Here is a 57671-nt window from a genome sequence, read left to right on the forward strand (position 1 = left end):
AAAGAAGGATGTAAGACCCTTTCATTTCTCGTGTGATACAATACGAGCTTTGTGTTGGGAATGCCTAATCCGCCTCTTTTTTCCCGCTCCAATAAAGCTTGTGTGATGAATCCAACATCCTGTATGACCCCTTGTTTATATAAGGACTGGCAAGCTTCCTTTAGAACTTGTTCAACCGTTTGAGGATCATTGACTGCTAACACTTGAAATCCTCTTAAAATCGTCGAAATGGCGGCGGAATATTCATATATGTTTTCAATTCTTTTAATGGTTTTATCCACCTGTTGAGAATCAAGGAACTGCCTGTCCAATTGAGGGGTTTCCTTATGAACCTTCTTCATCATTTGATGACGGATATAATTCCTAAGCTTTTTCATTTCCTCATTGGTCAATATCGGGCTGACGACAATATAATCACTTGGAAAACTAGGCAGCTCTATCGTTGAAATCACTAAATCAAAATCATCTATTGGCAATTGATTCAATTCAAATACTGAAGCAATTTGAAAGTTTTTGATTTCGGGCAGTTCCTGTTTAAGCCTTGTCGCCAACATTTTGGATGTTCCGATTCCGCTTGAACAAATAATTAAAGCGCTTAAATCCTTTGCTTTCCTGCCTAATAAGGCTGAGCCAAAATGCATGACCAAGTAACCGATTTCTTCATCCGGCACGGACAATTCCGAAAAAACTTTCTCTACTCCTTCTTGAACGATCATGAATAGATCTTCGTAATCTTCTTTAATTTTTGGCAACAATGGATTGGTAATTCCCATATTTTGTTTTATTCGATAAAGCGCTGGTTTTAAGTGTATCACCAGCCCTTGAAAAAGGGAGACATTACTCGATAAATCAACCTGCAATTGATTTTCCACAAAATGTATAAGGCTTTTCGCCTTTATCGCAACTTTGATACTGGACTCTTCTATAGGGTACTCTTTGTCATGTCTTAATTTTGCTCCTTGCAGATGCATCGTGACATAACCCACTTCAGCCGCCGGAATGGGAACTTTAAAAATTTCGGACAATCTGCGAATGATTTTCTCCGCTAATCGATATTCCTTGGTTGCCTTTAAACGTTCTAAATACTTTTGATCAATCTGAATGTTTTGCCCTTGTAAAATACGCTCAATGGCCAATGCTAAATGGACGACTAATCCGATATGGGCGCTGTCGGCAACTTGATACGGCAGTTCATCCTTCATTTCTTCAATGACTTTCTCCACAATGAGAAGCTTTTTCTTCTCAACCAGACCTAATAATCTTTCAGAGATAATATCCGATTGTTGAGTTGATTTTTTTTGAATGTTCTCTCTCACCAAGGATAAGAATTCTACTTCATTGAGATTATCCGCAATAATGCTTCTCATTGCTCTTCTTTTGGCGGTTTCAGTACCAATCAATTCAACACCGTAGCCTCTTTTTCTCAGAATGGACAAGTCGAAAACCCTTAAGTGATCCTCCAGCTTCGTAATATCGTTGCTGACGGTAGCAATGGTCACATTTAAATCATTGGCCAAAGAAATGAGCTTAACTGGTTCCGGCGATTCTAATAAAGTACATAAAATAAACGTTTGACGTTCATCAGGTGTATATTCTTGGCTAGTTAAATGGAAAAGAGCCCTCTTTAACTCTTCCATCTTTTCTTCTTCTCCTATAATTTGGATGCCCACACCCGATTTTTTAACTAAACTCAAATGGTAGTCCTTTAAAATGTCTTCGACTCCTTTTAAGTCTCGATGAATGGTGCGCACGCTTACATCCATTTCCTTCGCAAGATCCTTGACCGTCACTTCTTCCTTTTTTTCCAGCAACATTTCCAGTATCAGTCTTTCTCTTGCGGAAACATACATAATGTTCACTCCACTAGGAACTTTGTGAATTCCAATCCATTTCTTTCATTATTAAAATAAAACGATTTCATCACTGATGACAACAATAGAAAAACATCATTTTGTCCGCAGTATTGTTGCCATTTTTAAAGATCTTGTTTAGATTCTTCACTGGCTAAGATTAAATGGCTTATTTTCTTTTTAAGCTTTCGACAAGCTCATCATATTTCGGGCTGTTTAAAAAGTTTTCTACAGAAATGTGATAGGCATTCGGCAGCTTAGCCTTCGCACGATCCGTTAAATCTTTATGCGTAACGACAATATCGGCATCATCAGGAAGATTATTAATAGAAGTATTTGATACCGTGATATTTAATTGTGCTTTTTGTACTTTATTTCTTAAGATAGAAGCTCCCATCGCACTAGAGCCCATCCCTGCATCACAAGCAAAAATAATTTTGTTGACTTTATCAGGCAGTTCATCCTGAACAGATGTTGTTTCATTTACTGCCGTTTGCTCTTCTGCCGTTGTTTGCTCTGCTGCTGCTGTTTGCTTATTCGCTTCACCTGTTTTGATTAAAGCGGCAGCTCTGCTTTCTTTTCCTTTCAGCGCAGAAGTTTTTTCAGTCGCTTTTACTAAATCCTCTTCACTGGATTCTTTCGATGTTTTTAAGATAACCGAAGAGATCAAGAAAGATACAACAGCTGCTGCAAGTACTCCGGCAATAACACCCAAATAATGACCTTTCGGTGTCATAGCGATCAGTGCAAAAATACTTCCAGGTGACGGTGCCGCCACTAAACCAGCATTGAATAATTGGAAAGTAAATACACCCGTTGCTCCTCCTGCAATAGCCGCAAGAATGAGAATCGGTTTCATTAATACATACGGGAAATAAATCTCATGAATTCCACCAAAGAAATGAATAATAACGGCTCCCGGAGCTGATTGTTTGGCCGATCCTTTTCCAAATAAACAGTAGGCTAACAGTATTCCCAACCCAGGACCTGGGTTTGGCTCTAATAAGAACAACATTGATTTCCCGGCTTTTGCTGCCTGATCAATTCCAAGCGGGCTTAAGATACCATGGTTGATCGCATTGTTTAAGAACAACACTTTAGCAGGTTCTATAAATATACTGGCCAGCGGCAATAAATGCGCATTTATAATAGCTTGAACACCAGCTGCCAACGTTTTGTCCAGCGCTAAAACAATCGGGCCAATTCCTTTATAAGCAAGTAATGTAAGAAGGCCTCCAATGATACCGGCTGAAAAGTTATTTACCAGCATTTCAAATCCAGACTTTACTTTTCCTTCAACCGCCTGATCAAATTTCTTGATGGCCCATCCACCTAAAGGCCCCATAATCATAGCTCCTAAAAACATAGGGATATCCGATCCGACAATGACCCCCATCGTTGCAGTTGCGCCAACGACGCCGCCGCGTATATCGTGAACGATTCTTCCTCCCGTAAATCCAATTAAAATAGGGAGCAAATAAGTAATCATTGGACTCACTAGCTTCGCTAAACTTTCATTAGGAAGCCAGCCTTTCGGAATAAATAAAGCAGTAATGATTCCCCAAGCGATAAATGCTCCTATATTCGGCATAACCATGCCGCTTAAATAACTACCAAATCGCTGAACTTTGACTTTAACACCTGAGTTGGCCTGACTATTGGTCGTCATCTTATAACTCCTCTCATACTATATTGAAATATAATGATTGCACTATCATAATAAAGCGGTTTCATGACAGGTTCAATAAATACAAAAATCAAATTTGTCCATCTGATTGTTGACATTATTAAAAATGGGGAAATTTGGTGCGGAAAAGAGACCGGATTGTAAGCAGGAGACTTATCCCTTTTAGGTTCCCTTTTTTAAGTCATTTCATTCATTTTTGGAATACCGATAGAAAATGATTGATTCAACTGGCCGTATTCAGCGAAACACAAAAAGAATGGAAATAAATTTTACTCCAATCATTGAACTTATTTTTAGCAGTATGCTTCAATCGTGGAAAAACAAAAACGATTGGGATGGAATTGAAGTATTTTGGTTGAGGAACCCGTTAAACCATTGCTTTTAACCATACGATCATCGTGACGACAATATGAACTGTTGCGTGAGCCATCATGGCCGCTTCCAAACTCCTCTTCCAGAAAAGCCAGCCAAATGCGATTCCGGCTATTCCGTTTAATAACATCATACGAAAGAAAATAAACCATGTCAGTGGTGCAAGAACTGTATTTGCCCCTAAATGGGCTACTCCAAAAAAAAGGGAACTAATCAAAATGGAAAGCCACATGATCCACGGTTTCGGCCGATTTTTTCTGTGTTGAAAGAAACGCCAACCCATCCATGCAACGAAAGACATGAGTCCCCATCGCATCATTATTTCTTCGCTAATGCCTCCATAAAAAATGCCTCCCAAAGCCACGACCAAGCTGCGGGACTGTGTAATTAGATGAAAACCGTTTGGAAGCCACTGTTGAAAGATCAAATCGAATAAGTAGTAGATGACGGCAACCATCATTCCTAACATGATAGCTTGATTTATGTCTGATCGAAGGGAGGGCCATAATTTCGCTTTTCTCGCCATGTTTTCAACGATATGCGATTTTAAACCTAGCCGAGGCGTGAGGAAAATGCCAATGACAATCGCAACGATTAAAAGAATAATCGGATTGATCAAAGATAATCCGGCTAAAACAGCTAAAGGGAGATCAGGTTTATTGGGAATATCTTTTAATACTTGAGAAAGGGTAATTTCAATGGTCGGAATAATCATGAACACCCCTAAAAGACTAAATGTAAATAAAACCCAAAACTGCTTCCAGAATAGTTTAGCAGACATACGTTTTTCTCCTTTTCCCTTTATAGATAACATACTCTTTACTACTACCATGCAATAAGTCCCGTTACTAATAATGCTGTCCCTACAACGGCTACGAATAATTGTGCAGCCAACATATTTTTACTAGATAGCCAAACAACTACTAAATTAAATAAGCTATGGACAATAACAAAAATGAACGTTAGCAAAGGGATTTTCGCTATAAGTAGTGTGACTCCAATATGAAAGGCACTTGCAAAGATCCGTTCCACCACACCCCACAATGGACTTAAACGAAGTTGTCCATTTGATTCTAATAATTCTTTTACTTGAATCGATTTTTCATCTTGTCGTTGTATGATATGGATTAGAACGAATCCGTTGATGATCGTAAATAATACTTCTATCGCAGCCCACCCTTGACCAACTGAAATCGCCCAGGAGAAAGAGGTTCCAGTAAGCAACAAGAGAATCAAACGAACTCCTTCCTCCAAAGGTCCGGAAGATAAACCAACAAAAAGTGTGGCTTTTTCTTTAGACAATCCCTTAAACAATACAGTGACTGGACCGCGTAGAAAAAGGGCAATCACCCAGCCAAGAGCTCCCAAACTAAATGCTTTCCATTGAATAGGGCTAAAACCATGGTAAAAAAACAACCCAAATGATATAGGAACTGCTAAATAAAAAGGGATTGCAAGGATAAATCTACGAGCCATTTTTTGATTGGATGGATCAGATAATGTATTTTCGTTTTTCAAAGGTGTCGGCATTGATTATTCCCCCTCTCCTTTATGGTTTGAAGGTTTTTGTTCTGGCTGAGGTATGAAGATCATTGAAAGTGTGCGAAGGCGCCTGCCAGGAGCCGGTTGATTTTTAAGAGCCGGCTCAACAACAGAACGAATTGCTTGTAACAATCGGGAAAACTCCTCATCGCTTAAATACAATGAAGCCTTTCGATAGCTGACTCCATCCGCCTCCAGATCAAAGTGTTCTTGCTGCAAATACCTGTGAAAGTCAGATTGAATGGAAGCTAAAAAAGCCAAAAAATTCCGCATATGATCTTCTCGGCTGAAGTTTGCCAAATCATCTTTTGTCAAATTTGCTCCTTGTTCTGCCAATGTGTAAATTTTCTCTGTCGTTCCACGGACTTGTCGTTGATCAATAATTTGAATAATACCGCCTTCATGCAACTTATGAAGGTGTCGATATAATGTAGCCTGCGGAACATCCGGCAACAACTCGATTAATTGTTGAGCAGTTAGGTGCCGTCCCCCAGTGAAAGTTTGAACAATACGTAATCGGATCGGATGAAGAAGTAAATCTGCCTTTGACTGTTTGATCGTCGTTCACCTCTTTTTATTATTATCATTATTGATAATGATAATAATAAAGAAAATAACAATTGTCAATCCACAATTATCCCTTTTTTCATCTAATGAGAAAAAAATAAGAGCCGTTAGCCAACGTCCAACAACTAACGACTCCGTTTCATAAAATGTAGTACTTGAGATCCTCTTTTCCCTTTCATTGCCCCTTTTCACATACAACAAATTGAAAAACACAATCCATCGCATTTAATTCCCAATAATTTACCACTTTAATCCTTTAAAACAGCATGGGGGTCTGTCCCCTTTTAAATATGAAAGAACATGGTGATATACGGAGCGATAATGGAGCCTATTAAAGCACTTAAGGTCATGGCGACGGAGCCTGTGGAAACGGCTAGTTCACCGTATTCCGATGCTTTGGAAATGCCAAATACATGGGACGCGCTTCCGAGTGCAATTCCTTTTCCAAGTACACTTTTCACCCGCATCCATTTTAAGATTGCAGGACCTGCTATGGCACCGGTAAGACCGGCCACCATTACACATACAATCGTCATCGAGGAAATTCCGCCGATATTCGATGTAATTTGAATGGCCACCGGCGTCGTGATGGATTTTGGAAGGATTGATAACATAAGAGTACGATCAAAATGAAAAAATTCGGCAAAGAAAAGGCCGCTCAACATTCCGGTCATCGACCCGACACTAACTCCTACAAGAATAGGAACAACATATTTTTTCAAAACAAAACGCTGCTTATACAAAGGATAGGCCAATGCCACGACGCTCGGTCCAAGCAAAAAATTAATCCACTTACCGCCTTCCATATACGTTTTATACGGTATATGCCAACTCACCAGCAAGGCAACGATCACAACGGTCGTGGTCAAAACAGGCAATAACAGCGGCCAAGAAAAGCGGGAATATATCCGGCTCATCACGACATAAATTCCAATCGTCATAAGGATCATGAAAATAGAGACAAGAACTTGTTGCATCATGCTTGTTGCTCATCCTTTCTTTTACGTTTCCCTTTTTCTAATAATTGACTGGCATGGCCCGCCACAATGACGGTGATAACGGTGCTGATAACAATAATGATAAACAATAATATTCCTTGTTTGGAAAGCAAAGTAGGGTAATTCATAATACCAACCATGGACGGAACGAAAAGAAGAGGCAGAAACGCTATTAAGAAGCCAGCCCCTTGTTCAATCCAATCCAGCTTAAATAGTTTTAAAGATAAACAAAGCAGCAATAATAAAAGTCCCAGCACATTTCCGGGAATCAATAAATGCAAAGCACGGTGAATCATTTCACCAATAAACGAAAACCCGTATAGAATAAAAATTTGAATAATAATTTGAATCCACTTCATCCGCAAAAATCCTTCTCCCACTCTCTTTAAATTGAGTAGTAATCATGTATGATAGGAATAGAAAATACTCAAATACTTGTATAATACAACTACATACACAATATTTATTATAAAATGATATTTTTCCTTGTCAATGAATTTAGAAGTTGAAAGCGGCGCCAATTTAAGGAGGAATATGAGATTGTCAAAAAAAGAACGTGCCATTGAACAAATCGAATACGAAATGACGACCTTTATACGTATGGCCACTTATGTGGACCAGACAGCTAAAAAAGTAGGCATCTTTGAACGTGCCACTTATTTACTGCTAAGAGAACTCGATAAATTAGGATCCGCACGGCTGAAGACACTGGCCGATGTGCTGAAACTTGATATTTCAACCGTCAGCAGACAAGCGGCCTCACTTGAATCCAAAGGACTAATCGAACGTTTAGCAGATCCGAGCGATGGACGAGCCACTCTTTTTCACCTTACCGCAACGGGAAAAGAGAAACTTGCTATGGACAAAAAAATACGATTATCCAGATACAATCAATGGTTGGAAGAATGGACAGAAGAAGAATGCGAAATATTCAAAAATTTATTGAATCGATTAAACAACTCCTTTATTTAATAAAGGCTATGTTTTAAATCAATGTTGAAATTTGATATAATTTCGTGACAATTTGAATGTAAGTTAACTATAATTTATTACACAATCGAAGATAAGTGCGAACTGAAGATTATTTATAAACTGAACTTCAGAGAATAAGCAGGGATAAAATGAAAAATGGAGGTATTATGAATAAACGAGAGAGAATGAAAACAGTCTTTTTATATGGTATTTTCATTTGTTACATACTTTTGTTAATTAAAATATTGTTCTTATCAAGAATTTCGCATTTGGAGCATAGGTCAATCAATCTCATTCCTTTTTATAGTATAATGGAATATATATCTGGCAGATCTGCGAATATAAAAGCATTTGCTTTTAGTAATGTGGTTGGCAATATAGTTATTTTTATTCCCCTTGGTACATATTTGTCATTATTCAAAAATGATAAAAGAGTAATAACCAATTTGTTGTTTATATTTATAGTGAGTTTGTTTGTTGAAATCATTCAGGGGCTTTTAGGCATTGGAGCATCAGACATTGATGATATAATTCTAAATTGTTTGGGTGGATTGATTGGTATTTCAGGGTATAAGTTTTTATTGTTTATATTACGAGATGAGAAAAAAGTACATACTGCAATCACAATACTATCTGCTATCGGATTACCTCGTATATTATATTATTTATTCATGATGAGAATGAGATTCTGAATATCTTTATTTCATATTCAAGAAGATACCCTACACAAAAAGAACGTAGAAATTAAGCATAATGCGAAGTATAAGTTGGTTCGCTATCTTCTTAAAAGGCGAATTAAGGAAAGTCAAAGGGCTTCCCTTAAAAATCGCTTAATTTTCAACACTATTTTAAAACATAGCCTTAATAAAAAGAGAGCCATTATGAAACACCGTTCAAAAATGCGAACGGTGTTTATGATTTTAAAAGAAGGAAATGGTAAAATTCTGCCTTTATCCATTGTTTTCGATGGACCATTTCGAATATCACGAACTTTTCCTACGTATGATAAGGTCCTCCCCACTATATCATCCCCTTCCTTTTGTTTGTTCGACAGTCCTTTGTCGAAATGAAATGTCCATTTCTCCATTCTTTTTTTATGAAAAAATCAATATGCTTTTTTAAAAAGCACTCTTGCTGCTGCACTTTTATTAGAAGCTGTTTTTAGCCATTTCTTGCATCAGCAGATCGATATTTAGAGCATATAGAAAATGTCCTCTGTAGTTGTTTTAGCTAAATAACAAAAAGAATCTTGTTGTTGTCTGATATTTCTCCTAAATACCGGAATACCGCTGATGAAAAAGGCGCTTTGGAAGAAGACAAACCGACTTTGTCATTTTTTATCTGATCAAATAATTTTAATATTCTGATAATTATGTTATATTATATAACATACTCGAATTTTAATCAGGAATAGAAATATCCGCCAGCTCCGTTGGGAAAGCGTTCTAAAGGTTTTCTATCATTCCATAGAGGAGGAAATAAAAATGAAAGGAATCCGCTGGCTAATGTTGCTCCCTTTTCTTGGCATTCTCGGCGGTATCCCGTTTGCCAACAGAGTGACTCCCTATATACTTGGCCTGCCGTTTATTCTTTTTTGGATTGTTGCCTGGGTGATCATCACTTCCATTATCATGGCGATTGTTTATCGCTTTGATCCGAAAGTGAAGGAGGAAGACCAAACATGAATACATCGTTGGTGTTGATTTTTGCTTTTCTGCTGTTATCCCTTTTCTTAGGAGTACGAGCGCGGAAAGGGAAAGAAATGAATTTGGAACAGTGGACAGTCGGCGGCCGCGGGTTTGGCACCATTTTTGTCTTTCTTCTCATGGCGGGCGAAATTTATACGACATTTACCTTTTTAGGCGGCAGCGGCTGGGCATACAGCAAAGGCGGGCCAGCGTTTTACATTATCGCGTACGGTTGCTTGGCGTATGTTCTGTCGTATTGGATGCTCCCAAAAGTATGGAAATATGCGAAAGAACATCAGCTTATGTCACAGTCTGATTTTTTCGCCAGCAAATACAACAGCCAAGCGTTAGGAGTGCTGGTTTCTCTGGTTGGGGTGCTGGCACTTATTCCGTATTTGGTACTGCAGCTAAAAGGATTAGGCATCATCGTTTCTGAAGCTTCATATGGTACGATTTCAGAAACGGCGGCTATTTGGATCGGCGTTGTTGCCGTTACAGTATATGTAATTATTTCAGGAATCCACGGTTCGGCTTGGACAGCGCTAGTGAAAGACATCACGATTCTTATTGTCATCGCCTTTTTAGGTCTTTATCTGCCGTTTCATTACTATGGCGGAATTCGGCCGATGTTTGAAGCGATCGAAAAACCCAATCCAGGTTTTCTCTCCTTGCCGAATAAGGGGATGAGCGTATCATGGTTCATTTCGACCGTACTGTTGACGGTTCTTGGTTTTTATATGTGGCCTCATACGTTCAGTTCGATTTATTCGGCTAAGAGCGCCAATGTTTTCCGGAAAAATGCCATTATTTTGCCCATTTATCAGTTATTGCTTCTATTCGTCTTTTTCGTCGGCTTTGCGGCGATTTTAAAAATACCGCATTTGGAAGGATCGGATACCGACTTGGCGCTGTTGCGTTTGTCCATTCAGACATTTGATCCTTGGGTCGTCGGGCTGATCGGCGCCGCCGGGCTGTTGACGGCTATGGTTCCAGGTTCGATGATATTAATGACGGCTTCCACGCTGCTATCGAAAAATGTCTATAAAGTATTTTCTCCTTCTGCCACTGACCAACAAGTTGCAAAGCTGGCGAAATATCTTGTTCCTGTCATTGCCTTGATTTCGTTATACTTTACGTTCCGTGGAGGAAATACGATCGTTGCTTTGCTTCTCATGGGATATAGTCTGGTGACGCAGCTGTTCCCATCGTTTGTACTAAGCTTGATGAAAAACAATTTTGTAACGAAACAAGGAGCGTTTGTTGGTATTATAGCCGGGGTTGCAACGGCGGCTTATATGACATTATCAGGCAGCGGCATTGGTACTTTGTTCCCGTCCTTGCCCCAGACAATGCAAGATTTAAACGTCGGAATGATTGCGTTGATCGTGAATGCTGTGGCGACAGTGGTTGTAAGCTGGATTTCAGGCAACCCTCGGTCAGTAAACGTTGACTCAAAAGAAAATACCATGTAGGGGAACCGATTTTTTCCCGATCGCTAGTCTATTTTATTGAAAAAGCAGCGATGAGACAGCAAAAACATTTCATTGGCATTAGAAAGTATGGAGGGAACGTGAACTTTGACCAGACATAAAATTCACCTTCGGATTCCAACAATGCATTCTTGCCCTTATAGACACCAAACAAAAACACCCCCATCAACCGAATGGAGTGGCCATTCGATTCAGGAGGTGTTTTTTCCTTGTATTATTTTATTGTGTCGCTTCAAGCCATTTGTGCAATCCCATAAAGGTATTTTTTCGATTCCTAGATTCTATTCAGCCAACTAAGCCATTCCTACTTTTAATTTTGAGCCACTTTTTTTATGCTTTCGTTTTCGTATTCTACTGGCTGATTGAGGCTTTCAGCTTCTTTCAATTGATCCGTGAAGTAAGCGGATCGAATCGCCCACGCATAAAACACTAGTGCACTGACCGCAACGACTACCATATCCCAACCGTACGGAATGATATTATATCCGCCAAATTGTTTACTGCCGAGACAGGAAATGAGCATCATATAGAGAAGATAGCAAACGAGCCACAACCCTGCCTTGAAATTTTTCAAAAACGTTTCCTTTCCTCGCTTCGCTTCATAATAAAAGTAAATCGGAAGGCCTATGAGCATGACGAACAAAACTTGTCCGGTTAATGGCCATCTGGACCAATATAAAATCAGCGAAGAAACGATAAAAGCAATCGGAGCAATGACAGCTAAACCTTTTGTTTTCAAAGGACGGTGGTAGTCAGGAACCAGCTTGCGCAAAGACATGACTGTAACCGGACCCGCCATATAGCTGACAACAGTCGCTACCGATATGACTTCCACCAGTTCTCCCCATCCGCGGAATAAAAACATAAACAAATAGGACACAGCCAAGTTTAACCACATGGCAGGCCGCGGAACCTTATATAATGGATGGACGGTTCCGAAAATCTTTGGAAAGTAGCCGTTTTTCTCCATCCCGTAAATCATTCTTGCCGTAGTCGCAGTGTAGACGGTTCCTGTACCTGAAGGCGAGATCACAGCATCAGCAAACATCGCAACCGCCAGCCAACCGATTCCAAGAGCCAACGCCAAATCAGCAAACGGCGACTTCATCTCTAATCCGGTCCATCCATGTGACAGCATGCTGGAAGGAACACTGCCGATGAACACGAATTCAAGAAGGAAATAAAGTACTCCCGCCGTAAGCAGCGATAAAATGACGGCAAGAGGAACGTTGCGTCCCGGATTCTTCACTTCTCCCGCAAGATTGATGGGCGTCTGAAAGCCATTAAAAGCAAACACGATACCCGATGTGGCAATCGCGGTCAATACGCCTGACCAACCGTTCGGCATAAATCCACCGGATACATGCGTAAAATTAGTTGTCTTAAATCCGACGACATAAATCCCGATAACGGTCAATAACGGGACGACAAATTTGATCACTGTGACAATGGTGTTGGCTTTCGCAAACAATCCGACCGTCCAATAGTTGAGCAAGAAAAAACCGATAACCAAAAAGAACGCTAAGACTAGTCCTGACGTTGTCAAATGGGTTCCATCATACATATTTTGCGCCCACGCCCATGGCCACGAGCTCATATATTGTACGGAAGCTTCTGCTTCGATTGGAATCACTGATACGATCGCTATCCAGTTTGCCCAACCAGCGATAAACCCTACAAACGAGCCGTGGGAATATTGAGGATAGCGCACCATTCCTCCCGACTCCGGAAACATACCTCCTAACTCAGCATAAGAAACGGCAATACAAATGATGATCAGACATCCGATAATCCATGAAAAGATCGAAGCAGGACCAGCTACTTTTGCCGCTTTCCAAGCACCGAACAACCAACCTGAACCAATGATAGAGCCCAATCCCGTCAACGTTAATGCGAAGAGCCCTATTTCCCGTCTCAAATTCTCCACTTTTTTTTGCATTCTTTCACCCTCTTTTGTCTTGTCAAAGATAAAGTAAAGGAAATCATTCCCAAGGATTTCGGGAGTAAAACATTTGAAAAAAATATTATTTTTCGGAATATTTTTGACAAAAAATTTGTACTGCTCGACTGTTTTTCTTTATTCGCTAATCGCTTTTAATCTATCATTCCTATAAAACATTACTCTCTCCAAAAAGTATGAATAAGTGTCAACAGCTTATTCTTTATGCGTAAATAGTTTTTCAGCAAAATCTGCTTTCTGTAATAAAAAGAATGTATTTTTATCAATGAAACGGCATTACGTTGAACTAGTTTGCCCCCCAAAACCCACCACCTTATTCAATATTTAAAATATCCTGAATACTTCGTTTAGTACTTCCTCAAACGCTTCGCATATATGCTTTTATAATATAATATATCATATTTCACATAATCGTCAATAATGCAACATTATCGCGTTATATAATATAACATTTCATTATGCAGAGAAGAATTTGGTTTTGCCAATACCATATCAAAGCTTTCTGATTTCCGATAGACTAAAAAATCTGGAAAAAGGCCGCGCCACGGCTAAATAGCAATGTCAAGAAATTCATTTAAAATTGGGCGAATGGTCTAAATGCGACAGGAATACATTTCTCATAGTATACTAGGACTGTCAGGCTTCACTATTCATTGATCATAAGGGCAAAATAATTGAATTGCTTTTTAAAGATAAAAAAAGGAGAGTGTAAAACATGTCCATCGCCGTCATTTACGGGGGAACCCGCCCCAATGGCAACACCGAAATTCTGACGAATCGGGCGATTGAAGGGTTGGAAGCAGAACGAATTTATTTAAATGAGTATGACATTCAGCCAATTGTAGATGGCCGTCATGCAGATGAGGGATTTCCAAAAGTAAACGATGATTACAACAAGGTTCTTGATCGCGTTTTACCACATGACATTCTCATTTTTGCTACCCCCGTTTATTGGTATAGCATGTCGGGAACGATGAAAAATTTTATCGATCGTTGGTCACAAACCTTAAGAGACCCTGAATATCCTGACTTTAAAGCGAAAATGGCTGAAAAAGAAGCGTATGTCATTGCGGTCGGGGGAGATCATCCAACTTTGAAGGCACTCCCGCTCGTTCAGCAGTTTCAGCATATCTTTGATTTTATGGGAATCGCTTTTAAAGGATATATTCTTGGTGAAGGAAACAAACCGGGGGATATTCTTCAAGACCCAAAAGCATTATCAGCGGCTGACCAATTGCGAGAAAGTCTCAAAAAGAACTAATTTCAAAAAGTTCGCACCGGTTCTTTGGCGATTTTATTTCCTGAAGAGGGACTCTTCATCCCTCTTCTCATTTACTTGGCAATAGAACAGCATTCAAAGAAATCCACTTTTCGTTAAACATGAAACAGTAGAAGCATAGCGGCAAAAAAGTAAATGGCGTTCGCAAACTCTGAAAGTCCTATTTTCTTTATAGGCAATGACTTTCCATATAAATAAAAGGCTCGAATGACACTTGGTATGTAAGCAAGTACAAATAACGGGTAGTGAGCATAGATTAATCCAATGATTAATAATAAATGATATCCCCAGGAAAGCCATTTATAGACAGGATTATTTTTTTCACGGATCATCGTTTTTACGTAAAAAGTGCTTCCGATAAAAAATAAAAAGCAAAACATAAACAATTCCAACGAAGTCATAGTGAATTGGCCGTTCCCCATATAAAAACTGGCAAGACCGCCGATACAAAAACTTGTAATGGCCGCAACATCATTCACAAAATCGCGTTCTTTTTTCTTTCGCGCATAATAAATATTGATAATAAAGAACGGAACCATGGCAATACCGAAATAAAGAAGTTTTACTTGATAATAGATGGGGATGACAAACATCAGGACGGCAACAACACTATAACGATAAAACCACGGCAAGTATTCCTTACGTTTTAATTTTATAGCTGTTAATAACGGGTAGGTGGCTAAATACAGAGCCAGCCAACCGATAAATAACGGAATATGTAACCAAGTAAACCCTCCCGCATAAGCTCCAAGAAAAAAGGGGATGGTCAGCATCGCCCACGCTCCATGTTGTTTTGGAATGAGCCATTTTTTAGTAGAAGACATCACTTCTCACTCCTCTTGTTCGATTCCTGCGAAAGTTCATAGACGTGTCGAAGCGAGAAAAACATACCACCAACCAATCAGACACCGTCTTTTATTCCGCTCTCTTGTTTTATCCCGTCCACTTTACAATGACCACGAATGAAATAAAAGTAGTATTTTATATACTTCTATTATAATCGTCTTCCACTAAAAAGGTTTGTCTATTCTTTAACAATCTTCCAATAGAGGTCCCCTCTTCTATTCATTGAAGTTGCGATAGCACCAGTGACAGCGGGAAATGAATTTCTGGTACGCGTTTCCAAAGTCCAAGTTTATCTTTTGCTACTCCCAGAATAGCTTGTAGATTGTTCTTTAAAAATTAAGGTTGTCTATCCAATATGGAGACGGCCATACCACTTAAATTCAGGAGGTATTTTTCTCCTGTTTCATTTTATTAAGTCCCTTCTATTCCGTATCAATATTGGTTTCCTCATTAGTCTCAGCCAATTTCATTCAACCTGTAAGAATAATAAATAAAATAACAGTGTGAACCCTATCTCATTTTTTCGATCTCAATTTAATACTATAGCATCTCATAGCTTCTAGACTGCCTTCCATCTCGAAAACCCCTTTTTCTATTAGCCTCCTTAACCGATATTCCAAGAACTCATCCCCTACATACTGTTCTAAATGACCAAGAACCTCACCAATTAATCTCGCCGATTTCATAAAGTCATTTGTCTTTTGTTTGCCATGCAGCTTTTTAGCACTGTTTATCATATATTGGTCGTAATAATCTTCTGGGACGCTCAATATTCTTCCTTTCTGCCATATTCTTAATGATTCACCGTTTTCCGCAAGGCTGAGCCATTCTTGTTCAAATCGCTCTCTTTCAAGTTGTGACAATGGAGCTTTTTGCTTACTTTGCCCATAAATCACTTGGAGTTTCTCAGGGGGTATTTCCCCTGTATGCAGTACAACATACTCGGTGTCAAGTCGGTTAAAATGTTCAGCATACGTCTTTGTAGTGTTAATCACTTTGACTTCATTATTTTTCCCTTTTAATAAATGAAGAACATATCGTAATCCTGTCTGCTCGTGGGAGTTTTCCGCAACCCATATCGCAATCGATTTGCCTTCCGGAATGGATTTTATTTGATGAATCGTCCTTTGGGATTTTTGTTTATATTCAAAAAATTCATCATATGTATGGTTGAAATGATTTTTTATCCAATCAAATCTTGTTTTTTTCCCACTCTCTTCGTGCAAATGCCGGATTGGACCAACGGAAAATATATCCTCAAAAGAAATGACATTTTCCTCTTTATGTACACCCAAATCCTTTAAAACTACCTTTAAACTACCTGCAGGAGAATCACCAAAAAGAATATGAACCATCTTAAAAGTTCCTTCTTGGTTACTTTCCGACTGTTCATTTGTTAAATCAAAAATAGTTCTATATATCTTTCTTACATCATTAACAAACCCTTCTTCTGAATATTCTGTTTCTTTTAAAAGATTGACTCTAAGCAAAATATGAAATAGTAGTGACTTCGCTTCCCCTTCTGACAACCCTTTAATGACCTTTTTCAATTTTTCTATTTCCATGTTATGTTCCCTCCTAAGCGTCCCTCTTTGTTCAAATAAGGAAAGACTATGGTCATGCGAATATAACCTTCTTTTATAGAAAGAAATTTCCCAATAGGATCGACATCTTTATTTTTGATTTTTCTTCGTTTTAAATAAAGGAAAGAAATCTAGGTATCTCGCTTCTACTAAAACAAATCCATCTGTCTTGAAAGTCTTCTATTAATGCGTCCAAAAACATTATCTCATCTAGGTTAGTAAAGTAATCTATTTTCTCTTTTAGTGAACAGAGAACGATCATGCAAACGGTATAATCCATTCTTCGATAATTCCGTACATGGTTTCAAAAAATGAGCATTAGGCTGTGTGTATTCAAGCACTTATAATCGAATTTCTTCAGGACTCATCCACTACTATTCTATGCTATGATTTGGTCTTAGGAAAATAACAGTGGGATGAAATTGCTCATAAAGGAAAAAACAGTTACAACGGAGGAAAAAATATGCCAAATACCAATTGGACCAAACTTAGTACTTTACAATTAGGGAGATATGCAGAGTATTTTGCAAAAATGGAGTTTGCATCATATGGATTAGAAGTTTACACAACCGAGGTGGATGACCATGGTGTAGATTTTATTGTTAAAGACTCAACTTTCGCACACAGAAATATTTAAGCATTGCTTGATATAATTAGGTATAGTGGCCAACCATTTATTCATTTGATTTTTAAAGATGTCCATGTTCAAAGAAACCTCGGCTTCCGCCAAAGTTTGGAAAAGGTCAATAAGTGATTGAAGGGCAGTAATAAAATCTATGTCTTTTACATCTTCGCAAAGGATGTAAAAAAGGTTGCCAATCGTCTTAGGATCCTCCTCTTTTCGCATTTGCCAAGCAATGAGAATATATCGTGTAAAAACAATGGTTGTATGGCTAATTAACATGTCGTAGGAACGTCCCTGGAATTCTTTCTCTAAATTTAAAAGGGATTTATTGCATTTGAAGAAGACTTCAATGTCCCAACGCATGCCGTAAATACGAATGATCTCTTCATTTTCTAATGTTGTATCTGTGCTGAGAATGGCAAGCCATTCGCTCCGTTTATTACGGTTTCGTACAAATAGAATTTTTACTGGAATTCCATTGTCTAAAGTAGCATAAACGGATCCGCGAATGTCTTTTTTACCCATGTGAGGTTTTGCCAATTTGTAAAGTTGATTCAGTGTGAAACGTTCACCATTGTAAACGTATCGCTGCTTTAATTGCTTCACCAAGCCAATGACAAATAACCCTTTGTTCGTAATCTTCTCAATTAAAGGCGCTTGTGTAAACCAGGAATCCATGAGAACATAGTCAGCTATAATCCCTTTTTCAAGCGCATGATCAAGTAAAGCTGAAGCCACGTCCGGTTTTGATTTCAGAGCTTCCTGGCGACGCTTATAGCCAGATGTTCGTTTATCAATATTGGTATTGATTTCTTGCAGGCGATTTTCCTTTTTCGGTGAACTTAGAAGAGCAAAATCAACGGGAATAAAAGTAAAACTATCGGTCCAGCCAAGGGTAAGCATTTGAAACCCTTTCAAGTACTGATGGGTAGAGTGATCAAAAACCTTAGCCAACAGTTCAACCGACTTACTACGGTTTCTTGAAAAGACAGAATCATCAATCACAAAAGCTGTGACACGATCTTTTGAAGTTAATGGTTGAAGCAGACGGATCATTTCACTGCTTAATGAAAGCAGAAACTTTCTCCAATGATAGGTTGGTGTATTTAAAAAGCGATAGACTGTATCCTTTCCGGGCAGATCCTGAGATCGTTTACTCATAAAAGCACGAAACCAGTTCTTATATTGGAAGACTAAAAGAAAAATCAGTTTGAAAACAGTAAGACAAGAATACCCGGAAAGTTTCGTAATATTCGCTTTTCTTAAATGATATCCAATATTTAATTCGGAAAATCCTTGTTTAATTTCTTTTGGTAATTGCGCAAAGTAGTCTTTATTCGTTATCATAGTGGTGACACCTTTCTTTTGGATTTGGTTTCGTCACCAATATTTTACCAAAAGAATAGGTGTCTTTCTTTATGTTTTAAAAAATGTCAAATGATAATTTTGTACTTCCCAAAACCATTTACATCAAGCATTTAAACAAGATTTTGGACTGCGAAAGCTGAGTAACTCTATTAATTTTTGAGGAAGGAAAAATGCCCGATATTTTTCTCATACCTGCGAAAGCATGGGAAATGCCTAATGAAATGTTTGTAGACAGGAATTACGATAAGCCTGGTCAAAAAAGTACTCCTGAATACGGCATTAACATATCTCAAAAGAATTATCCTATCCTTGAAACATTCAACTTTGAGAATACCATAAAAGAGTTTGTATAAATGGAGGATTCTCCAAGATGGCACCCCCTTTATTTATCATCGATTCTCTTAATACATACTCATTCCTATATATCAGCCGTTTCTGTGTGCAAGCAAAGCCGTGCTGACAATCTTTAACACGGCTTTGTTTCCATTATGGCTATGATTGAAAAATACGATCAATGCTTTCAATTTCTTCTTTCGTCAGCTGTACATCTAGTGTCTTTAAGTTGTTCACGACTTGTTCCGGTTTCTTTGCACCAGGAATGAGTGCATCGATGGAATCTCTCGTTAAATACCAAGCTAGCACCACATAGGCAATTTCCGTATTTTTCGCTTCAGCGATGGGTCGCAGCTTCTCAACTTTTTCCAGATTCCGGACAAATTCTTCTCCTTGGAACAACGGATTTTTGGCGCGCAGATCATCGAATTTCGTCTCTTTCGTATATTTTCCGGCTAAAAGCCCTGAAGCGAGAGGGAAATACGGCACAAATGAAATACCTTGCTCCGCAGTATAAGGCAATAAATCTTTCTCCGCTTGCCGCTTAAACAAATTATATTCTGACTGCAACACGTCCACATAACCGTCTTGATTCGCTTCTTTTAATTGTTCAATCGAAAAATTGGATACGCCGATGGCTCGAATTTTTCCTTCATCTTTCAGTTTCTTTAATTCACCGACCGCTTCATACTTTGGCGTGGATTCATCGGGATAATGGATGTAAAACAAATCGATGTAATCCGTTTGCAGCCGTCTTAAGCTGTCCTCCACCGCTTGACGAAGAAAAGCAGGAGAGTTGTCAATCTCAATCTTATCGCCTACAAATTTATGTGCGCCTTTCGTTGCAATCACTGTATCTTCCCGGCGGAACTCTTTCAACACTTCCCCGATTAATTCTTCAGAACGTTTAGGACCGTAGATAAATGCAGTATCCAAAAAGTTGACGCCGTTTTCCAAAGCAGTGCGAACGACTTGTTTCCCTGTTTCTTCGCTCAAATTCGGATAAAGATTGTGGCCACCAACCGCATTCGTTCCTAACCCTATCGGATTGACATATAAATCCGTTTTTCCTAATTGAACCTTTTCCACCATCAGTCCCTCATCTCCTTTTCATTTATTAAAAACAGTATAACAAACCTCTGCTGGAAAAACCCACTAAAAAGGTTTGGATTGCCAAATTTAAAAAATGAAATGAGCGAGGTCTCCAACCATCCGTTCTGAAAACAGTAAAAATCACGGCATTTGAATTGGAACTCCTACTTGTTCGAGGGAGGCTGTGCATGAATGCAGTGGATTACTAAATAGCAACCATCTTTTTAAGAGCGTGAAGAATTTGCCTGATACAACAAGAGTCATTCCTCTAAATATTTTCCTTTCTCTTTCCTTTTCGTTATTTCTGCATTGGTTTGATCGTATGCTGATACGAATACTTTATCGGGAATCAAGCCGCCATTGCAAAAATATTCGTAGCGGATTCCTTTTTCATCTTTGTAGTAAACAACCATGTAATAAACCCCTTGTTTGCTGTCGTAAACCATTTTTTTATTTTCAATCTTGTCGGTATATCCTTTTTCCTCTATGTGGTCCATGATTGCTTTTTCTGTCAATGCTTTTTGAAAGTAAAATTTGTATGTAAGAATGCCGCCTCCGATAAGAATCAACATTCCAATAATGAAAACCCATTTTTTATTTCTCATTGTTCTCCCTTCATATTTATTTTCTCAATCATCTTATTAATCAGATTACCTGTATAATACAATAAAGTAAATATTTTCTTGAGGGGCGGAATACTTATTAGTTAAAATGATATGGGGAGTATATTCAATGACAAAGGCGTGGGAGAAATGATAAAAGGGTTATATGAGGCGCATTTGCCTGTAAAAAATTTAAACATTTCAATCGAATTTTATCAAAAATTAGGATTGAAATTAGCTTTGCGCTATGAAAAGATTGCTTTCTTTTGGATAGAAGAAGGAAAAAGCTGGTTAGGTCTGTGGGAAGGAAAGGAATACCGGACTCCATACCATCCATCACTAAGGCATATTGCTTTCCGAGTATCTTATGAGGATTTAAAGAATTCTTTAAAATGGCTCGAATCACTGCAAATTGAAGCGGTACCTCACGGCGGCCGAACAACTAACGAGCCTTTTATAAGACCCAATCAAGGGAATGCTTCGGTTTACTTCAATGACCTCGATGGCAATAGCTTAGAATTAATGTGTTACGTAGAGGTCCCAGATGATTTAAAACATTTGACCGAAACATTGTCATTTGAAGATTGGGAGACTTTGATTGCCAAACATTCAAGATGAGAAAGAACAATTAAAGTAATATTCCGTTATAAAACCTGGATTTTTACTTAATCCAGGTTAAGGATGTAGAATAAAAATTTATAAAACTATAAAATCTAGACATTTTTCTTTTAAGATGAGTTCCTATATTCAAAGGAATATTGTAATTTTATGTTAAAAAGTTATTTGAACTAATAAGTGTGAAATATATTTACGTACGTCAGAAGCATAGGGGTGGCTTTGTGAACCAAGATGACCAAGACAGAAAACAAATAGAAGAACATAAGAAAAATCCAATGGGCAATTTCTCAGACTCTGTTAACCGTTCTATGGTTGGTCATTTAGGAGCAATAGCAAAAGGCGGTTGTCTTACAAAAGTTATTACTTTGGTAATAATTATTGGTGGCATTCTTATGCTCTCACAATGTTCTAATTGAAATTTAAATATATTTAAAAACACTTGGAATAAATCCAAGTCAGAAAATAGATCCCATCCAGGAACCCAGAGTTATATATAATTGATTTATTCAGCTACATCGAATGTGATTTGCGCTGCTCGACTTCTTTCGGATCCGAAAACGTATAAACCCATCATTAAATCATCATACTTACCATCTGTTTTCTTTTTAAATGAACAGGGAATTCACCACAGCTTTTCTGCAGCTACAAACCAGAGTTGCAAATCTTCACTGTCTCCATTTGGATCGGACTCAGTTTGAACATGGAGACGTTGATCCAAAATTCGATAATGTGGCTGTAATAATGTTTTTATTTCCTGTTCATCAAAAAAATGCAGCGGTTTTCCTTCATGTTTTATAAATGTATTAGGTTCTATTTCATTGCCAATGCCGTAATTATTGGAATCATATATGGAGATACAGGAAAAAGTGAATACTCCCTTTGGTTTTAAAAGAGATGAGATTCTATCCATGAGATTTTGTCTCTCTGTTTTAAGAAAAAGATGTATGACATTAGAAAGATAAATACCATCAAATTTCTTTTCTTGAAAAAATCTTTGGTCGAAAATATCTCCAACTTCGTAATGAATATTTTTTACCGATTGACTATTTGCATATTCAACGGCTTGATTGATGGCCATATCTGAAATATCGAATGCGGTGACATCAAAACCTTGAAGAGCAAAATAAAAACTGTTGCGCCCATAACCGCATCCTGGTACAAGCACATTTCGGACATGATAACGTTTAAAATAATCGTTGGCTAACAAAGCCGAAGGACACGGATCATCGCCCCAAATCCGTCCCCTTTGATACCTGCTATTCCAATAATCGGTTCTCGAACTCACAATTAATCACTCCTCATCCGTTTTTATAATCGAAATATTACGATTATTTATTACGTTCTTTTCTATCCTTTTTCCAAATACCAAATTAAATCTAAGGAGATTGGGAGTATCTCCTCTTTTTCCTATTGATTCTGTCTATTTCGAAGATGGCCTCATGAGTTTCTATTAATCTACCGTTATGGAATGAGATTGACAATTATTTTTTAATTAAAGAACAGATCGATAAAAGATTCTTATTCATGAGTAAATTTTTACTGAAGCTATCAGCCTTAAAATAAAAGACGAAACCTCGTGGGCATTTGACGTGCAAATAAATTTAAGAATAATAAAAAAATTATGGTAAAATAAATGGAAATGGACTCCATTTATACACACTGCCAAAAAAGTGCAGCAAGACGTTTAATGACAGGGAGAGTGTTTTTATTGTGAATATTTTCAGCTACATCGTTCTAGGTCTTTCGCTTTCTATCCCCGTTGGTCCCATCAGTATAGAAATGATTAAGAGGGGGATTAGAAACGGATTTTGGCATTCTTGGGCGGTTGGTCTAGGCGGAATGTCAGCAGACATCGTATTAATGTTTCTCATCTATTTTGGTGTATCTACTTATTTGACTACACCGATGGCTCAGTTGATCATGTGGATTTTCGGATTCATCATACTGGTATACTTGGGATACGAAAGCATAAGAGATGCTTTTAAAGAAGTCCATATTTCCGACGAAATACAAAAAGAAAGCATATCGAAGTCTTTTTTATCGGGATTTTTAATCGCTATTTCGAATCCGCTCAATATTATTTTTTGGATAGGCATTTATGGTTCTGTTCTGACAACTACTCTTAATACCGTAAGTCAAGGCCAGTCTTTCCTTTACAGCAGCGCTATTTTTATCGGAATTGCACTTTGGGATATAACCGTTGCCGCATCCGTCCATTTCGGGCGAAAATTTACGAATCAACGCTTCATAAAATGGCTATCGGTCATTGCGGGAGTGGTTTTAATAGGCTTTGGCATTAATTTTGGCTACAAAGCAATCAAAAGCTTGCTGCATATTATAAGTTAGCTTTAATATGATCATTTTAATCCGTTTAACAGAGTCTTTACCATTCCTCACTCTTCGCCGGACTACAAAAATTGCTCATGCTCTTACATAAAAAATGAAAAAATTTTTTAACGTACACAAAATCAGCCATTGTTTTATTCGATTGCTTTCGGGTTTTCTTTTTTCCCTTAACGGTCTTTTTTGCAGTCTCATACATTTCGGGGGATTCAGACCTCCCCCTTCTGTAAGGGCTGAGGCTTTATTCCGACTAATAAACTATGTATAATATAAATTATAATGAAAGGGGGAATTGCGGTGAGCATTCCGAAACCGCTTGTCCAAATCAATCAGACGTTTATTGTCGTGACGGGTCTTTTGGGGATTTTCTTTCATATGTGGCTGTTGTTGCCATTTTTAATCGGAGTCTATACGCTCGCAACAAAACAAAATCCCATTATTGTATTCTGTAAACGGTTTTTATCGAAGCCTCTCAATCAATATCCTCAGGAAGATAAAGATCAGCAAATTTTTAACCAATGGATTGCAACGATATGCTTAGGTTTATCGCTTTTATTCTATTATTTGCATTGGGATGCTGCCGGTTATGTGTTCAATATCATGGTGGTTTTGGCAGCAGGTATTGCACTAATGGGATTTTGCATCGGCTGCTTTATTCGTTATCAATACATGATGTGGAAACATCGCCGAACAAGCAGAACATAACTTTCCGAATTAAAAAAAGGTCTAACCGCGCCATCACAGCCATTTTTCATAACATTTCTCTCCAAAAAAGGCATGTTTTCACAATTGGAAAACGTGCCTTTTTCTTTTACCTCTTTTTTCATGCACTCTTTTCTGTTGGAACACCGCATCCAGCGAGCTTCTAAACTTAGCGATTTCATAAATCATTTATTTCTTCTTGACAATAGGCGTAAGCAAACTTTATCCCTTTAAAACACAAAAGGGGTCAGGCCCCTTTTATGCACTGGTGTACGACCGGAGTGCATATCGCCAAAACCGGCGAGACAGCCATAAGAACAATCCGGCAAGGATAAGGGATACAATGGTGGTCATCCCGTCCCATTTTCCCAATAAAGACAATGCCGGCGTACTGGTAATAAAAGCGGCAGGCAAAACGTATGTCAGCACGATGCGGAGCCAGCTGCGATACATGCTGATGGGAAACCTCGTTGTTTCAAAAAATGAATTAAAAACAAAAGATAAATCATCAATGCGAATGACCCAAAAAGAGGTGGTCATCAACATCATCCACAGCGCGTAAATCAAGACGAGAGCAGCCCCGATACTAACGATAAACATCGCTGCATCCAACACGGACGGCATATAATGTTTCTCTATCAACGCATAGATCATCAAACCGATGCCGAGCAATACATCGATCAAGCGCCAAAATACTAAATGGCGGAAGCTGACATAAAACATGCTGTCCACCGGCTTTGTCAATATATGATCAAACGTGCCTGTGCGAATATGCTGCAGCAGCCGGAACATGTTCGGGCGCAAGGCAAAATCGATCAATCCTTGAAGCACATTGAAGATACCAAGAAGCAGCAACACATCTGCGTATCCCCAACCGCCGAGATGGTCTGTTTGGTAAAAAAACACCTTGATCGTCAAAATGGCCATCCCGATGCCAAACAAACTGGACAGGAAATTTCCCATAAATTCGCTTCGATATTCAAGTTCTTCTACTAAGCAAGTTCGAAAAAATTCTCGAAAAACGCGCCAATACCGTCGCACATTATCCCCCCACCGCTTGGTTTTTCCTGAGTCCGGCCTTCCAAAGCAACATTACTGCGAGCATAAAAATCAGGCTCCACGCAACCGCCCATCCGAATCCGAACACGATATCCAGCCCTCGGATATCCCCATTCAATATTTCGATCGGAAACCCGACCATATATCGAAACGGCAAATACAAGCTGAGCGTTTTTACAGACGGCGGCAGCAGAGACAGCGGTGCAATGCGTCCCGATAAAAAGAGAGACACCGCTTCGAACATGCCATACACGGCCGTCACTTTAGTGATCCAAAAACCTAAGAGACCGAACATATAACTAAATAAAAATCGAATGACCGCGCCCAATAACAGCGCACAAAAAAAGAGCAGCCATTGCGTCCCGTTTATTTGCCCCAGCCGCAGCGCCGGAACAAAGATCGCCAGGATACTCCATACCGGAACTAAAATCACGAAAAATAACGCTTTGTACACAATATTCTCAGCAATTGCCCAATGAATGGGATGAAACGGACGGACAATTTGATAAGAATAGGTTCCCTCCCGAATTTCCCTCTCCATCTCCCAAACATCCCAAGCGCTTGTCATCCGCTCAACGAAAATGAGTGCCGCAAAGTAAAAAATAAACGCATTCTCCTGATAAGGATCGATATTCATCCATACCATCATCGTAATCAACGGCTGAACCATGGCTCCCGTCATCCAGACAATTGTTGCCAGCCGATAAGCAAACATCTCCACATATTTCATCCGAAGAAGAACGACGTATTTACGAAACATGAGACCCCTCCTGAAAAGCGAGCGTTATCACTTCTTCCATCGGCGGGTCTTCTATGTTCAAATCGCGGACGTCAAACCGCTGCAAAAATTGCGAGGACACCTCCGGAATGCGCTCCCTCGCTACACGAAGCGTGACTTTTCCCTCTTTGGCATCGACCAATTCGCCGTACGCCTCCCATGAAATATCCGGAATCGACGCAAGACGAACTTCCAGCAATTTATACGGCGTCAATTTTTCCGTCAACCGATCCAGTTCGCCATCATACAACAGCTTTCCATGATTGATAATCAGCACTCGGTCGCATAGCGCGGTCACATCGCCCATATAATGCGATGTCAGCAATACGGTCGTGCGGTGCTCGCGATTATATTCGCCGATAAAGCGGCGAACCTTTTCCTGCGTATGGACATCTAAACCGATGGTCGGTTCGTCGAGAAATAAAACCTGCGGCCGATGCAAAAGCGCTGCGGCCAATTCGCATTTCATCCGTTGTCCGAGCGATAAACTCCTAGTCGGCTTCGTTAACAAAGGCTCCAACTCCAACAGCTCGACAAGTTCATCCAACGTTTGTCGAAACACACGGTCTTCTATTTCATAGATCGCTTTATTGACAAGAAATGTCTCCATCGGCGGAATATCCCATATGAGCTGACTTTTCTGACCCATCACTAAACTAATGATCTTCTTAAATTCCGGCTTCTGCTCAAACGGAACATATCCCGCCACTTGAACGTGCCCGGCGGTTGGATAAAGCAACCCGGCCAGCATTTTAATCGTCGTTGTTTTTCCCGCTCCATTCGGCCCTAAAAATCCGACAATTTCTCCGGAAGGAATGGTAAAGGAAATATCCTGTACCGCCTCCACTGTACGATATTCCCGTTTAAACAAACTGCGTATCGCATCCTTCCAACCCGGCTGCCGAACATGGACGCGAAATTGCTTGTACAAATGCTCTACCTGAATCGACATACGGCCTCCCTCTGTTCCTACCAACAACGTCTTGCAGGTGCAAAACCCTTTTTAATTGGTCTCGATCAATTCTAATCGATAATCGGCAACTTCATTTTCTTTATACAAATTCGTCACTGAGGTGGAATAATTTTGAATCGTCCCCCTAAAATTCAAATCTTTTTCAGGAACCGAAACATCAAACGTTTTCTCATACAGCAACGTCGCAATGTCATGATATTCATCGCTTCTCACCTTAAAAGCAAAACGAATTTTATGTAAAGGAACGCCGTTTTGACGGATCACTTCCTCTTCAAACTCCTCTGCTTGAATAGCAACACCGTTCAACACTACTTTCGTCACCATGCCATCCATTCCTCCTTGTCTGTCGTTTACCCAAAATCATAGCACGAATGCTCCCCCGTCACAAACATTCAGGCTCGGATGCCCGCATATCCAACCCTTTCCATTCGCCAAACTTCAACTCGTCAAAATTTAATGCTTTAAAGCATCATTGGGGTCAGGCCCCTTTATGGAATGAAAGGGGCATTTTGATAAAGAGGTGTCATCGTCGTGCAAGAAATATTGTTTCCATTCATAATTGTCTTCATATCCATATTGGTTTAGGTTTGGATGTGCCGGAATGGAGTCATAATTTTCCAGTCTTTTACGAATCTTGGACCTTATTTTATTGGCCAATGTTGGGGAAGCATTGAATTCTTTCAACACCCATCTCGGTGTGACGGCTAACATAAAATAAGGAAAATACCGGCTTTTTCTTCTAATATGTGATGGGGTGGCACAGTACATAAAATACGGTTCATTGTGAAAACAGAATTCCCATAACGAATCATGAGGATCTTTTGGGATATGGCTAGGCCAATCAAACGGGTCCATATCACTTAAACCGTTCAACAAGTTCCAAAATAGCTGTTCAAATTGTTCCACACTATAAGAACGAATCCATTCCATAGGCGTTTCGAAAAATATAATAAGAGAGGTATATTTTCCAAGCTCCCTAGAAGCTCGGGTGAATTCTGTGAGTAATGAAGCCGTTTCTTGAATAGAAGAACTTTTTCGAGGGTCTCCTACAAACCCGTAGCGCAAATGATTGAGGGAATATCCTTGCGTCGCAGGGATACACGGGAATGGCTTTTCTTTATCCAATATCTTTGCTTCAAATTTCTCCAACGCATCCCTTTTCCATGACTGCAAATGAATCCTATTGTTTTTTTCGTCTTTGAATAATCCCATTATATCTCCACCTCCGCATTCCACCACATTGTATTCAGAGTGAAAATATAGGTGAATGTCCTATCTTAAATCAGGACAAAGCAATAAGATATAGATGCTGAATTTAAAAGCGGAGAGAGAGTTGACTTGGGTTCAATGGTTTTCACAATAAAAACAAATTTCCTCTAAAATGCAGCTCCTTTCCAAAAGATTTCTTGTCCATATTAGAATAGCCGCAAGAAGAAAGGAGCAACAGAATTTAAAGAATGACTCACGCATTGACATCCACAGTTTCGCAAAATAAGAAAAGCTCCGTTTTTCGTTTGTGGAATAAGTTCAGGCAGAGAATAGCGTATTTGAGCGCTTTTCATTGTTCTTCCAAAAGTTGAGAATTGAAGGAGTGAAAATTGAGAGGTTCGCTTTCTGACGACGACAGCATAGCGAATTGACGCTCACCATAAAACCATCATGTTGCTCTTCCCGTATTTTTTACTAAAAATAAGAAACCCCTATAATCCGAGCATATTTCTTTTAATTTTTTCCGTCTTTCAGTATTATAAAATCTGAGTCTAACAGGTAAGGAGGCAAGATCATGAGCAAAAAACTATTGATTGTAACAGGAGATGCGGTAGAAGCTCTTGAGGTATATTATCCATACTATCGCTTATTAGAAGAAGGATATGATGTCACGATTGCCGCGCCGAAGAAAAAGAAATTACATACGGTTGCGCATGATTTTACCGGCTGGGATACATTTGAAGAAAAACAAGCCTACCTTCTTGAAGCGCATGCAGCATTTGCTGACATCGATCCAACGCAATACGACGGAATCGTCATTCCAGGAGGACGAGCACCGGAGTATATCCGTCTTGATGCAGACCTTCAACGCATTGTTAGACATTTCTTTGAAGCGAATAAACCAATCGCTGCAATCTGCCATGCGTCTCTCATTTTTGAAACAATGCCAGATTTATTAAAAGGACGCAGCTTGACTGCTTACATCGCTTGCAGACCAGGTGTGGAAGCATTAGGAGCAACGTATGTATCCGACAGCAACGTACATGTCGACCAAAACCTTGTTTCTGCACATGCTTGGCCAGACCTCCCTGGTTTCATGCGCGAATTCATTCGCTTGCTTCAAAAATAAGAAGCCAATCCCCTCAAGTTGACTTGAGGGGATCTTTTATGTGCGCCCGGCATGTACATGAACTATAGGGTGTAAGTCCCGAACCCCGAAGACAGAAGTAGAGGTTAGCCAAGAGCAAGGGTGTCCGTGGTGACGCGGAATCTGAAGGAAGCTGGAGGCAAAACACCGGTCCGAGGAACACGAACCTCATATAAGGCTAGGTATGATTGAGTGAGTTTGCATAACAAAACAAAGCTCTTTCTGTCGAAGGTCATATCGAGTAAATGAGGCGGATAGATGGTGTGAAAGTGCATGTACTTACCCGGGGAGGTCTGGCGGATATGTGAAGTACTCTTCATAACCTACTTAGTGATAAGTAGCTGAACCGTCAGAAGTCAGCAGAGGTCATAGTATTAGTTGGTCTAGAACAACTAAGAAGGACCGAACAATTAAGAGAGAATAGCCCTTGGTATTCAGTGAGTCATGATGAACACAGAAAACGTAGTACCTCACTTGAGGGAGGAAGCGGTGAATCCCGTGGGAGACCTCTTGGAGGGTGGAGTGACCACTGGCATAAAGAGAACAGCTATTCACGGAAGTTATAAAGACTTGCGTCAATTATCTTAATTGAACCGCCGTATACGGAACCGTACGTACGGTGGTGTGAGAGGACGGGAGTTAATCGCTCCCTCCTACTCGATTTACTGCTTTTTATTGATTTCTTCATACTTGCCCCATTCGATTGCCGAAATCGCTGTCCATTTGAATTTTGCCTCTTTTAACAGAACCCCTTTTATCCCCACATCTTCAAAAAAGTTTCCACCCATTGCTTGCATTCAACGAAACATCACCATCAACCCCCTTACTCTTTCTTTGTTGTGTTGCAGAGCTTGCTAATGCCGATTTAAAGGTTGTTGCACCCATTTGGCATTTATCAAGGCTTTTGGAATTTCACGAACCACATTTTTTCATATTTTATTAAAAAAGGAGTTCTAGGGGGTGTCATTTTGCATAGGGATCCAAGAAGAAAAAGATCACCAGGATTTTGTATTTTCCCGGGATATAGATGGTGCGGGCCGGGATGCAGCGGACCAGGTGCGCCCGTGAACGATGTAGATGCTTGCTGTATGAAGCACGACCTGTGTCTAAGAAGTGGTAAACCTGCTTGCCAGTGCGATTATGAATTTATGGATTGCCTCCGTTCTAAAATGAATCCACATACCCAAAAAGGAAGACATGCCATTCTTATGTATCGATTTATGCAATTAAAAACACTCGGATGCGGCAGAAATGATAGATTCAGAAAGTAGCTTGAACTACTCCCAGTTCGGTATGGGAGTAGTTTTACTATTTGCTGCAAGCATGTCGGTTTTTATCAGGAAGCTCTCATGATTGGATTCATCATACTGGTTGAATGTTTCCTTCAATCTCTTTTCAAAAAAATGAATTTGTTCCTTGCATTTTACATAAATGATCATTGTTAAGAAAAATCATGCCCATTAACAAAACTTCTTCCTCCCTCTCCTATAGTCAAACGACGCTGATCTTCCTCACTTTTTCCGGATACTCTTTTATTTTTCTGATACAAAATCTTCACGTTTTTGATCAATCAACAGCTTGCTGATCTTTATATTCAAATAAAAATTCTTTTGCAGAATAACCGGATTCGTCTAAAATATAAGTTGACAAGTTTATTTATATAAAATTAATATAATATGCAAACCTTTTATTGCCAAACACTACATTTCTTAAATGCCTTTAACAATGTGATTCATGACTATATTTTCGAATGTGCCGCTCTTTTTGAACTTTGGGGGCAGAGACCCCGTTCGTAAACAATGATATTTAGGTTTTGTTTTCGTTGTTCACGTAAACTCTTGGCACTCTTTTGCCAATGAGGCAGACTGTTTCATAGTGGATCGTATTCATTTGTTCCGCTACTTCGCCTAATGAAATATAGCCATGATCTGGATCTCCAAAAATAGTGACGATGTCATCTTCATTCACAGCTCCAACACCTGTTACATCAATCATCGACTGGTCCATGCAGATTCTGCCCACAATAGGCGCCCTTTTTCCTTTTACAGTAACATTGCCCTTATTGGATATGGATCTGGATAACCCATCTGCATAGCCGACAGGAATCGTTGCAATCGTTGATACTCTGTTAGTTGTAAATGTACAGCCGTAGCTGATTGATTCACCGGCATTCACCATTTTGACCAGAACCGGCTTTGTTTTAAAACTCATCGCTTGTCTCAAGGAAATTTTGTCTCGCAAATGTTCACTTGGATAAAGCCCATACAGACTGACACCAACCCTGACCATATCCAAATGCTTTTCCGGATATGCGATCGTTGCGGCACTATTGCAGCAATGTTTTATTGGGATATGTACATCATGTTGTTCCAAGTAATCAACAATTGCTTGAAAATGGGAAAATTGTTTTTCTGTAAAGGATGAATCTGGATCATCCGCTTGTGCAAAATGAGTGAATATCCCTTCCACCGTTACAAAAGAAGAAGTATTGGAATGAATCAGTTTCAGAGCTTCTTCTTTATTTTTAATACCGATCCGGTTCATCCCGCTGTCAATTTTGATATGAATATGGGTGTTTTTTTTCAGTTCCTCTGCAGTCTGTATCACTTGATCTAACACATCCTGCGTAAAAACAGTTAGTGTAATATCATGTTGTATTGCAGTTTTTACGGCATTTGGGGAGGTATAACCCAAAATTAAAATTGGAGCCTTAATATTTGCCTCCCTTAGGGAAATTGCTTCATCAAGGATGGCAACCGCTAAATAGTCAGCACCGGCTCCAATTGCAGCTTTTGCCACTTCGATGGCACCGTGTCCATATCCGTCCGCTTTCACGACAGCCATCAGCTTACATTCATTATGAATATGTTCTTTAAAGGACTTTACATTATGCTGGATCGCTCCCAAATCCACTTCAACCCATGTGTCTCGATAACTTCCATGATTCATTGCGTTTTCCCCCTTGGTGAAATGAACAACAATATGCTTTTTAGGATATATACAATTCAAACAGCAAAAAGTTGTTTGCGTAATATCACTGATTATTGGCCAAATCCTAATTATTAAGTAAAATCTCACATCCAACCCAACGAACCGAACCTAGATTCCGCTTTACACAAAGTTCAGGATTTACTCTTGTATAAAATGCATTTTTATTAACTAATGGATAAACACAAGTTTTTTCCGTCTAAAAAATCATGATAAAATTGCCTTGGTGTCCCAACTATGGAGAAAAGATTACCAGATTACAACAAAATCTTCGATAAGAGTACCTGATAAAATGGTTTTTTCTAAATGAATTCATGCAGGGGACAGCTTGGCAGATTCTCAATTTCTAATCTTGGAACACATAGTTTGAAATATTTTTCAAAAGGCTTTAATCCTTCTAAACTTCATGGAAACAACAATGCAATGTTTCGGCAAAGTCATTTGAGGCATTTTCATTTAAGGATTCTTTAGTTTTTCCATTTAGAAATAGTTTCTGCTATATGAGAGTAAAGATTATTGAACGTATTCACATCAAAAATTTTGCTATGACCACAGTTTCTGATTTCAAGTATTTGTTATAAACCCAGCATTTTTTGAAATGCTGGGTCAAGTGATTCACTTACATAAAAGTTGAGAACCAGTTGCCGAGAATTGTGCCAACATAGTTTCCAATAATATAGCCGAATGTTCCGACTATTAATATCGGTCCAATTAAATTTTTCCAACCTTTCGCAATGGCCAATGCAGCTGCAGTTGTTGGCCCTCCAATATTAGCGTTGCTTGCTAAAAGTATATCTTCAAGATCATATTTAAATATTTTTCCGGCAACTAAAGAAATGATTAAATTAATGATGACAATAATAAAAGCGAACAATAACAACAATGGTGCATTTTGAATAATGAGTGGTATGGACGCCGGGATGCCGATAACAACGAAAAATATATGAACCAAAAATGTTCCAACTTCCTGACTCCCGTTAATATTTTCAAAGTATTTCGGAAATAACGTCAGTGCCATGAACGTCATCGTTGTCAGCATAATATATCCATCACCGAAAAGTCCATTCAGTAAATTCATAAAGAACGAAACATCTTCCCCAGATGGAATCAACTGGTCAAAATATTTGGCGATCTTAAATGATACAATGACAAACAAAAAGGCTGTCCCAACAGAAAGTGCAATATCTTTTAAAGAAATATCCTTTCTTTTCCAAAAGCTTTCCGCCAATGTTTTTCCATCTTCTATTGCACCCTCACGCTCTACTTCCAATATGTGGGGAGTACTGTAACGTCTCTTGAAAAATGAAAGAGTTGGAATAATCATTAGAATAATAAAGAGTATGGCCATCATTAAATTATCGGCAACTACCGCAGAAGAGACTAGTTCACCAGGTGTTTTAAACTTAGCGGCCATTGCGGCAAAATTCACTCCGCCGCCAATATAGCTTGCACTGAACATAGCACCTAGTCTGTCAAGCATTGGAATATAATCTTTTAATAAAAAGAAACTGACAATGGTGCCGGCAATTGTCCCTATCGAGCTTAATAGGAAGATAATAAGCAATCTTCCGGTTTCCTTAAATATTTTTTTAATGTTAACATGGAAAAGCAACAATGGTATCGCTACTGGAACAATAACAGTCCAAACTGCATCATACACTGGAGATGCTGTAGGAATGATTCCAGTATTTGATAAAACGATCGCCCCAATGAGTGCAATGATGGCTCCTGTTATTTTGGATGCCCAAATGTAACGCTGTTCTAGATAAATACTTATCGAAGCCAAAACTACAATAATGCCCCACAAAGTTATATAGTCATCCGCTTGAATAAGTGTCTTCTCCAATTTAATCATCTCCTATCTTTTTCTTTTGAAAATAATTTTTTTATATAATGATCAGCATTGTTGAAGCTGATGGATTCTAACTCTTCAGGTGTGAACCCTCTTTTGCTCATTTTCTCCAAAAGATATGGAATTTTTGTCGCATCCTCCAGATCTCTTGTGTATACATTAAATTCTGTACCTAAATCATAGGATTCTAAGTAATTTGCAAAATCAAACCCAAAGGCGACATGCTCCGGACCAACTAGATCAGCTATATAAATCGCATGATCAATGAATTTATCAATCGTTGGATTTTCGTGATCTACAAACAAACCATAAGTATTTAAACCGATGATTCCACCTCTTTCCGCAATCGCTTTTATTTGTTCATCTGTTAAATTTCTCTCATGGGGACAAAGAGCTCTTGCATTGCTATGAGAAGCTATAACTGGAAGTTCGCTGGCATTATACATATCCCAAAAAGATGTTTCATCTAAATGAGAAACATCAAGAATCCAGTTTTTCTTATTTGCCATCTGAACGGCAATTTTCCCATAGTCTGTGAGACCTTTGATCTTAGAATCTTCTGCGCCAGTACCGGTTGCCAAAAAGTTGCGCTCATTCCATGCAAAGATCAAATGAATAAATTTATTTTCATGAAGGAAATTGAATGCATTTTCGATTTTGGCTTCAATTGTTTCCCCTTTCCAATCCTTCATAAAAGTAAGGCCTTCAACCCCAAAAAAGATTTTGATTTTTTCCGAATCAGGGTTATTCCGTTGATCAGACAAAGGATGACCAATCATTGCGTGTTTAGAATCCATTAAATCACTCATTACATATTGAAATAATGTTTGAAACCTGTCATATGGATGATTACGGAATTTTGGCTCTACCCAAAACACACAAATGATAGAATCGACTCCGCCTTCTTTCAGTTTAGGATAATGAAATCGATCAAATATATTCTTTTCGCCACGGCTTTTCCGCCATGCAATATCAGTAAACAGGTCAGAATGCAGATCAAAAACTTTCATGATAAACTCCCCCATAACAAACAGATTCAGGTTTTTGTAAGTTGGCGGTATGCATCAGATAATAAATGAATAATTTATTTACTTTCATCATTCTAAAAATAAGATTAAAAATTCAGGAAGTTCAGTCAAAATATAATAACGAAGAGATTCTTTCCAAACTTTTAACAAGCTTTTTGGAATTTTTATCTTATTTTGTAGATGAAAGAGTGATTAGATCTCTTTCTTCAAACGAATGTTGAAGTACTTTATCGGCAGCGGAAAATTTGTTTGGAAAGAAAATCTGATAAAAGCTTGCCTTTTCAGTTAATCTGGAAATTTGTTTTAAACAAACTTTTGATTGTCCATTTGATTGATATAAAATTCTGAAAAATAATCGTATTTGCTGGCTCTATTCAAAAAGGTTCTCCTGCGGAGCCAGCGTTTCCTGTTAATCTATTTCGGTTTACGATTTGATATTCAATTGTTCAACTCCCATTTTCATCAAGGCGCTTTCATATTTATTTTTTCCGGTTTTTTCAGAAAGATGAGCAATGAATGCCATTTCTTTATTTAAATCAACCTTTTCCATCTTCAACTTTTTGCGGTTTCGAACTTTTATTAATGTCAATGAAGGTTGTTTAAGGAACCTTTTATTTTAAAACACCCTTCATAGCTAAGCTAGAAGGGTGTTTTTATGATGTTGAATACAATCGTTCGGAGATAACGTCATCGACTGGAACATAGTCATAGCCAAGGTCATCTGCAACTGCTTTAAATGTTACTTTTCCATTCATTACATTCACACCTGTTTTAATCGGTTCACTTTCTTTTATTGCTTTGACAACGCCTTTGGAAGCAATTTGCACAGCATATGGAATCGTGACATTTGTAAGACTTATTGTTGAGGTTCTTGGAACCGCACCGGGAATGTTAGCAACTGCATAATGCAGCACTCCATGCTTTTCGATAATTGGATTGTCATGAGTGGTTGCATGTTCAACCGTTTCAAAATTTCCGCCCTGATCAATAGCAACATCGATGATAACCGAACCAGGCTGCATGGATTTTATCATTTCTTCTGTTACAAGTTTAGGCGCTTTTGCGCCAGGGATCAGTACCGAACCGATCACTAAATCGGAGTCTTGGACAGATTCTGCAATATTAAACGGATTCGACATTAATGTCTGCACATTTGAACCAAAAATGTCTTCCAATTGACGCAGGCGCGCAGGATTTAAGTCTATAATCGTTACATCTGCACCAAGACCTTGTGCAATTTTTGCCGCATTGGTTCCAACCACACCACCGCCAATAATCGTTACTTTCCCGCGTTTGACACCAGGAACACCGCTTAGCAGAATCCCTTTCCCTCCTTTAGATTTTTCAAGATATTGCGCACCGAGTTGAACTGCCATTCGACCGGCCACTTCGCTCATTGGTGTCAACAGTGGCAATGAATTATATACGGTAATCGTTTCATATGCAATGGCGGTTACTTCATTTTCCACTAAAGCTTGAGTCAATTCAGGTTCATTTGCCAAATGGAGATAAGTAAATAAAATCAGTCCTTTTCGGAAATAACCATATTCAGACGGAAGTGGTTCTTTTACTTTCAGAATCATTTCTGCTTTTTCCCAAACCTCTGAAGCTCTTTCCAGAATCTCAGCCCCAGCCTGTTTATACTCTTCATCGGTAAAACCACTTCCGATTCCAGCGTTTGCCTCAATAAGAACTTTATGTCCTGCGTTAACTAAATGAATAACCCCTGCAGGTGTGATAGCCACACGATTTTCATTATTTTTAATTTCTTTCGGTACCCCGATGATCATCCTTACCATCTCCTTAAAATAACATCTGCACCATTATCATATATCTTTTATTTGAACCATACTTTATTAAAAAATCAGAAAATATCAAAAGTAATTTGTGTAAATCCACAAATTACTCGACCTTCATGCTCTCAAGTTTTAAATCCAGATATAATATTATCTTCTGGTTTGGATCTTTCAGGTTTACTTCTGTTAATTCTACTACTCTTTTCAAACGGTAATTTAACGTATTCGGATGAATATGTAATAATTGCGATGCTTGATAAACATTGCTGTCACATTCCAAATAAGTTTTAAGGGTAAGCAACAAATCGGTGCGATGCTTGAGGTCATACTCTCTTAATTTTGTAATGGCCTCACTCTGATAGTGATCACGTACTCGGATTTGATAAAGTTCATCTAAAAACTGATAGATGCCGATCTCCTGAAAACTATAAGTTTGCTGTAATTCATCGGGGAATTTTTCTTTAAGTCTTAATACCTTCAATGCTTGTTTATAGCTGTATTGAACATGCTCCGGAGAATTATAAACGGAGCCAAAAGAACCAGTTATTTTCCGAATTTGTAAACGCATACTTATTTTGTGGATAAAATCTTTAATAAAGCTGGAAAGGGCGCTTCTCGACTCTTGTTCTGTTCTGAGCCGGGTGAGCAATATTAATTGATTTTGATCAAATAGCCGGCCGACGACTTGGACATGCTGCAATGTCTCAGCTAAATAATAGGCATGTTTTTCAATAGCTTGCGATATATCATCATCAAATTCAATGATGGCAACAGCAAGCCTTCCATCCAGATTGACTCCGACCCGTTTAGCCTGGCGTTTAATTTTAGACACATCGTTCAGATGGCCTGTTAATAGCTGCCATAGAAATTCTTGATGACTCTCTTCCTCTTTTCGATTTCTCATTCGCTGAAGAAGGAGATGATTTTTCACAAATTTTGCGGCTTCCTTGAGCAAACGCATTTGATCGTCGCCCATTGTTTTATCATTGATTTGTGCCCATATAAAACCTAAGACCTCATTATGTTTTCGGATCGAGACGGCAACACGGTTGCCAAGTCCAACTTCTTCGATTGCAGGGACAATAACGGGTTCATCGCTTTCAAACAGTTTTGCCATAATACCATTTTTCCAAAGACTATTAATGATTTTATCTGGCACTTTTCTACTTATGATCGTGGCTATTCTTGCTTCATCTACATTTTCTTTATGTCTGCTGTAGGAAATAATCTGGTGAGTGGAATCCTCTATTGTAATTGGACATTCAAGCATTTCACCAATTCGATCTGCCAAAAGATCTAGGGAATTGGAATTGTCTTGGTGTAGTTGCGAAAGTAATTCTGGATAGTCTAGTGAATTCTTCATTAACGCTTCCCCCTTTGCATTCTCCCAAAACTTCCTAAAGCAAGGATCAACCAAAATGAACAAGAATCCGCCATTTCGTTATTTGAATGATCTTCATCTATCTTTAATGAGAAAATTTTCGAACAATTGGAAGAACATAAACAAAATTCGTACTAAAATCTTTTTCAACAGAAGCTTGTATCGCCAAAAATGAACGTAAAGAGTAATATGGCAAATTTTAAATGAATTCCTGAACGGTAAGTCAAAACACCGATTCAAGAAAAAATCAGGCAATATATTATTTGCTGCTGTAAATACAGTCCATTCTCTAAGAATGTTAAGTTAGTAATAGTTTCTTTTTCATTTATGTATTTTGCTAATTCCGTGATCTTAATTTCATAAATAAGGCGTGCCTTTCCTTTTTGGTTGATCAATTCTTTGCCGCTTATTTTTGCAAGATTTTTTTACATAAACCTTTTTAAAATTCCTGTTGCACACCGCACGCTTATGTTTATGCCAATGCTGATGTCTCCAGCAATTACTATTTTTGCATCATAGAAAACCAAGCATAAAATTTATGGAGAGTTAAAGAGCTTTGATTGCCTCCAAACCATTTTTTATTTCATTTCTTTTAAAAAAAGATCATTATGTCTTTAAACAGATTACTTTCTAAAATGCAGCATTCTCAATATTATTGTAAGGAAATCTAACAAATTTTAATAAGAAAACGTTTTAGAAATGTCTATTCGGTAGAGCAATGAATAAGTCCTTTGCAAAATATGAAGATACGTTTTCCTATAATTCCCATTCTGCATTAGTCAGCATAAACTTTTGTGTAACAGGTATATGTTGAGATGGTATTCTGTGGCAACAGGACTTATATGTTATTTTAAATCATTTCAATGTGTATGAAGCTAAAAGTACCATCGTAACGACAAATTTACAATTTGAACAATGAACCATATATTGGTGATCTAATATTAACAAAAGCAGTAATTAATAGATTGATACATCACTCCCATTTAATCATTTTTAAAGGCGATAGTCATCGCTATAAAGATTCAATCTCACTCAACCAATAACGGAATTTGGCAAGTTTCATTTTTAATTGCCATTTCATGCATTTTTTACTTGTCAAAAACACCTTTCCAAACAAAAACAGCCAATAATTTTCAAAGACGTATTAGACGAAGTAAAAATATTGTGTAAGCAATTTTTTTGTTAGATAAAAAGAAAAAGGCAGGGTATTTTCAAATTTGCAACAAAACAAAACTGAATGGAAATACCCTACCTCATGAATAACAGTGCACTCAATTCAGATTTCTTTTTAACAGAAAAGGGCAAAAAATTGTTAAAGAGCAAAATTTTAAAGATGCCCTTAATAAAGTTTAAGACAACTCCCGCTTTTTAGTATTTACCATTAATCTTCCAACCACCTACGATGTGCAGGATTTTCTAAGTCTACTTCAACTACACCTTCTGAATTAGCATATACCACTGAAATATTTTCCATGGAGAGTAATTTATCAATATCTATACTCTTACTGCGCTTTTCATTTTCCTTTTGTAATCGACGATAATAAGATATTTTTCGTTTAGTATATTGGTCTCTAAAACCGTAATCAAATCTCCTTTTTGATTTGAATTTGTTTTTATTTTTCATTTTTTCACTTCCTTGTAAAAGCGCCCTACAGTTTAATTTTCATATTTAGTTAAATTCTGAATGAAAGTAGTAAGTTGTTCAAATGAAGCATTTTTAGGATATTCATGTAAGTCAATGAAATTAGCATTGAAAAACATTTCATAATAAGCCTCAATAGATCTTCGAGGAACTTTACAAAGATGCGAGTCCAAGAATGATTTATGTGTTTCATAATGGTGGGAAAAGATAAACTCACTCCACGTATTTGCTAATTCCTCATCATCTTTAATATCAATAATCTCAATCTGCTCCATACTTCTATCTTCAATTTTTCCCCATGCTTTTTTCATTAAATTAACAGCCTCGATATCTGATTTCGGTGCACCATATCCAAAAATAGTTAACGCATATGCTTGATCAATTGCTTGCCCCAAAATATTCCATTGATCTTTGATAAAAGGGTTACTATTATAGTTTTTTTCACTTATGGGATATAGTAATTTAGTTGGAACTAATTGTTCACCACAATAAGAACAATTATTACCTATCTTTCCAATCAATTTACACCTTTCACAAGTAGCAACTCTTACATTTCCATGTAAAAATAATAGATGAGGTAAGTTTGTAGTAATTTTATGACATCTTTGCCAAGCATCACATAATAGAGGATCCCAATTGAATGTTGCAATAACATCCTTCCTCCTCAGCGAGAGAACAAGATAATCATAAATTGTAGGTTCGTCAGGCAATTCCAAGGAGCTAAAATAATCGTACACACTTTTCTCAATGGTCTCTAATACCTCTGTATAATCTCTTTTTGAATACAGTTCACTATATATATCTTCAAAATTATCACTTTTAAAATCTATATCAATTTGGTGTACAAGGTCTTCTATACCTATTACCTTAATAAGATTATTCATTATTGGGAGCCTTTTACCATTTCTATCACCATTTGTTGGTATTGTTGTAGCCAGACTTGCTCCCGCACCCAAAATAACTACATGTCTTTTAATTTCCTTTGGATTTTCAATTAAATTTGCAACCATTTCAACTCTCCTTAGGTAACGTTTTCAAATGTATTAAAGTATTAGGGTTAATTGCTTGCATGAAGAATTCCATCAATTGCATCCGCACCATTAAAAATAAAAATACCATCTTCTTTTTTAAGTTTTGTTTTTCGACCTAATTCTAAAGCCTTATTTACATCTTCTATAAACTTATCTTGTTCTTCCTCAGTCAATTTATAATCTACTATTACAAACCTTTTAAGTAGGATCCCATCTCTTTTTCTGTGTATTTTCAAACGCTCACTAATTGCCTCATTAATATGTTCATCTCTAAAACTGTAACCAATAATGTATAATTCTTCGCAAAGATTTTCTGGGTCCACCATCTTTTCTTTAAACTTCCCATAGTAGAAACTGAATGGTAAACTTTGAATCTTCTTACTCTTAAATCCTCCCGTAATTATGGAAGGGAAGAGCTCGTTTACATCTAACTTTTTATACAAATCAGATAATCTTATATCCTCAGTTCTTAGTTTAAAAATTCTCCCATCAGAAAGCCGTTTAAATGATGAAAGAGAACCATGTAAATGGTGAAGCCGTATTCTTCTATAACCAAAATCATTTAAAGTCTGCTGTGGATCAAAGTTAAACTTATCATGGCCATCTGGAGTTTTACCACGTTTAACATGAAAATCTGTAAATTCATCAGTTCCAACAATTCTTAGTAAAATAGTTTCTAATAATAAGTCAAAATTCAAAGTAAATAAATCAATTTCATCATTACCTTGAAGCTCTGCTTGTAACCAATTGATGAATCCTGATAGTCTATCACCTATTTGTTCCCAGTGTACATTTCCATCTATAATTTCAACTATTGAAGAAGTATAAGAAATGATTATTTCCTTTATTTTAGTTAGATGACTCTGTAATTCTTCAACGTCAAGGCCTTCCGATTCTAGATATTTTTTACCTTCTTCCTCATTTATTAAAAAATTCACATAGCTATCTAGTGCATCATGAACTTGCTCTATACTTGCGATAGCCTCTTCAAAATCAACTTGAATATACTCATCCTTTTGAATTCTTTCCATGTGATGCTGAATAAACTTTTGATGTTCTGGGGTTAATTTATTGTAAAAAGTCTGAGTAATATTTTGTAATGCAAATGCTCTATTTAAACCAACAGATAAGCCATTACCAGTTAAAACAACTTTTTTCAATTAGAACACTCTCCTCATAATGTAATCTAAAAATTCATGATTAAATGACGGAAAAAAAGCAGTTCCATAATTAGTTAATATACGTCGGAACTGCTTTCTGTTGTTTTATCTAGTTGTTTTATACCGAGTAGTTCACTTCTATAAGTCTTTAACTACTTCTTCATCCAATATTGCCTTTCTCTTTTCCCAATCGGGCATTAGAGAATACAGCATTTTATAAAAATTGTCGCTATGGTCGTTGTATTTAAAATGAATCAACTCATGCAGTACAACATAATCGATACAGTATTTTGGAGCTTTTATCAACTCGGTGTTTAATAAGATTGTGTTTTTTTCTGTCAAAGCTGAGCCCCATCGTGCTTTCATTGACCGCAAATCCATGTTTGGTTTTTCGACTCCATACTTTTGAACCAATGGAAACATTTTATCAAGGGATTCATGGAATGTTTTTTGAGCTTTTTCACGATACCATTCATCCATTAGTTTGGCTTTACGATTAACATTTTCTGTATTTTTAACGTAAAGATAGATAAACCCCCGAAAGTATTTCACCTTTTCTTTCTCTGCCTGTATGACCCGTAAGCGATATTGCTTTCCTAAATACTTAAAGGTTTCGCCGCTTACATATTCTCTTTCACTTTGCCTATATGGCTGAACATCTTGAAACGTCTTGACATTCTTTAATATCCATGCACCCTTTGTTTTCACAAAATCACAAATAAAGTCAAGCGGCACTCTGTCATTGGCAGTGACTTCAATTGTCATATCCGGTTTGATATTAAGATTAACATTTTTCACTTTTTTCCGCTTCACGACGAAGTCAATGATTTTATTGGCGTACTCGATTTGATGCTTTTCCATGCTGTTCCCGCCCTTAGTAACGTCTTAGAGCAACCGTTTTAATTTGCTCAATAATTTTATCAATCGTATCAAAGTCGATTTCCAAATTTTGCTTTTCTTTAAAATCAAAAAGAAGATCATCCAATTCCTGAGCAATGCGATTGTGGATTTCTACATTATCATGCCAATCCACTTTTTGGTGTTTTTTAATGATTTCATCTATTTTTAATGCTAAATCACCAAGAGTATTCGTGTCATAACTTGCAGCCGTTTCCTTTGTTTCGCTCAAAATATCTTTTGTTACTCCGTAAAAGGCTTGTGCATTCCAATTTTCTTTTATTACTTCAGGATATCTTTCTGATGATTCACCCCGACGATAATCATTCATGATGTCCTTCATTCGGTTTAAATACTCTGCTTCCGAAATGCGTTTATCTTTGTATTCTTGAATAGCCTCTTGTATGCGCTCAGAAAACTTTTTATAGTAGGATGGATTTTCATCCCACTTTGCATGAACGCTCTTCGTTAAACGAGTACGAATTGCATCCGCTTTGGCTCTCTTTGACTGTAAACGCTCCAACTCCTCTTCAAAAGCTTTTGCGTTTAAAATATCTACAGGATTCGTAATGCGGATAACTTCCTCGGCAGCGATATAGTTATCCATTAATTTCTGCATTTTCGCTTCATACTCTTTATGGTCAATGGTATCCGAATAACGCAGCTTCACACTTTTCCGCAAATCTTGGAAAAACTTGAAATCCTTTTTGTACTTTTGAAGTTCTTCAGGTGGTAAAGTATTATAGATTTTCTCCGATTCTAACGCAATCCCAAGGTTTCTGCCAAAATTGCTTAAAACGCCATAAAACTCTTCTCTGCGCTCCTCGTCCTCCAACCATACTTCATACTCTTCTCTATCGTTCTTGTTCTTGATTGGTGCAAAAATTTGCCATAAATCGGAATAATATTGCCGTAATGATCCAATTACGCTTATGACATCGTAAATAGCACCTTTTAAATCTTCCGGATCAAAGTTTTCCAAACCTGCGCCGGAATACATCTGCATGGCTTCATCCAGTTTATCCAATAAACCGCGGTAATCGATGATTAAACCATAATCTTTTCCTTCATAAAGACGATTGACCCGGGCTATGGCTTGGAGAAGCGTATGTTCTTTCATAGGCTTATCGACATAAAGTACCGTTGCTCTTGGCGCATCGAAACCCGTCAGCAATTTGTCCACGACAATCAGCAAATCCAGTTCGTCGCCGTTTACGAATTCATCTTTGATCGCATCCTCATATTTTTCAGGCGTTCCGTAGCGATCCATCATTCGTTTCCAAAACTGCTGGACTTTATCTTTCGATTCCTGATCGACTACTTCATGTCCTTCCCGTTGATCAGGCGGGGATATGACAACGGCACAGTTCAAATCACCCAGTTCCTCAAAAGCCTCAAGATAGCGTATCGCTTCAATTTTACTATTGGTGGCCAACATCGCTTTGAATTGGCTTCCTTGTGTTTTATAGTTTTCTACAAAATGTTTGTTAATATCTTCCGCAATTAAATAAATTCTCTGTTCCGAAGAAGCAAGTTTTTCATATTTACTCCATCTTTGCTTTACTTCCTCTTTTTGCTTGTCATTCAGATTGCGTGTAATCATTTCCAAACGATGATCGATCGCCTTTTGATTCACCGATTGTTCGACCATTTTTCCTTCATATAAAAGGGGAACAATCGCTTTATCCCGAACACCATCCGCAATTGTGTACTTATGTATAAGTTTGCCAAATTTAATCAATGTGTTTTTTTCTTTTTTCATTAATGGTGTCCCTGTAAAGCCGAGATAACAGGCATTTGGGAATACTTTCTTCATTTTTAGATGAAGCTCGCCATACTGTGTACGATGTGATTCGTCGACTAAAACAAAGATATCCCTTGATTCAATTGGCTTTTGTTTGGAAGACGCTGTATCAAACTTATGAACTAAAGTCGTGACAATATCAGAATGGTTATCATTTATTAAATCTACCAAATGGCTTCCTGAAGTTGCACGACTTGCTTTTAATCTTGTATGGCTGAATGTTTTATGTATTTGTTTATCCAATTCAACCCGATCTGTTACAACAATGACTTTAGGATTGAAACCGCGCAGCTCAGATAAAATATACTTGGCTAACATCACCATCGTTAGTGATTTACCTGAACCTTGTGTATGCCAAATCACGCCGCTTTGACGATTGCCGTTTTCATCTCGTTCTTCAATCGTTTTTATAATTTCTTTAATGGCAAAGTATTGTTGATAACGGGCTACTTTTTTAACGTCTTTATCAAATAAGGTAAAGAACTGGGTTAACTCTAACAAACGCTCGGGGTGAAACAGTGAAATGATGTTCTTATCTTGCATGGTTGGCAGTCTGCCTTCCACTGTTTTATCCAGCCAGTTCTGCAGCCATTCCTCTTTTTCTTCTTTCCAAACAGACCAAAACTTTTTCGGAGTATTGCATGTTGCGTATTTGGTTTCATTTTTATTCGTGGACATCACAATTTGAATAAACTTAAATAATTGTGGGGCGTAATCTTTCCCCTGATTGCGAATCATTTGACTGATTCCTTGATTCATAGAAATCGACGCTTTTTTACATTCAATGACCGCAAAAGGAATCCCGTTCACAAACAACACAATATCCGGCCTTACAGTTCCACGCCCATCCATTCGTTCCACTTCAAACTCTTCCACTACATGAAAGACATTATTTTCGATGTTGTTCCAGTCGATATATTGAATGGTAAACGATTTTTTCGATCCATCCGGCAAAAACTCCGTATAGCTTCTCCCGTTCATGATGGTCTCATAAATCACTTCATTTGTTTTCACCAATCCATTGGTCAGCGGCTCATCTAAATCACGAATGGCTTGGCGAATATTGGATTCGCTAAATTGATAAATTTGACCTTGATACTCATAGGAATTCAATTCTTTTAGCTTTTCCTCTAAAACGGTTGTCAACAATACATGATGCAGGTTTCCCCGCATTCTTTCTGCTTCTTCCGGTAATAGGTATTGATACCCTAACTTTTGCAACACCTCAATCGCCGGAACCTGGCTTATAAACCGTTCATCATAACTCTTCTCCCTTGACATCCTCACGCCTCCTGTTGAAAAAATAAGGGAAGAGTAAAGGGGGTTATACCTTTACTCGGACTTTTCCCGTAAGAAGTAATTGCATAAGGCCTTTCTTTTGTTGTTTTAAATAGATTAATTCTTTTTCTTGTAAAGATATAAATTTATCAAATTGGGCTAAGATCTTCGAAATACTAATCTGCTCATTTATTGATGGTATTTTAAATTTGAAATTCTCAATTTGCTTACTACTAATATTCGGTTGTGCACCCGTTGCCAATTCTTCAGTTAGTTGAGTTTTAAACTTAGTAGACGTTACTAAATAATACAAATAACCATAATCTAATTTACTTTTATCAAGGTTAACAAATTTCCCAACACGCTGGTTCAAATATGCAATTTCATTTTTTTTGTATATACCCACTTTACCGGTTGTTGCCCCAGACATTGCTATTAGAATATCCCCATATTGAACCATAAAATTATCCGAGATTTTAATTTCATCATAGTATACGAACTCTTGATTATAATCAGTTATTTCTGGAAGAATATTTGAAATCCGAACAATGGGTATACCCTTTTCCTTAAACATTGATGATTTAAAAGCATATCCACCTTGTAATTTAGCAAGTTCACCTAACCTTACTTGTTCCCACTCTCCCTCAAACCCAGGCAATCTCACTTCACCCGTCAACAGCTTCTGCATTAATCCTTTTTTCTGCTGTTTTTTCTGCTCGATTAGCTTTTCTTTTAGCTCAATTGCCTTGTCCCATGTGGAAAGGATGGAGGCGATTTTCTTACGCTCGATATCATTGCGAGGATATGGAATAAGAAACCCTTTTACAAAATCAGTAGATATTCTTTTTTGGCCTGCCGTCCCTGTCATATTTTTTTCGCCAATTTTCCTAAACCTATCAGTTACAGTATGATAATAAATAAAAAGTTCATCCCCATTTTTCTTTGACCTTAATACATGAAATTCTGTACTTCCAAAACCTGTTTTGTTTATCAGGTTATCAACCAAAGCACCCTTCCCATTTTCGAAACAAGGTGTTATTTTAGCAACAAGAACATCTCCGTCCCTAAAAGAAGTAAAACCTTTGAATACCTCTTTATATAATCTTGGTTGATAGCTTATTAATCTAGCGTCGTCTGAAACATCGGACATTGAAATAAAAGAGACAGTATCATTTTCATCTAAAACTTCTTTTCTTGGATTTATATTTGAGATGTCTTCCAAATGTTTCACATCCCAATCTTCAGGAATTACACCTATTTTTGAAGTTTTATATCCATCTGGCATTTCCCCACGTTTAATCTTATCAATTCTCTCTTTAATCTCAGGTTTCATATTCAATCCCCCTAAAAGTAGGACAGCATATCTCTTGAGATACGAATCGTATTGTCCTTACCATCAAGAATATCTGCCCGTCCAGTACCGTATGCCTTTAAACCATGTATTCCTTTTTCCCATTTGATCGTGATTCGATAGCTTTCTCGATCATAATCAATATCCAAACAGTCTTTCACTTCATCAAGAGATAATATAGCAATCTCGCTATCTTGCAACTTATCACGCCCACAAATCAAAACAAAGTATAGCTTGGTTCCATTCTCCTTATATTTCCTGAAATATTCTACTTCATCAGGTGAGAAAATAAATTGCCATAACTGAGCATCCTTTTTCTGTCTTCTTAAAGGGGAAGACACATATTTAGCGTAAATTTGATAGTCCCCGTTGTCGGTTGTCATCTTGTATATCCTACGAGAATCCCCGGGTTCAATAATGGCTGGAGCAAGACCATTATTGACGAAACAAGACAACATAGAACCATAATAAAAGTCCGCTTTTCGCACAGCTCCCATAAAAATCCCTCCTACAATCCCAATTCTTCCAAGTATTTCGCCATCTGCTTTTCTACTTCTTGTAGCTCCCTCTTAATATTGGCGATATTTTCTTTCACCGCTTCCATATCCACAGGTTCTTCTTCTTCAAATGTATCGACGTAGCGAGGGATGTTTAAGTTATAGTCGTTTTCGCGAATTTCATCAATGGTAGCAACATAGGAGTATTTATCAATTGTTTCTCTTTTCTCATACGTTTCAACGATTTTTTCTATGTCTTGTTCTCTTAATTTGTTTTGGTTTTTGCCTTTTTCATAATGTTCTTCACCAGAAGCATCAATGAAGAGGACGTCTTTTCGTGTACGGTCTTTTCGAAATACCATGATACAAGCTGGGATTCCGGTACCGTAGAATAAACCTTCCGGAAGCCCGATGACAGCATCCAACAGATTCAACTCAATAATTTGTTTACGGATTTTTCCTTCACTCGATCCTCTGAAAAGAACACCATGAGGCAGGATCGTCGCCATTCTTCCGTTTTCCGCTAATGAATACAGCATATGTTGAACGAAAGCGTAGTCCCCTTTTGAGCTTGGTGGAACTCCCCATTCAAATCTTCTATATGGGTCAAGGCTTGCTTCCATTTTAAATTTTTTATCTGTGTTTCCTTCACCGGCAAATCCCATTGCCCATTTGTCTAATGAAAATGGGGGATTCGCAACAATGACTTGGAACTTCATTAACTTGCCATCTTCCAAGTGCAGTGGATTCGCTAATGTATCTCCCCATTCAATTTTTGCATCATCAATGCCATGCAAATACATATTCATTAACGCTAATGAGTGTGTTGCACCATTCCGTTCCTGACCGTAAATCGCCACTTTTTTGCTTGGCACTTGTTTTGCAACCTTAATCAGTAATGAACCTGAACCACATGTCGGGTCATAAATGCGATCGTTTTCTTGCGGTTTTACTAATCGTGCCAAAAGTTCTGAAACTTCTGCTGGCGTATAAAATTCTCCGCCTTTTTTCCCTGCATCTGAAGCAAAAAGCCCGATCATATATTGATAAGCATTTCCGACAATATCTTCATTTCCTAATTGCGACGGTCTTAGAGATAATTGATTAAAATCCTCTAATAATGAACGGAGCATGGCATTCCGTTCTTTTGCTTTTCCTAGAATCGCCTCTGAATTAAAATCAATATTGCGGAAAACGCCACGAAGTTTCCCCGAGTTTTCATTTTCAATTCGTTCCAACGCTTTGTTGATAATCTCTCCAATTTCCGGATCATTTCTTTTACTATATAAATAGTCAAAGGTGGATGTTTCATCCAATACAAAACGTTCTCTCGATAATGCACGTTGAATGCGTTGTTCATCTCCATTGTAGCGCTTTGTATATTCTTCTAATTTCTCTTTATACGTATCACTCAGATACTTAATAAACAACATGGTTAAAATGTAATCTTTATAAGTTGATGAATCGATTTTTCCTCTAAACGTATCGGCAGCTTGCCATAAAACGCTGTTAATTTTCTCTTGTGTTGTCTGTTCAACCATTATTTCTCCTCCTGATTCTTACCACTTAAAATTTGTTGAGCAATGCCTTGAAAGAGCAACTCTTTTTCTTCAATCAGCTTCTTATACAATCGTTTTTCTTTTTGATGAAGCTGATATAGTTCTATTAGTGCTTTTTGTTTGGAAAGTGATGCAGCTATAATAGGAATGGTTTTTAAAACTTGCTGATTCGTACTCGGTATCCGACTGCCCGCTTGAGAACGCTCCAATTCTTTTTTCACATTCCACGTGTTAAGATACCATGCTATGTATCGGGGCATAACTTTTGACTGATCCACTTTGATAATGGCAAAGTAGGATGGAATCAATAAGCCGCTGTACTCTTTATCGATACAGACTGCTGTATACGGCTGACTTAACCGCATCAATACATCGCCTTCTTTGGTAAAGTAATGATCTTCTAACTCATCATTACTAACAAACTCTTCAAACGAATCATTTTCGATGAATCCATCTTCGCTTATATTTTTAAGAGACAGCAGTTTATATGTGGCCTTTGCCGTATATTCGATCTCCGCTTTTTTCCTGCTTAAAACTAGACCCGTCTTTATGTCAGCAATATCACCGAGCTGCATATTGCACCTCCTTTTAAATGTCAAATTCAATATTTAACAACAGTGTTAAATAAAGTATATGACTTTTTGACTAGCGCGTCAATCGTTTTCTTTTATATGTGCAGCAACAACCAAAAATTTTTTCTGTGTACATGAACTATATAAAGGAATAGTACGCATTGAATAAATAAACGTTCTTCACAATGACACTATCAAAATGTCGGTTTTGCCCACGGAGAAAATCTATTTTTCTTGGACCACCGGGCGTTGGAAAAACACATTTAGCCATTTCCTTTTCGATTGAAGCCATTACTCAAGAATACACCGCTTTAGACGATTTAGTGGCAGAACGCCGAAAGGCAAACGAAAAAGGGACTCTCGAACGTTTAGTCAATCATTGGAGTCGCCCAGACATACTTTATAGATGAGGTAGGATATCCCCTTTTGATGAACTAACGGAGAATGTGTTTTTTTAAATCATAATCGAAATGATATGAACAAGGAACGATGATTCTTACATCGAATAAATCCTATCTCAAATGGGGAAAAGTATTCGGCGACGATCATTAGCAACAGCCATTTTAGATCGTCTATTACATCACCCCATTACCTTTAACATCAAAGGCGATTCTTACCGCCTCCGAGAAAAGAAAAAAGCAGGCCTTTTTCCTTCCTAGTTATCGAATTAAACGTTCAAAATGGGGAATTTCATTTTGTTGAAATTGGGGAATTTTCAATCGTTGTTGTCCCCCGCCCCAACCCCGCATTCTTAAGTTCGAGTTAAAATACAGTTTGGCTATAGAAACCTAATTTCGGACAATTTTTGATGCAAAAATGACCGTTTTTTCGCCTCTTTTTTCGCATTAAAAAATAGTTTTGCTTATATTTGGAGAGAAGAGAAAATTGAGAAAAGAATGATGGGACAAGGGATTGGCATGAAAAAAACCGAAATCGCAAATGATTTTTTTAACGAAATCAGAGTCGGAATAGCAAGAGTTTATTTTAACTAGCAATTGTTTATTTTGGGGTTACATAGGAGAAAAAAAAGAGACTAGGAGGTAAGAAGACTAATCTTGCATTTTGCTTACTATACACCTTCTAAATAATTCATTTTGGCTTGTTTTATTTGTTGTTCTACAAGCTCCCATCGTTTATCAAATATATCAATATCATCAAAACTTGCATCCCAAAAATATTTCTTTCTTGCACTTTCCCTTGCATCATTTAGAACTTTTTCTAAGTTTTCACTTTCATACTTAACAATTGTTATTATCCACTCACGTTCAAATCCTTCGTTTTCTATCTTAAAGTATATTTCATCACGTTTCTCCATAAGTTTATCTCTTTTTTCTATCCATTTTCCCCTACTATCCAAACTTGAACTTTCTTTTATAATTACGTCAAGCCTTTTTAATGTTGCCGAAATATCAGTCAATTCCCTGAATTTCCGCTGAAGTAACTTATCTCCCTTCAACTTCTCTAATGTTTCGTTCAATTTTTGTTCTGTTATCTTAATAACTTGTTCTTCAAATACTCTAACCATGTTCAATTAACTTCACCTCTTTGCTTTCCGAATTATTCCAAATAATTTTCATTTATATTACTTATCTTGCTACATACTCTTCATTTTCCATAAAAATAATTTGCTTCCTCGCTAAATAGTATTGGTTTAAAAATTTATTGAACTGTCCATCAATTGAAGTTTTTATATTTGCAACCTACATGTATAAATACGGTGGAAACGATGCTGTTTTTATATCTATGCTTATCTTACCCGTTTCTTTGCCTTCCTCTTTTGCTTTCTTAATAGCTTTAGTTTTTTCACTCTCACTTTTCAGAAAATTCTTATACCATTCATAAGTTTCATGTATTGAATTTAATACTTCAGATATTTGTAGATCAGGACGTCTTTTTAGATAATGTATAATAGTTCCAATTAAAGAATTAATATATTTATTTAAACGGATTGTAAATATATCGATATTATTAAATAAGATGTTGTTATTAGAATGAACTAATTTGTTACGTACTCTATATATGCGCGTTAAATCATGTTCAATCAGTTCATGTAAATTCTCGATATTTCTCAAAAGTTTACTTAAATCTGTTAAAACCTCTCTTATAAAAGCAATCTCTCTATGCATTACTACATCCTTTTCTAAACTTTCAAATAAACTTTTAATATTATCTTCTTCTCCTAAAAAATCTACTAACTTATTTTTATCGTATTTTCCTTCTTCTTTAGAACATTTAAAAAATAATTCTTTTACTATATTTATTTCATGAAATCTCTTATTTGCTAAAAGTCTCTCCCAAAATATATTAAGCCGCTCTTTTACAAGATATAAACTAATCACTTTAGGCACTATATCTATTATTTTACTAATTATACTTTTCCCCTCATAGGAATTTAAAAGATATTCAAGGCTGGACCAATTATTGAGTAATCGATTTTCTGGTGATGTTTCAATAGACTTCTTTAGCATTTCAAGTGAATTATTCAATTGCTTAATACTAGTTGTAATACGGCCATTTTCTTTTCTCACTTTATCTCTTAAAAGTAAAAAATCTTTAATGTCTTCATTTTCTCTGGCACTTATACTATTATTAAAAATTTGTGCGTCAGTATTATCAGTTCTCATTTGTACCCATTCATTATAACCATTTGATAAAAGACATTGTACATTGACCGCAACTTTATCAAAATTATAATAATGTTTATACATTCCAAGATAACTTTCTAAGTTTTTAACTACTTTTTCTATAGCCTTATATTTATCATAAGCAACAACTTCGACTTTTAAATTATGATATTTATCAGATTGTCGAAAATGGAGTTTATCTTTTCTTTCACGAATGATATACTCTTCACTTTCATTCAGTCTACAATACCTATATTTTAAATTAATACATCCTTCCGTTTCCAACTCATTTTTTAATTCATCCGGTAACCAACTATTTATAATTATAGAATACTTAGTAGGTTCTTTAATCAAATCTTTAAACGCTAATAGAGCCTTACTCAATTCTTCTCTATCCAAATCTTTTATGTATTGATATAATTCTTTGTAACTTTGTTTCCATTCACTCAGATATTTAAACGAATATCCTAAATTTAATAACTCACTAATAAAATACTGGACTATTAAATCGATCTCTTTGTAGGATAATGGAACCTCTAAAATTAAATCAATATATTCTTCAATTAAACTTTCAGAATCATATCTTTTTACTAAACTAGAAATTGAAATACGTATAGTATTTAATTTCTCTTGATCTACTTTTTCTTTTTCTCCTTCATTTAAAAATTCCTGAATTCTCTTAACTAGAAAACTTATATCCCTGGCTAACTCTCCCTTTATTAATAAAGGATTCTGTTTACAATGAAATAAAATACTTTTCATTGAACTAATTAAACTATGTTTTAATTTAGTTTTATCACTAGTTCCTTCCCTAATATCTTGCTCAATTTCCAAAAATTCGCTAAACATTAATGTTATGCTATCATATCTCTTTTCCTGTAAGGCTTTTGTAAACATTTGAGATTGTTGGGATTTAGAATAATTAAAATACTCCATGATCTTACTAATAAAATAACGTTGACCACCTAACAACTTTTCTTCTGACACTTCTTTCCCCTCAACCTAATTGATTTTTTTAAAGTATACCATAAATTTCTACAAAAAATTACATTGACAAATACAGATAAAAAATATAGTATTAAAATGAAGAATAAATTTATAAGATGTTGAATAAGATAATATTGCAAATATCGGACATGGCATAATGAAATGGGTCAAAGTTTTGATTCCCTTATTATGCTATGTCCTTTAGTATTATATATTATTTTTATTCACTGAAACCAAATATTAATATATCCTCCTCAACGCCTCCAACTGTTCTTCCTATAATGAGTCAACATATATCACTGTTATTTGAATCTTTCATGTCGTGCAAATTTCCGAATAGTTTCAATCGGCGTTCCGGCATTGGCCAAGTTCTTACAGAAGCTATGTCGAAAGCGGTGTGGAGTATTGTTCTCCATATTGGCAAGACGTGCGTATTTAGTCAGCATTTTTTGAATTCCTAGCTCGGATAAAAATGGGGAACGCTCGGATACAAATAACCGTGTGGATTCTTTATGTATGTACATTTCTAAATTTTTTCGATACTTCAGCCATTTACGTAAATTTCTGGCGTGCTTTTGAACCAGTAATATAGTGGCAAACTTATTCCCCTTGCTTTCCCGAGTGATCACACTTGAACACCTTTATCTTTAGATATGATGTCGTTTATTTCTAATGGAGCAACCTCATTTACCCGAAGTCCTGCATCCAGCATTAAGTCGATCATGGCATTTGCACAGCCGTTTGAATTCGTTTGGCTCCAATTGTACATAACCAATGAATCGGTCTAGTTCTTCTTTTGTAAGCCATTTTATTTGATTAGCCCCATTAGCATATTCCAATTTTTCGATTTTGATACGTGCCATCAGATTGTCTTTAATGATCCCTCTAGAAAGCAAAAATGCAAAGAATACCTTTAATGCGGCAATATATTTATAAATGTTGGAAGGTTTTCGTTTGCATTGAAGTTTTAAATAACCGGTATATTCTATTAGATTTTCCGGTAAAATCGGACATTTTTTGAAATATGCTCATCTCCCTCTCAATATGGATTCATGTACTATACTCTCTGATTCTTTTGTTAAATCCTTTTGAGTAAAGTAGTGGTCAATTTGGTTGATGACTTGAAATACCCGTCCACATTACGAATCCTGTCTTCAAGGTGATCCAATACCAGAGGAAGACCAACATCATTACAATGCGACTTACAGCCCTCGAAAAATCGGGATATATAGCTTAGAGGAAGATCGTGTAGTGAAATGACAATGCCCTTATTGTAAAGGCGAATGTGTCAAACCTAGTCCTGAGATCTGTGCCTGTCACGCCTCAAAATTTGTCGAAGATGGATAGAGATAGAGAAATGCCTTAGCCTTCTGTCTTTTTTGAGAGTTGAAGAAAAACTTCGAAGAGTTCTTATCCTTTAAAGTGCTATCGCTCGCGGTTCATCGACCGAATCGAAATAAAAGCAGATGGAACACCGAAAATCTTTTACTGATTTTCGGCTCCTTCTACTTAATTTCCCCTCAACACTATCTCCGCCTCGGCCTCCACATGCCTTGTTTGCGGAAACTTGTCGACGGGTTGGAGTTTGAGGGTTTTGTATCCGCCGTCTTCGAGGATTCGGAGGTCGCGGGCGAGTGTGGCGGGGTTGCAGGAGACGTAGACGACTTTTTTTGGTTTTATTTGAAGGATGGTTTCTAATAGAACTGGGTCGCATCCTTTTCTAGGGGGATCGACAACTAGAACGTCGGCTTTGATTCCTCTTTTGTACCATTCTGGAATGACTTCTTCTGCTTTTCCTGCCTCAAATTCGGCATTGGTGATGCCGTTTCGTTCGGCGTTTTTCTTTTTTTCAATCGCTTCCGGCACGATTTCGACGCCGTACACTTTTTTCGCGTTTTTCGCTAAAAACAACGAAATGGTGCCGATGCCGCAATAAGCGTCGATGACCGTTTCATCGCCTTTTAATTCGGCATATTCCAAAGCCTTGTCATACAATACTTTCGTTTGTTCTGGGTTGACTTGGTAAAACGACTTGGCCGAAATGGCAAATTGAACGTCGCCGATCGAGTCATAAATGACATCCCGTCCCCATAAAACGATCGTTTCGTCGCCGAGAGTGTAGACAATTCATATTGTTACCGATAGAAGTTAATAATAACTTCAGAATGGAGAAGCTTTAGCTGAAGTACGGACTTTTTATGGTTCCCATCTTCATCTTATAATAGTATTTAAAACGTGCACTATTTCGTCTAACATAATGTACTTTTTTACGTTTATTGCGTATAATAATATATAGAAGTATACAAAATGAATACCAAAAGACTTGGAGGTGTGATGATGAGCGAGGCCAAAAAAATAATTGGAGAAAATATAAGGAAATATTTAGATGCGAAAGGTATTAAACATAACTGGGTTATAGATCGATTAGGAATAAGCAAAGGTGCTTTTTATAGATTTCTTAAAGGTGAAGGAAATGTGGATCAATTTGAGGAGAAAATGTTAAAGCTGTTTAGAATTAAAGATCCGTTTTATTTTCATCGTAAAGAAATGGATTTGCCTAAAGGTGTCAATGAAAAAATGGAAGAACAAAATTTTATGGATTTTGCTGCACTGTCTTTAAATGGGGAAGTGAATGAAGCATTTAAAGAAGGGATGAAAGTTTTTAGAGAATTTGTAGAATTGATTGATGTTCTCAAACCTTTGTCTCATTCACCAGTTATGTTTGGAGGAGAACATCGTGATCAATAAAGAGAATATAGAAAAAGTAGTCAATTTTAACCGAGATTATTTGCCTGAAGTGAAATCAAAAATTGAGATGTTAAAGTCTTCCGGTGATCCTCTTATCGCATCTAAGCCTTTAGAATTCATTAAAACTTATTTATATGAAAACGCACGTGTATTAGAATTTCCCATTAAAAATTCAGATTATGGTGGTTTAGTTTTTTATTACAATCAGGATTTTTATATACAAATCAACACAGCACAACCTAAAATTTATGAGAACTTTATGTGGGCGCATGAGTTCTATCACTTTTATTTTGATAAAGATAAGGTGAAGAAAAAAGAAGAAAATTTTGTTCAGATAGACAGTATTTTTGATGAAAAGGAGAGACTGCCAAATCTTTTTGCAGGTGAAATTCTAATTAATGATCATATTTTAAATCGGAAATATCTATCTTTAAAAAAGGATAGCAGTCTTAGTTTAACCGACATTGCAGTTCATTTAATTCCTGTTTTTGAAGTTCCTTATAAGGCAATCGTAATAAAACTGGCTCAAAATCAATTCATTACCATTGATGAAGCTAAAGATATTATTGATTATGATTATAAAAATAACCTGCCTGATGAAATAGACCGTACATTATTTGCAGCTAGCAATAAAATTAAAATTGACGATTATAAAAACTTGATATCAAAAGCGGAAAAAAACCTAAATGAAGAAGACTATCAATCCATCATCAATAAATATAAAAAATTATATCAATTAGTGCTAGATTGGCGAAAAGAGTTAGCGGGCGAAAGTGAAAATGAAGGTTATCGA

52 protein-coding genes and 3 pseudogenes (3 of these 55 running past the window's edge) are annotated in these 57671 nt (G+C 37.3%); 16 read left to right on the forward strand and 39 right to left on the reverse strand.

Annotation, left to right across the window (positions count from 1 at the left end; translation table 11 throughout):
* The 7 genes from NST81_RS15075 to NST81_RS15105 all read right to left on the reverse strand — a co-directional run.
* Positions 1–1850, reverse strand: partial view of a BglG family transcription antiterminator gene (locus NST81_RS15075; protein WP_048624066.1) — the 5' portion only. It extends 256 nt beyond the left edge of the window; the window shows 1850 of its 2106 coding nt (coding positions 1–1850); the start codon lies at positions 1848–1850; its stop codon lies beyond the left edge, outside the window.
* A 169-nt stretch (positions 1851–2019) separates the two neighbouring features.
* Positions 2020–3519, reverse strand: a complete 1500-nt coding sequence (locus tag NST81_RS15080; protein WP_048624067.1) for a PTS mannitol transporter subunit IICB — start codon at positions 3517–3519, stop codon at positions 2020–2022.
* A 385-nt stretch (positions 3520–3904) separates the two neighbouring features.
* Complete coding sequence (locus NST81_RS15085; protein ID WP_341030173.1) at positions 3905–4690, reverse strand: CPBP family intramembrane glutamic endopeptidase; 786 nt, start codon at positions 4688–4690, stop codon at positions 3905–3907.
* A gap of 44 nt (positions 4691–4734) precedes the next feature.
* Entirely contained in the window at positions 4735–5439 is a 705-nt protein-coding gene (locus tag NST81_RS15090; protein WP_048624069.1) for a hypothetical protein, read from the reverse strand.
* A gap of 3 nt (positions 5440–5442) precedes the next feature.
* Positions 5443–6009, reverse strand: a complete 567-nt coding sequence (locus NST81_RS15095) for a helix-turn-helix domain-containing protein (RefSeq protein ID WP_341030505.1) — start codon at positions 6007–6009, stop codon at positions 5443–5445.
* A 293-nt stretch (positions 6010–6302) separates the two neighbouring features.
* A complete protein-coding gene (locus NST81_RS15100; RefSeq protein WP_040340866.1) occupies positions 6303–6995 on the reverse strand; it encodes an LrgB family protein in 693 nt (230 codons plus the stop codon).
* Positions 6995–7375: a CidA/LrgA family holin-like protein gene (locus NST81_RS15105; protein WP_341030174.1), complete on the reverse strand. Its 381-nt coding sequence runs from the start codon at positions 7373–7375 to the stop codon at positions 6995–6997. The genes NST81_RS15100 and NST81_RS15105 overlap by 1 nt, the downstream gene beginning before the upstream one ends.
* A 175-nt stretch (positions 7376–7550) precedes the next feature.
* Between NST81_RS15105 and NST81_RS15110 the strand changes: the two genes are divergently transcribed.
* The 4 genes from NST81_RS15110 (at position 7551) to NST81_RS15125 (ending at position 11148) form a co-directional block, all read left to right on the forward strand.
* Positions 7551–7988 (forward strand): MarR family winged helix-turn-helix transcriptional regulator, encoded by a 438-nt coding sequence (locus NST81_RS15110; RefSeq protein WP_341030175.1) that lies wholly within the window; start codon positions 7551–7553, stop codon positions 7986–7988.
* 167 nt (positions 7989–8155) lie between these two features.
* Positions 8156–8680 (forward strand): VanZ family protein, encoded by a 525-nt coding sequence (locus NST81_RS15115; RefSeq protein ID WP_048624539.1) that lies wholly within the window; start codon positions 8156–8158, stop codon positions 8678–8680.
* 792 nt (positions 8681–9472) lie between these two features.
* Complete coding sequence (locus NST81_RS15120; RefSeq protein ID WP_048624073.1) at positions 9473–9673, forward strand: DUF3311 domain-containing protein; 201 nt, start codon at positions 9473–9475, stop codon at positions 9671–9673.
* A complete protein-coding gene (locus tag NST81_RS15125) occupies positions 9670–11148 on the forward strand; it encodes a sodium:solute symporter family protein (protein ID WP_048624074.1) in 1479 nt (492 codons plus the stop codon). The genes NST81_RS15120 and NST81_RS15125 overlap by 4 nt, the downstream gene beginning before the upstream one ends.
* A 328-nt stretch (positions 11149–11476) precedes the next feature.
* Here the strand turns inward: NST81_RS15125 and NST81_RS15130 are convergent, their stop codons facing one another.
* Positions 11477–13093, reverse strand: a complete 1617-nt coding sequence (locus NST81_RS15130; RefSeq protein ID WP_156179295.1) for an APC family permease — start codon at positions 13091–13093, stop codon at positions 11477–11479.
* A gap of 748 nt (positions 13094–13841) precedes the next feature.
* On the opposite strand from NST81_RS15130, the gene NST81_RS15135 reads away from it, so the two are divergent.
* Positions 13842–14387, forward strand: coding sequence for a flavodoxin family protein (locus NST81_RS15135; protein WP_327797118.1), 546 nt, complete (start codon positions 13842–13844; stop codon positions 14385–14387).
* Between the two features lie 113 nt (positions 14388–14500).
* Here NST81_RS15135 and NST81_RS15140 read toward each other — a convergent pair whose 3' ends face one another.
* The 3 genes from NST81_RS15140 to NST81_RS15150 all read right to left on the reverse strand — a co-directional run bounded on the left by NST81_RS15140 (position 14501) and on the right by NST81_RS15150 (position 18806).
* The gene (locus NST81_RS15140) at positions 14501–15229 is read right to left on the reverse strand and encodes a YwiC-like family protein (RefSeq protein ID WP_341030176.1); all 729 of its coding nucleotides are present in this window, start codon (positions 15227–15229) and stop codon (positions 14501–14503) included.
* Between the two features lie 537 nt (positions 15230–15766).
* A complete protein-coding gene (locus NST81_RS15145; RefSeq protein WP_328204036.1) occupies positions 15767–16816 on the reverse strand; it encodes a DUF1835 domain-containing protein in 1050 nt (349 codons plus the stop codon).
* 628 nt (positions 16817–17444) lie between these two features.
* Positions 17445–18806, reverse strand: a complete 1362-nt coding sequence (locus NST81_RS15150; RefSeq protein WP_087960047.1) for an IS4 family transposase — start codon at positions 18804–18806, stop codon at positions 17445–17447.
* A gap of 191 nt (positions 18807–18997) precedes the next feature.
* Between NST81_RS15150 and NST81_RS15155 the strand changes: the two genes are divergently transcribed.
* A complete protein-coding gene (locus tag NST81_RS15155) occupies positions 18998–19180 on the forward strand; it encodes a hypothetical protein (protein WP_341030177.1) in 183 nt (60 codons plus the stop codon).
* 139 nt (positions 19181–19319) lie between these two features.
* Here the strand turns inward: NST81_RS15155 and NST81_RS15160 are convergent, their stop codons facing one another.
* Together NST81_RS15160 and NST81_RS15165 are read right to left on the reverse strand one after the other, a co-directional pair.
* Complete coding sequence (locus tag NST81_RS15160; RefSeq protein ID WP_341030178.1) at positions 19320–20252, reverse strand: aldo/keto reductase; 933 nt, start codon at positions 20250–20252, stop codon at positions 19320–19322.
* Positions 20253–20512: 260 nt separating this feature from the next.
* Positions 20513–20857 (reverse strand): DUF3139 domain-containing protein, encoded by a 345-nt coding sequence (locus NST81_RS15165; protein ID WP_048624079.1) that lies wholly within the window; start codon positions 20855–20857, stop codon positions 20513–20515.
* Positions 20858–21004: 147 nt separating this feature from the next.
* On the opposite strand from NST81_RS15165, the gene NST81_RS15170 reads away from it, so the two are divergent.
* Positions 21005–21472, forward strand: a complete 468-nt coding sequence (locus tag NST81_RS15170) for a VOC family protein (RefSeq protein ID WP_341030179.1) — start codon at positions 21005–21007, stop codon at positions 21470–21472.
* Between the two features lie 221 nt (positions 21473–21693).
* On the forward strand, positions 21694–21888 hold the full coding sequence (locus NST81_RS15175; protein ID WP_327797122.1) for a DUF6366 family protein: 195 nt from the start codon (positions 21694–21696) through the stop codon (positions 21886–21888).
* Between the two features lie 206 nt (positions 21889–22094).
* On the opposite strand, the gene NST81_RS15180 is transcribed toward NST81_RS15175, so the two are convergent.
* Positions 22095–22757: a class I SAM-dependent methyltransferase gene (locus tag NST81_RS15180; protein WP_327804684.1), complete on the reverse strand. Its 663-nt coding sequence runs from the start codon at positions 22755–22757 to the stop codon at positions 22095–22097.
* A gap of 425 nt (positions 22758–23182) precedes the next feature.
* Between NST81_RS15180 and NST81_RS15185 the strand changes: the two genes are divergently transcribed.
* Positions 23183–23818 (forward strand): LysE family translocator, encoded by a 636-nt coding sequence (locus NST81_RS15185; RefSeq protein ID WP_327804683.1) that lies wholly within the window; start codon positions 23183–23185, stop codon positions 23816–23818.
* A 294-nt stretch (positions 23819–24112) separates the two neighbouring features.
* On the forward strand, positions 24113–24520 hold the full coding sequence (locus NST81_RS15190; protein WP_341030180.1) for a DUF4395 domain-containing protein: 408 nt from the start codon (positions 24113–24115) through the stop codon (positions 24518–24520).
* 255 nt (positions 24521–24775) lie between these two features.
* Here NST81_RS15190 and NST81_RS15195 read toward each other — a convergent pair whose 3' ends face one another.
* The 5 genes from NST81_RS15195 to NST81_RS15215 all read right to left on the reverse strand — a co-directional run bounded on the left by NST81_RS15195 (position 24776) and on the right by NST81_RS15215 (position 28539).
* On the reverse strand, positions 24776–25558 hold the full coding sequence (locus tag NST81_RS15195) for an ABC transporter permease (protein ID WP_341030181.1): 783 nt from the start codon (positions 25556–25558) through the stop codon (positions 24776–24778).
* Position 25559: 1 nt separating this feature from the next.
* Positions 25560–26336 (reverse strand): ABC transporter permease, encoded by a 777-nt coding sequence (locus NST81_RS15200; protein WP_341030182.1) that lies wholly within the window; start codon positions 26334–26336, stop codon positions 25560–25562.
* Complete coding sequence (locus NST81_RS15205) at positions 26326–27306, reverse strand: ABC transporter ATP-binding protein (RefSeq protein WP_341030183.1); 981 nt, start codon at positions 27304–27306, stop codon at positions 26326–26328. Before NST81_RS15205 ends, NST81_RS15200 begins: the two co-directional genes overlap by 11 nt.
* Before the next feature lie 51 nt (positions 27307–27357).
* Positions 27358–27651: a DUF3219 family protein gene (locus tag NST81_RS15210; RefSeq protein WP_327804677.1), complete on the reverse strand. Its 294-nt coding sequence runs from the start codon at positions 27649–27651 to the stop codon at positions 27358–27360.
* Between the two features lie 129 nt (positions 27652–27780).
* On the reverse strand, positions 27781–28539 hold the full coding sequence (locus tag NST81_RS15215; protein WP_341030184.1) for a YqcI/YcgG family protein: 759 nt from the start codon (positions 28537–28539) through the stop codon (positions 27781–27783).
* Positions 28540–29110: 571 nt separating this feature from the next.
* Between NST81_RS15215 and NST81_RS15220 the strand changes: the two genes are divergently transcribed.
* Positions 29111–29665: a DJ-1/PfpI family protein gene (locus tag NST81_RS15220; protein WP_003354172.1), complete on the forward strand. Its 555-nt coding sequence runs from the start codon at positions 29111–29113 to the stop codon at positions 29663–29665.
* A gap of 680 nt (positions 29666–30345) precedes the next feature.
* Here NST81_RS15220 and NST81_RS15225 read toward each other — a convergent pair.
* The 6 genes from NST81_RS15225 to NST81_RS15250 all read right to left on the reverse strand — a co-directional run bounded on the left by NST81_RS15225 (position 30346) and on the right by NST81_RS15250 (position 38710).
* Positions 30346–30480, reverse strand: coding sequence for a hypothetical protein (locus NST81_RS15225; protein ID WP_328203822.1), 135 nt, complete (start codon positions 30478–30480; stop codon positions 30346–30348).
* A gap of 1009 nt (positions 30481–31489) precedes the next feature.
* Positions 31490–32632 carry an alanine racemase gene (gene alr / locus NST81_RS15230; protein ID WP_339193399.1) on the reverse strand — a complete coding sequence of 381 codons (1143 nt, stop codon included), beginning with the start codon at positions 32630–32632 and terminating at the stop codon, positions 31490–31492.
* Between the two features lie 658 nt (positions 32633–33290).
* Positions 33291–34517 (reverse strand): DUF819 family protein, encoded by a 1227-nt coding sequence (locus NST81_RS15235; protein WP_340734257.1) that lies wholly within the window; start codon positions 34515–34517, stop codon positions 33291–33293.
* Positions 34518–34522: 5 nt separating this feature from the next.
* Positions 34523–35548, reverse strand: a complete 1026-nt coding sequence (locus tag NST81_RS15240) for a dipeptidase (protein ID WP_341030185.1) — start codon at positions 35546–35548, stop codon at positions 34523–34525.
* Positions 35549–36204: 656 nt separating this feature from the next.
* On the reverse strand, positions 36205–37341 hold the full coding sequence (gene ald / locus NST81_RS15245; RefSeq protein ID WP_341030186.1) for an alanine dehydrogenase: 1137 nt from the start codon (positions 37339–37341) through the stop codon (positions 36205–36207).
* A gap of 112 nt (positions 37342–37453) precedes the next feature.
* Positions 37454–38710, reverse strand: coding sequence for a PucR family transcriptional regulator (locus tag NST81_RS15250; RefSeq protein ID WP_341030187.1), 1257 nt, complete (start codon positions 38708–38710; stop codon positions 37454–37456).
* A gap of 886 nt (positions 38711–39596) precedes the next feature.
* On the opposite strand from NST81_RS15250, the pseudogene NST81_RS17690 reads away from it, so the two are divergent.
* Positions 39597–39771, forward strand: a pseudogene (locus NST81_RS17690) (ATP-binding protein); the annotation flags it as partial.
* 338 nt (positions 39772–40109) lie between these two features.
* On the opposite strand, the gene NST81_RS15260 reads toward NST81_RS17690, so the two are convergent.
* The 9 genes from NST81_RS15260 to NST81_RS15300 form a co-directional block, all read right to left on the reverse strand.
* A complete protein-coding gene (locus tag NST81_RS15260; protein WP_270584527.1) occupies positions 40110–40352 on the reverse strand; it encodes a hypothetical protein in 243 nt (80 codons plus the stop codon).
* Positions 40353–40384: 32 nt separating this feature from the next.
* Positions 40385–41380, reverse strand: coding sequence for a hypothetical protein (locus NST81_RS15265; protein ID WP_341030188.1), 996 nt, complete (start codon positions 41378–41380; stop codon positions 40385–40387).
* Positions 41381–41427: 47 nt separating this feature from the next.
* Positions 41428–42561 carry an SIR2 family protein gene (locus NST81_RS15270; RefSeq protein WP_341030189.1) on the reverse strand — a complete coding sequence of 378 codons (1134 nt, stop codon included), beginning with the start codon at positions 42559–42561 and terminating at the stop codon, positions 41428–41430.
* Positions 42562–42699: 138 nt separating this feature from the next.
* Positions 42700–43422: a YgjP family zinc-dependent metalloprotease gene (locus NST81_RS15275; RefSeq protein WP_341030190.1), complete on the reverse strand. Its 723-nt coding sequence runs from the start codon at positions 43420–43422 to the stop codon at positions 42700–42702.
* A gap of 13 nt (positions 43423–43435) precedes the next feature.
* A complete protein-coding gene (locus NST81_RS15280; RefSeq protein ID WP_341030191.1) occupies positions 43436–46543 on the reverse strand; it encodes a type I restriction endonuclease subunit R in 3108 nt (1035 codons plus the stop codon).
* A gap of 43 nt (positions 46544–46586) precedes the next feature.
* Positions 46587–47873: a restriction endonuclease subunit S gene (locus NST81_RS15285; RefSeq protein WP_341030192.1), complete on the reverse strand. Its 1287-nt coding sequence runs from the start codon at positions 47871–47873 to the stop codon at positions 46587–46589.
* An 11-nt stretch (positions 47874–47884) separates the two neighbouring features.
* On the reverse strand, positions 47885–48388 hold the full coding sequence (locus NST81_RS15290; protein WP_021837190.1) for a hypothetical protein: 504 nt from the start codon (positions 48386–48388) through the stop codon (positions 47885–47887).
* Positions 48389–48399: 11 nt separating this feature from the next.
* Positions 48400–49929, reverse strand: coding sequence for a type I restriction-modification system subunit M (locus tag NST81_RS15295; RefSeq protein WP_341030193.1), 1530 nt, complete (start codon positions 49927–49929; stop codon positions 48400–48402).
* Positions 49929–50522: a restriction endonuclease subunit S gene (locus NST81_RS15300; protein ID WP_341030194.1), complete on the reverse strand. Its 594-nt coding sequence runs from the start codon at positions 50520–50522 to the stop codon at positions 49929–49931. The genes NST81_RS15295 and NST81_RS15300 overlap by 1 nt, the downstream gene beginning before the upstream one ends.
* Positions 50523–50704: 182 nt before the next feature.
* Here NST81_RS15300 and NST81_RS17695 point away from each other — a divergent pair.
* Positions 50705–51178 (forward strand): annotated as a pseudogene (locus NST81_RS17695) (ATP-binding protein).
* A gap of 410 nt (positions 51179–51588) precedes the next feature.
* On the opposite strand, the gene NST81_RS15305 reads toward NST81_RS17695, so the two are convergent.
* The 5 genes and pseudogenes from NST81_RS15305 to rlmD all read right to left on the reverse strand — a co-directional run.
* The gene (locus NST81_RS15305; protein WP_048624081.1) at positions 51589–52050 is read right to left on the reverse strand and encodes a hypothetical protein; all 462 of its coding nucleotides are present in this window, start codon (positions 52048–52050) and stop codon (positions 51589–51591) included.
* Between the two features lie 169 nt (positions 52051–52219).
* The gene (locus NST81_RS15310) at positions 52220–54130 is read right to left on the reverse strand and encodes a hypothetical protein (protein WP_048624082.1); all 1911 of its coding nucleotides are present in this window, start codon (positions 54128–54130) and stop codon (positions 52220–52222) included.
* Positions 54131–54432: 302 nt separating this feature from the next.
* Entirely contained in the window at positions 54433–54759 is a 327-nt protein-coding gene (locus NST81_RS15315; RefSeq protein ID WP_244878017.1) for a tyrosine-type recombinase/integrase, read from the reverse strand.
* A complete protein-coding gene (locus tag NST81_RS15320) occupies positions 54756–54905 on the reverse strand; it encodes a hypothetical protein (RefSeq protein WP_244878018.1) in 150 nt (49 codons plus the stop codon). Before NST81_RS15320 ends, NST81_RS15315 begins: the two co-directional genes overlap by 4 nt.
* 734 nt (positions 54906–55639) lie before the next feature.
* Positions 55640–56242, reverse strand: a pseudogene (rlmD, locus tag NST81_RS15325) (23S rRNA (uracil(1939)-C(5))-methyltransferase RlmD); the annotation flags it as partial.
* A gap of 225 nt (positions 56243–56467) precedes the next feature.
* On the opposite strand from rlmD, the gene NST81_RS15330 reads away from it, so the two are divergent.
* On the forward strand, positions 56468–56878 hold the full coding sequence (locus tag NST81_RS15330; RefSeq protein WP_328200868.1) for a hypothetical protein: 411 nt from the start codon (positions 56468–56470) through the stop codon (positions 56876–56878).
* On the forward strand, positions 56868–57671 hold the 5' portion of the coding sequence (locus NST81_RS15335) for an ImmA/IrrE family metallo-endopeptidase (protein ID WP_341030195.1). Its footprint extends 9 nt past the window's final position; only the first 804 of its 813 coding nucleotides appear in the window; its start codon is at positions 56868–56870; the stop codon falls past the right edge of the window. The genes NST81_RS15330 and NST81_RS15335 overlap by 11 nt, the downstream gene beginning before the upstream one ends.
* Positions 57658–57671: the start of a hypothetical protein gene (locus tag NST81_RS15340; protein WP_341030196.1), read on the forward strand. The gene runs 886 nt beyond the window's last position; 14 of the gene's 900 nt are visible here — the first part of the coding sequence; the start codon lies at positions 57658–57660; the stop codon falls past the right edge of the window. Before NST81_RS15335 ends, NST81_RS15340 begins: the two co-directional genes overlap by 23 nt.

Source organism: Bacillus sp. FSL W8-0223 (assembly GCF_038006805.1).
Classification (GTDB): Bacteria; Bacillota; Bacilli; order Bacillales; family DSM-4216; genus Bacillus_O; species Bacillus_O smithii.

What these genes read in the sequence shown, in the direction of transcription:
- NST81_RS15265 (WP_341030188.1), bottom strand. Translation starts at nt 41,380, where the DNA reads ATGGTTGCAAATTTAATTGAAAATCCAAAGGAAATTAAAAGACATGTA.
- NST81_RS15295 (WP_341030193.1), bottom strand. Translation starts at nt 49,929, where the DNA reads ATGGTTGAACAGACAACACAAGAGAAAATTAACAGCGTTTTATGGCAA.
- NST81_RS15225 (WP_328203822.1), bottom strand. Translation starts at nt 30,480, where the DNA reads ATGCAAGCAATGGGTGGAAACTTTTTTGAAGATGTGGGGATAAAAGGG.
- NST81_RS15205 (WP_341030183.1), bottom strand. Translation starts at nt 27,306, where the DNA reads ATGTCGATTCAGGTAGAGCATTTGTACAAGCAATTTCGCGTCCATGTT.
- NST81_RS15105 (WP_341030174.1), bottom strand. Translation starts at nt 7,375, where the DNA reads ATGAAGTGGATTCAAATTATTATTCAAATTTTTATTCTATACGGGTTT.
- NST81_RS15125 (WP_048624074.1), top strand. Translation starts at nt 9,670, where the DNA reads ATGAATACATCGTTGGTGTTGATTTTTGCTTTTCTGCTGTTATCCCTT.
- NST81_RS15150 (WP_087960047.1), bottom strand. Translation starts at nt 18,806, where the DNA reads ATGATAACGAATAAAGACTACTTTGCGCAATTACCAAAAGAAATTAAA.
- NST81_RS15085 (WP_341030173.1), bottom strand. Translation starts at nt 4,690, where the DNA reads ATGTCTGCTAAACTATTCTGGAAGCAGTTTTGGGTTTTATTTACATTT.
- NST81_RS15250 (WP_341030187.1), bottom strand. Translation starts at nt 38,710, where the DNA reads ATGAAGAATTCACTAGACTATCCAGAATTACTTTCGCAACTACACCAA.
- NST81_RS15090 (WP_048624069.1), bottom strand. Translation starts at nt 5,439, where the DNA reads ATGCCGACACCTTTGAAAAACGAAAATACATTATCTGATCCATCCAAT.
- NST81_RS15300 (WP_341030194.1), bottom strand. Translation starts at nt 50,522, where the DNA reads ATGCAGCTCGGTGATATTGCTGACATAAAGACGGGTCTAGTTTTAAGC.
- NST81_RS15200 (WP_341030182.1), bottom strand. Translation starts at nt 26,336, where the DNA reads ATGTTTCGTAAATACGTCGTTCTTCTTCGGATGAAATATGTGGAGATG.
- NST81_RS15110 (WP_341030175.1), top strand. Translation starts at nt 7,551, where the DNA reads ATGAGATTGTCAAAAAAAGAACGTGCCATTGAACAAATCGAATACGAA.
- NST81_RS15260 (WP_270584527.1), bottom strand. Translation starts at nt 40,352, where the DNA reads ATGAAAAATAAAAACAAATTCAAATCAAAAAGGAGATTTGATTACGGT.
- NST81_RS15135 (WP_327797118.1), top strand. Translation starts at nt 13,842, where the DNA reads ATGTCCATCGCCGTCATTTACGGGGGAACCCGCCCCAATGGCAACACC.
- NST81_RS15160 (WP_341030178.1), bottom strand. Translation starts at nt 20,252, where the DNA reads ATGGTGGAAAAGGTTCAATTAGGAAAAACGGATTTATATGTCAATCCG.
- NST81_RS15275 (WP_341030190.1), bottom strand. Translation starts at nt 43,422, where the DNA reads ATGGAAAAGCATCAAATCGAGTACGCCAATAAAATCATTGACTTCGTC.
- NST81_RS15280 (WP_341030191.1), bottom strand. Translation starts at nt 46,543, where the DNA reads ATGTCAAGGGAGAAGAGTTATGATGAACGGTTTATAAGCCAGGTTCCG.
- NST81_RS15210 (WP_327804677.1), bottom strand. Translation starts at nt 27,651, where the DNA reads ATGGTGACGAAAGTAGTGTTGAACGGTGTTGCTATTCAAGCAGAGGAG.
- NST81_RS15330 (WP_328200868.1), top strand. Translation starts at nt 56,468, where the DNA reads ATGAGCGAGGCCAAAAAAATAATTGGAGAAAATATAAGGAAATATTTA.
- NST81_RS15170 (WP_341030179.1), top strand. Translation starts at nt 21,005, where the DNA reads ATGATAAAAGGGTTATATGAGGCGCATTTGCCTGTAAAAAATTTAAAC.
- NST81_RS15165 (WP_048624079.1), bottom strand. Translation starts at nt 20,857, where the DNA reads ATGAGAAATAAAAAATGGGTTTTCATTATTGGAATGTTGATTCTTATC.
- NST81_RS15240 (WP_341030185.1), bottom strand. Translation starts at nt 35,548, where the DNA reads ATGGGGGAGTTTATCATGAAAGTTTTTGATCTGCATTCTGACCTGTTT.
- NST81_RS15155 (WP_341030177.1), top strand. Translation starts at nt 18,998, where the DNA reads ATGCCCGATATTTTTCTCATACCTGCGAAAGCATGGGAAATGCCTAAT.
- NST81_RS15220 (WP_003354172.1), top strand. Translation starts at nt 29,111, where the DNA reads ATGAGCAAAAAACTATTGATTGTAACAGGAGATGCGGTAGAAGCTCTT.
- NST81_RS15120 (WP_048624073.1), top strand. Translation starts at nt 9,473, where the DNA reads ATGAAAGGAATCCGCTGGCTAATGTTGCTCCCTTTTCTTGGCATTCTC.
- alr (WP_339193399.1), bottom strand. Translation starts at nt 32,632, where the DNA reads ATGAATCATGGAAGTTATCGAGACACATGGGTTGAAGTGGATTTGGGA.
- NST81_RS15100 (WP_040340866.1), bottom strand. Translation starts at nt 6,995, where the DNA reads ATGCAACAAGTTCTTGTCTCTATTTTCATGATCCTTATGACGATTGGA.
- NST81_RS15140 (WP_341030176.1), bottom strand. Translation starts at nt 15,229, where the DNA reads ATGTCTTCTACTAAAAAATGGCTCATTCCAAAACAACATGGAGCGTGG.
- NST81_RS15080 (WP_048624067.1), bottom strand. Translation starts at nt 3,519, where the DNA reads ATGACGACCAATAGTCAGGCCAACTCAGGTGTTAAAGTCAAAGTTCAG.
- NST81_RS15215 (WP_341030184.1), bottom strand. Translation starts at nt 28,539, where the DNA reads ATGGGATTATTCAAAGACGAAAAAAACAATAGGATTCATTTGCAGTCA.
- NST81_RS15115 (WP_048624539.1), top strand. Translation starts at nt 8,156, where the DNA reads ATGAATAAACGAGAGAGAATGAAAACAGTCTTTTTATATGGTATTTTC.
- NST81_RS15145 (WP_328204036.1), bottom strand. Translation starts at nt 16,816, where the DNA reads ATGGAAATAGAAAAATTGAAAAAGGTCATTAAAGGGTTGTCAGAAGGG.
- ald (WP_341030186.1), bottom strand. Translation starts at nt 37,341, where the DNA reads ATGATCATCGGGGTACCGAAAGAAATTAAAAATAATGAAAATCGTGTG.
- NST81_RS15285 (WP_341030192.1), bottom strand. Translation starts at nt 47,873, where the DNA reads ATGAAACCTGAGATTAAAGAGAGAATTGATAAGATTAAACGTGGGGAA.
- NST81_RS15290 (WP_021837190.1), bottom strand. Translation starts at nt 48,388, where the DNA reads ATGGGAGCTGTGCGAAAAGCGGACTTTTATTATGGTTCTATGTTGTCT.